We start from the raw sequence: 57,671 nt of genomic DNA, 5'->3' as shown, positions 1-57,671 counted from the left end.
TCTTTTATTATATTGGTTACCGGTGCTTTTAATACTTTCAATCCTTTATCCAATGCAAAGCTAGTCCATTCTTCTATCTCTTGCTTAGTCATCACATCTTTGATTAACACCGCATCAAACTGTTCTTTAAGATTACCGCTTTTAAGAAATTGCTTTTTATTATAAATTTTATGACCAAGCAACATTGCTTTTTTAGAATCCGATCTTGCACTAAGAAACCCTGCCAGCTGATATGGATGATCGGGATTATGAATAATAGCCTTTGCTAATGACACAGAAGTATCCTCTACCCCTACAATAGCAATTCTGTCTTTAGATAGAGTACCCTTACTTTCTAACACACCAAAAAGTTCTTTTGTTATCATTCTGAAAAAGAACATCAGAAAAATAGAGATAAAGAAAAATAAAAAAAGAACAGGGTATAAAAATACTGGTTTACCCAATATCAGTTCCGATATAAAATTCAGCCCCAGCAAGACAATAAGAGCACTGCCTGAAGACCATACAATTCTAAAGAAATCAAAAAAAGTAGAGTGTCTGATAATTCCTGCATACGTCTTGAAAAGAACTATACACAAAATATTAATGATAATCACTGAAAATATTTTTTCCTTTTGATACTTAATGAAGTTAAGTTTTACTCCTAGACTATTCAAAAGAAAATATGAAACTAAAACTGAAAAAAAAATGACTGAAATATCAATAAGAAAAACCGACCACCTGGGTATATATCTTACTTCCCTGATTTTAAAAACATTCCCCATACACAAATAAACCTAAAGTATCTTTTTCATTAATTCAACATTTGGTGGTTTTATTATCGAGCGAAGATAATAATTATTATTAATATTTTTAATAGCATATGTTAATTTTTATTCAAAATATAAATCTTCTGTTTTGAGATATTCTTATATTTAATTCACATGCATACACAAAAAAAAATACTGTAAAATATGTATTTTACAGTATTTTGACTACTTTGATATCGCAGTGGCGATCCGGACGGGACTCGAACCCGCGACCTCCGCCGTGACAGGGCGGCATTCTAACCAGCTGAACTACCGGATCAATTTTTTTAAAGTAAATTGAGAAAACTTCTGCGATCCGGACGGGACTCGAACCCGCGACCTCCGCCGTGACAGGGCGGCATTCTAACCAGCTGAACTACCGGATCAATTTTTTTAAAAGAAATTGAGAAAACTTCCGCGATCCGGACGGGACTCGAACCCGCGACCTCCGCCGTGACAGGGCGGCATTCTAACCAGCTGAACTACCGGATCAATTTTTTTAAAGTAAATTGAGAAAACTTCTGCGATCCGGACGGGACTCGAACCCGCGACCTCCGCCGTGACAGGGCGGCATTCTAACCAGCTGAACTACCGGATCATTATTTTAAAGAACGTCGTTTCTTTTTCGTGGTTGCAAAATTACAACTTTTTTTGTTATCTGCAAATTATTTAAAAAAAAATGCCTTCCAATACTGGAAGGCGTTCATTATCAAACTTATTTTTTTTATAAGTGAGCGCTTAATTTTTCAGCAATTACCTCTTTTGGAGCTACACCTACTAATTTGTCTACTACTTCTCCATTCTTAAAAATAAGAACTGTAGGAATATTTCTAATACCATACTGCATAGAAATTTCTTGGTTGTTGTCTACATCTACTTTCCCAACTATTGCTTTACCTTCAAAATCTGATGCTACTTCTTCGATGATTGGTCCTAAAGTTCTGCAAGGTCCGCACCATACTGCCCAGAAGTCTACTAATACCGGTTTGTCTGATTTTAAAACCGTATCCTGAAATGAGCTGTCTGTAATTTCTAAAGCCATTTTTGTTTCTTTTATTTTAATTAATATTATTTTCTTTTCCTTTATTGGATGTTCAAAATTACGCTTTTTAGAGCACAAGACTATCTATGCTCAACATTAGTTTTTTCTATAGTGTAATCGCTTGAAATTTCCTTTAATGCATTGACCAATATATCGATCTCTGCTTTTGTAGTCATATGGCTGAACGATATACGTAATGGAGTGCAGTGATCCATTTCATCCTCAGAAAGCACCATCATCATAACCATTGAAGGCTTTGACGCACCTGATGAGCATGCACTTCCCTGAGAAATTGCAATGCCTTTCATATCCAATTGAAGTCCTATCAATGGGTTTTTATAAGGCAATAAAGCACTTAAAACCGTATAAAGACTGTTTTCTTTCTCAGCACTTCTTCCGTTGAATTTAATTCCTTCAACTTCGGCAGAAAGCCTTTCAATTGCATACTCTTTGATATTCTGCATATGGTTGGTATATTCCTCCATATGATTCAGAGAAAGCTCTAATGCTTTACCCAACCCTACGATACCGCAAACATTTTCTGTTCCTGCTCTAAGACTTCTTTCCTGAGGCCCTCCGGTAATAATTCCTTTTAAGCCTGTTGATTTTCTGATAAATGCAAATCCAGCACCTTTGGGTCCATGAAATTTATGGGCGCTACAAGATGCAAAATCCACAGGGATATCAGAGAAATCAAGGTTCATATGGGCCATTGTCTGTACAGTATCTGAGTGGAAAAGCGCATGATGCTCTTTGCACAGCTGGGCAACTTGTTTAAGGTTAATGATATTTCCGATTTCGTTATTGGCATGCATTAAGCTAACCAATGTTTTTTTATCTGAAGCTTTTAAAAGCTCTTCTAATTTAACAAGGTCAATGTCTCCTTTTTCATTTGGACGGATGTAGTTTACTTCTACTCCTTTTCTGCTTTTCATATCCAGAATACTTTCAGAAACACATTTATGTTCCAGAGGAGAGCTGATGATTCTTTCTACTCCAAGGTGTTCTACCGAGGATTTGATGATCATATTGTTTGATTCGGTACCACAGGAAGTGAAAATGATTTCAGCAGGAGTTACATGAAGATAGTCTGCAACCTGTCTTCTTACATTTTCAATAAGGATTTTTGCTTCCTGCCCAAAACTGTGTGTTGAAGACGGGTTTCCGAAATTCATTTTCATAGTGCCAACCATTGCATCTATGACTTCTTCTGCAAGCGGAGTGGTTGCGGCATTATCTAAATATACTTTATTCATTATTATTTTGAATATTTTAATTCTACAGAGGTAAATTTGTAATCTGCGGGAACAGTAAATATAATCCAGGGGCTTGAGATCATCTGAATTTCCATTCCACCTGAGGGTTCTCCAGCCGGAACTTCCACATATAAAATCTGATTTTTAACAGATATATTTTTAATCTCTTCAATTTTGTGACTGCCTGATCTGAAGCTTCCCAAATTATATAAAACAACTTTTTTATTTTTCGGAAATTGTGGATATTTTATATAAGATTCCTTTCCCGGTTCTGAAATGCCAAAACTTCCGCTGATAATGTTCCGAAAATCCTTTTCGTCTTTAATGATCTTAAAGCCGGGAGCATCGGCTCCTCCCTGATTTTCAGAAACCAGGAGATCCGTGTTTTCCTGCATAGCAGAAAACTTCTGAGATGAAGTACCGGCACAACCCATGAAGAGTACTGCACATGCAATGATAAGGCTTTTCATTTTTTACAATTTTATCTCCCAAAATTAGTGAAAAAATTGGTAATGTCCCTCATTTGCCCATTTCAACATTGGACGATCTCCGGAAGTATCACCAAATGCAATAATTTTATCATATCTGGAATCATTAATTTCTTCTTTGATTCTTACGAGCTTTTCATTTCCATTGCAGTTTTTTCCTACAAAATTTCCGGTGAAAACCCCGTTCTTGAACTCTGCCCGCGTAGACACAAGCTCCATTTTAAGTTCTTCCGCGAAAGGTTTCACCCAGATATCTAGTGAAGCGGTTACCAATAAACTCTGTGTATTATTCCTATCGATATTTTTTATAAAGTCTAACGCATTTTCCCTCACTATCTTAGGATAATGCATCTCAAAAAACTGTTTAGACTTCTGTTCTATTTTCTCCTGGGTCTGTCCCCTTAAAATAGAACCGATAAAGCTTTTTTTCACTTTTTCCGTTTCGGCCAGTTTCAGCTTCAGCAGGATAAAAAGAGGCACATGTCTTAAAAATTGTATACGGTATTTTGTAGAATCGTAAAATTTAAGATACATAAACATGGTATCCTTATATGTCAGGGTTCCGTCAAAATCAAAACAATACAATTTTTTCATTTTTTTTAAAGCTTTAATTTTTTAAATATAAATTCAGGGATATTCCTGATAATCATCATGATAATACTCCAAACCGGCAAAACATATGCCACATCCTTCTGCTTTTTAAAGGCTTTATAAATACAGGAAGCTGCCTGTTTTGGAGTTGCTGTCAGTTTCGGATTTAAAGGCAGGCCTTCTGTCATCTTGGTTGCCATAAACCCAGGCTTTATTGTAAGAACATGTACTTTCTTATCAAAAAGGTAGTTCCTCAAACCGCTCAGGTAAGCCGTAAAAGCAGCTTTTGCACTTCCATAGATAAAATTACTCTGTCTTCCTCTGTCTCCTGCCACTGATGAAAGCCCGATAATCGTTCCGGATCTTCTGCTTTCAAACTTATGGGCAAAATAATTCATCACAGGAACCAGTTTTGAATAATTAATCTCAATGATACGTTCTGTATTTTTGTTATCATATAATCCTTCTTCGGTTCCTTCTCCCAAATATCCTACGGCACAAAATAATACATTTGAATTGATATTATCAAATCTATTATAATCAATTTCTTTTGTCAGATCCAGTTCTACAACTTCCGCCTGCTGCAGAAACTTAACATCAATATGCCTTGCAAAACGCTCTGTAGTTTCTTTATTTGAGGTAAAAAGATAGATTTTTTCAAACTTTTCTCCTTCCTGAAGTGCTTTTTCCACAAAAGCCTGTGCCACTTCAGATGTACTTCCCAGAACTATCATTATGAATTGTTATTTATGATTCTTTTGTGCTGTAAAGACACAAATTTAGGATTTTGAATATTTTTCAGGTAACTGGTCAATGATGATCTGCTCATACTGTCTTTGGTAAGATAAATTCTCCCTCCAAACTCCTGAACAATAGCATCAAGCTGATCTACCAGTTTTTTCAGTTTTGAATTAACTTTAAAATCCAGAGCCAATGTATACCCTTCAACAGGGAATGAATTGTAAGCCTGAGGATTGTTTTTTCCAAAAAGTTTTAAAACAGCCAGGAATGATCCGTTTCCGCTATTCGCTATCGTTTCAAGGATTTTTCTCATTCCTTCTTTTCCTGTTTCTTTAGGAATCACCATTTGGTACTGTATAAATCCTGATTTGCCATAGATTTTATTCCAGTCATTAACAGCATCCAAAGGATAGAAAAACGTCTCATAATCGATAAAATTCTTAACTTCCTTCTTAGACTGTTTCTTATAGTATAACCAATTAAATATTTTTACGGTAAGGGCATTCAGTACAAATCCCGGAAAATAAAACGGAACTGTAGGAGAAAATTTCTTCTTCAATCTCAAAGGTGTTTTGGAAAAACTCTGGGGAAGTTCATGCTGGAAAGCATGTTCTCCTCTCATCAGAATACTTCTTCCGATATTTTTTCCTTTCTGAAGACAATCAATCCAGGCAACCGTGTAGGTCCAGCTTTCGCTTTCATCAAACAGTTTAAAGATCTCATCCAGATTATCCGCTTTGATGCTTTCCTGGCGAATGTATGCAGATTCTATATTTTTAAGTTTAAATTTTGCGGTAAGAATAATTCCTGTAAGTCCCATTCCTCCAATGGTAGCCCAGAACTTTTCCACATTCTCTTCTCTGGAACAGGTAATAATTTCACCTTTCTCTGTCATTAGCTTAAACTCAATCACATATTCTGAAAAACATCCTTCTGCATGATGGTTTTTTCCATGAACATCAGAAGCGATAGCACCTCCTACTGATACAAATTTTGTCCCGGGAGTAACGTATAGAAAGTATCCCTGTGGAACTGCTATTTCCAGTACATCTGAAAGCAGCACTCCGGATTCACATTCTATGATGCCGTTCAAACGGTCAAAATTGATAAATTTATTTAATTTTTTAGTTGAAAATATAGATTCTCCCAACGAAGCATCTCCGTAGCATCTTCCATTTCCCCTTGCAATAACTTCGTTGTGATTGAGTACAAATTCTTTTATTTTTCTGAAACTGTCCTCAGATCTCATTTCCTTCTCTACTATTGGGAAATTCCCCCAGTTTGTAACTTTCTGTGTGAAATTCGGTTTCATTTCTTAAAATAAATTTGAATTAAAAATGCAACTACCCAAAGCAATAAGGTAACCTGTATATAACGGTCTCTGTAAACAATTTTTGTTGGAGATTCCGTTCTGTTGTAAACAAGGGTCTGCTGAAGATATCTTAACAACGCAAATACAACAAAAATTACGGTATAAAAAACTCTTTCGTGAAATCTTTCCTGAACTTCCGGAGAAAGGGTAAACATCAGATAGCAGACAATAGCCAGTGTAATAGAAATGGACAAAGCAATATCAGCAAACTGAACGTTATATCCATCCAGCGCTTTTCTTGTTTTTCCTGAAACCTGTGCATTGATAAGCTCGCCTCTTCTTTTTCCTATAGCCAGTACCAAAGCCAATACAAATGTAAGCAGGATCGCCCACTGTGAGATACTTATTCCTGTAATGTAACCTCCGGCCAATACACGCAGAACAAATCCTATGGCAATAATAAAGATATCAATGATAGGAACATGCTTCAGCCTGAAAGTATAGGCAAGATTCATCACCACATAAAAAACTATGATGATGGCAAATTTCCAAAGTAATTCATGGAAATAAATTTTTGTAAAGAATACAAGAGCAATATCTACCACAATAAGACCGATAAGAATTCCTACGGCTTTTGATTTTGAAATAGCACCACTGGCCAAAGGTCTTCTCCTTTTCTCTGGGTGTTTTCGGTCTGCTTCAATATCGTTATAATCATTCAGTATATAGACCACACTTGCTGCAAGTGAAAATATAACGAATGCAAAAATGCTCTTGAGAAGCAGATCTATATTGGTAATATTACCTGAAAAGAAAAGAGGGACAAATACAAAAAGGTTTTTCACCCATTGCTCCACACGGAGCAGCTTTAAATATTTCTTCATTTATGTTATTCCAAATACAAAAATAATAAATTCAAAATTTCTAGCATAAAAATACAAAAAAAACCGCCGGGGCGGTCTTTTACGAAAATATTTATATATTAAATTAACTATTGGCCTTGTTTGGCATCGTTAATCATCTTTTCATTGGCAGTAATAGCAAACTCTACTCTTCTGTTTTTAGCTCTTCCTTCATCTGTATCGTTGCTAGCTACAGGCATAGCTTCACCTTCACCTTTTGTAAACATTCTGGCTGATGCAATTCCTTTTCCTACCAGGTATGACTTCACAGCGTCTGCTCTTCTTTGAGAAAGCTTAAGGTTGTAAGCATCTGCACCCTTGCTGTCTGTGTAACCATAGATATTAATATTCGTATCTGGATTATTAACCAGTACTTCAGCTAATTTATCAAGGTTTGTTTGTGCAACAGAAGTAAGGTTTGAAGAGTCGAAAGCAAAGTTTACAATACTTTCATTCATGGTTACCTTAATACCGTCTCCTACTCTTTCTACCTGAGCTCCCGGCAAAGTTTCTTTAATATCTTTTGCCTGCTTATCCATTTTGTTACCAATAACGTTACCTGCAACACCACCTATAATACCTCCCAATATAGCTCCGATAGCTCCGTTTCCTCCTTTTCCTACATTGTTACCAAGGATACCCCCAATTACGGCTCCCGAAGCAACCCCTACTGCTGTACCTTTTTGTTGGTGATTTGAATTCTGAACCGCTTCACAGCTTGTCAATAATAATGCTGATGATAAGAAAAGGGCTCCTACGTATGTTTTTGTAAATTTCATTTTTTTTGATCTTTTATGTTGATAAATTATTTCATTCCTGTTCTCTGGAAGTTGTAAACTACTTTTACATTACCTCCTTCAAAAGGAACATCTTGCTCAAGTGAAAACTGATCTGTAGTCTGATTGATCATTGTAAGGCTGTAACCTGCTGTATTTTGTTTAGCTTTTGTACCTGAAGCAATTTTTTTAAACATAAATGTATTACCGCCTTTTACTTCAAATTTGATGGGCTGTGTAATTGCCGGGCAATCTCCACCCCCGTTTAAAGTATATGCTCCTGTCCAGTTATTGGGAATCAATCTCCAGTGGCTTCCTACGAAACACTGTGCATCTGCACCTTCGTCAAAAGGCTTAATTTTATAACCTTTATCATAATCTATGCTTACAATCTGCCAGTCTCCTTTCATTTTCAGGAAGTCGGCTCTTTGATTTTGAGATGTAGCTGCTTTGTTAACAGAGGAACACGAAACTGCAAAAAGTGATGTTCCCAACATCCCTGCAAGTAGTAACTTTTTCATTTTGTTGTTTATTATTTTGTTACTATAAAGTTACAAAAAACCGTGCCAAAATTTAAAATAAAAAATAAAAAGTCCGAAAAAATCCGGACTCTTTATGGTTTCTCCTTAAATACAGAGAGATAAATTATTTTTTAACAGCCTTTTTTACGGATTTCGAAGGCTTGGCCGTGCCTGAAGGTTTACCTTTATAGAAATTGGTATAGGCATATTCTGCGGCCTTTTTCAGGTCAATAACTCCACCAGCCTGAGATTGGTCTCCAAATCCATTTGCTGTACTTGGATTGCTGCTTTTCACAAGAGCTTCAATGATCTGATAAGGCTTCAGATCCGGCATATAGGCCAGTAAAACAGCTGCTCCTCCGGCTACAACAGGCGATGCCATAGAAGTACCCTGAAGGTATTTATATTCGTTTTTAGGAACGGTAGAATAAATTTCCTCTCCCGGAGCAAAAACGTTGACCATTTTTTTATTGTAATTAGAAAAATCTGCTCTCAAGGCATTATTTTTATTGGTACTTGCCCCTACTACAAGAACGTTACTTACAAATGGCTTTTCATCTGTAACATTTTTAAAGTTGGTAGGATATGCAAGATGTTCTGCTACATCTTCATTTTCGTTACCAGCAGCTTTTACCAAAAGAACACCTTTATCTTCAGCATATTTGAAAGCATCCCAAACCACATTTTTACCGGGAGAAACCGGTTTTCCAAAGCTCATGTTTAATACTTTGGCTCCGTTATCTACTGCATATCTGATGGCATTGGCAACATCTTTATCTCTTTCATCTCCATTCGGGACTGTTCTTACAGACATGATTTTAGCCACTTTGGAAGCGACTCCGTACTGAACTTCTTTTCCTTGCGGAAGTCCGGCAATAATACCTGCCACGTGAGTTCCATGTTCTGCGTCCGGTCCTTCATAATGATTATTTCCATAGATTTTTTCAGAATAGTCATCATAGTTATCCCCTACAATCTCTTTTCTTGGATCATATGAAAGGTCATATTGTTTTGCTGCAGGAGCAAAGTGATCGATTGCTTCTTTCATTTCCTCCTTCATCTTCTTTTCAAACTCTGCTGCTGATTTTCCTTTGAATTCTGGACTTTGTGAAATCTGGCCTAAAAATTCCATCGCAATGGCATCTCTCTGATCTGTAGGAGCTTTGATCCCAGCAATCGTTTCTGCAGTTACAGGCTTACCTCCCAGCAGTTTTACCATATTAGGAATCAATTCGTTAAGCATAGAATAGGTTCTGAAGTTCTGCTGAGCCTCGATACTCTTTTTATTGAACATATCTTTGGCTTTCATGTACATCTCAAACTCATCCTTCATCTTAGCCTGATTGGCTTTATTTTTTGTGGAATCATCTCCTTCGAAAACAGGTTTATATTTGGCAACTACTCTTGTCACCTCCATGTTATCGATATCAATATCACCGTTTTTTCCTCCTATAAAGTTCCATCCGTGTACATCATCAATATATCCGTTTCCATCGTCATCTTTTCCGTTTCCGGGAACTTCGTTCGGATTTGACCATAGATTCTTTACCAATCCCGGATGATCTACCTGTACTCCGCTGTCTAACACACCCACCACTACGGTTTTAGGCTTCAGCCCTTTAGATTCCAGGTATTTATAAGCATTTGCAGTATTTACCCCATATACTTTTGAAGTTGCAAAATCTTTATGATACCATGTCATAAGATCTTTATCTTCTTTGGGATCAATACTTTTAGCTTTAGATTCCTGTGCAAAAGAGAAGCTAAAACCTGCCAAAAAAACGGCAGCTAATAATACCTTTTTCATATGTTGATATTTAATTTTTTAAAGACTTATGCATATTCCCATCGCCACCTGCATCTGTTTTATAGTGAAAATGCCATCAAAGGCGATGGTATGCTAATCTAATTGTTTTATATTTTTTATATACACTAACGATTCCGGCCCTTTATTACAGATAAGGTCAAGAACCGAAAGATCTTCCAAAAATCCTAATTTATCAGAAAATGTCTGGTAATATTCTTCCATCTGAAATTCTGAAGGAAGTTTTGCTGAAAACTTTTCTCTGAAATTGATACTGTCAGGATTTTTGATATATTCTTCATTCAAAGAGTGTGCCTTTTCTGTTTTCAGTATCTGTTGGATTACTTCTATTCCTTTAAGGTTAAAATCAAGAAGAAACTTTTCTTTAAGGTCAAATATTTTTCTAAACTTATCTTCGTAATACTCAAAATAAGGAGAGCTTTGATATGCGGTCTTAATGGATTTCCAATGAAGCGTTCTCCAGTCTTCACGGTAAGAAATTTCAATATCTTTAAATTCTCTTTTCCCGTTATGGTTGATAGGAATTATTAATGACAATTTTCCGTTGGCACCATAAATATTGGCTCTGTTTCTATAGGTTTGCTTCGGGAAGTTTTCAAACTGTTCAAATACAATTTTATTATCAGGATTCAAAAACACTGAGAACCATGAGATTGGGGGCATATAAAATGCCGGCAATAATACATTCGTCATATTCATAATGCAAAAATGAAGTATTTTTTCAAATACTTCATTCTATTTTAAGTTTAATTTTTCTATTAGTCGTCTTCAGTTTTTTTCTTTCTGAATAATTTCATGAAATAATCCCATCCGAAGAATAAGATCAGAATCATCGCTGCAACCCACCAGTAAGAAGTTTTATTGGCTTCACCTGTGTTGGTGGCTTTGAACATTCTTTCCCAACGGATTTTGAATGGAGCCTGGTAAGTGGAACTGCTGTCAGAGAATGCACCCTGAAGACTCATCCATGTAAACATTGGTTTTCCAACAATATTTTCTTCCGGAACGAAGCCAAAGAATCTTGCATCCAATGAAGCATCTCTGTTGTCCCCTATCATCATATAATAATCCTGCTGAATGGTATACTGATTCGCTTCTTTACCATTAATGAAGATCTTTCCGTTCTTTTTCTCTAAGCTGTTGTGTTCATATTCAGAAATGATCCACTGGTACATTGGCAGTGTTTCCTGATTGATCGCTACTACATCTCCTTTTTTAGGAATTCTAACCGGTCCGTACCAATCCTGATTCCATGGTTTGTTGATTGGGAAAATAGATTGAGTAGTATCGATTTTAGTTTTAGCTTCGTCTCTGTAATATACTGCAGCTTCTCCTTTTGGTGAAACCTCTTCCTTCATATCAATAACGTGAGGAAGTTCTTTAATTTCTTTAGCCGTTTTATCCGTTAAGCCCTGGAATCCATAAAGGAAACCTCCGTTATTCTGCTGTACTTCCTGAACCGGTAAGAATCCATAAGCTTTATATAAAGTAGGGATATCCAATTGAGCATCCGTCGTTACAAGGTATCTGTGCTGTACTTCCTGATCTCCTAAAACAGTCTCCGGCTTTCCGTTGACGAAAAGTCTTCCGGCTCTCATTTCAAAAGTATCTCCTGCTGTAGCCACACATCTTTTTACGTAAGGATCTTTTCTGTCAATTGCTGTATGTACTGAATCCTGAGGATAGTTGAAAACCACCACATCATTTCTCTGCGGCTTATTGAATTGTAATATTCTTGTATAAGGAAGCTTTACTGCGTCTAAATAAGACTTCGGATCATCTTTCGGATTCCCTTTCTGTCCTGTATCCATAATGGTTCCCTGAAGGAAAGGTATGGCTACCGGACGCATTGGAAGTCTGTAACCGTAGCTCCATTTGTTTACGAAAAGGAAGTCACCTACCAATAATGTTCTTTCCATGGATCCTGTAGGAATCCCGAAAGGTTGTGTTACAAAAACGTGGATAATGGTTGCGAAAACTACCGCAAAGGTAATGGAACCGATGAATGTATCATTCTTCTTATCATTTTTTTCTTCGTCTGTAAGAAACAGATCGTTTGCATTTTCATCTTCTAACTCTACGTCTTTAGAATAGTTGATGACCGCCATATAAATAAATGGCAGGATCACGGTAAGAATCTGATCTTTGAAAAGTGTTTTTCCAAACTTTTTCACCAGGTAAAGGTGGAAAACAGACATCATGATTGGCCCTACTATCGGAAGATAAGACAGGATTGCCCACCATTTCGGGTGTTTTGTTTCTTTCAGAATAATGAAATAGTTGTAGAAAGGGATAAAAGCAAATAAAGGGCTATAACCCATTTTCTTGAACAGTTTCCAAGATGAAATGCCCATCAATACGGATAGTATGAGGACATATACTGTATAAGTTAAAAAATAATTCATAAATTTTTGTGCCTATTCTTATGATATCAATGATAAAATGATGAGTAATAAATGATAAAAGCAGTCCGCTGTTTACAATTCACTATTCATCATCTTCTTTATTTGTCGCAATTTACAGAATTTGTTACAAATTAAAGCCCCAAAACGTCTTTCATTGCGAAGTTTCCTTTTTTATCTTTAATCCACTCTGCAGCTACTACAGCTCCCAGTGCAAAACCATTTCTGTTGAATGCGGTATGTTTGATCTCGATTTCGTCTACCTCACTTCTGTAGTACACGCTGTGCGTTCCGGGAACTTCATCTTCACGTACTGCAAAAATTCCAAGCTGCTTCCCTTCTGTTTCTTCCAGCTTCCAGGCATCAAATTTCGGATTGTTTTGAATGATTCCTTCTGCAATGGAAATGGCGGTTCCACTTGGAGCATCTTTCTTATGAATGTGGTGAATCTCTTCCAGCTGGCAAGAGTATTCATCTACGTTTTTCATAAGAGCTGCCAATTTTTCATTTAAAGCAAAGAATAAATTTACTCCTAAACTAAAATTAGAGCCATATAGGAAAGCTGTTTCATTATCTACAGCCAGTTTTTCAATTTCAGCTTTTTGATCAAGCCATCCTGTTGTTCCGCAGATCACCGGAATTTTATTTTCAAGACAAGCTTTGATGTTTTCAAATGCAACTTCCGGCAGTGAAAATTCAATCACAACATCCGGATTATTAAGATTCTCAGCAGTTGGGGTTTCCTTCAGACGGGCAACTACTTCATGACCTCTCTTCTGTGCGATCTCATCAATGATCTTACCCATTTTACCGTAACCGACTAATGCTATTTTCATATAATCTTTTTATTTTTTTAAACTGCATTCAATCCTAAGAACTTTCTGCAGGTCTATTGTCTTTTAAAATCTGTAACTTAAACTGAATCCTGTTTTCGGTGCACTGTACCCATACTGATCCTGAATAACCGATGGCTTAAAAACCAGATCCGGGTCATGACGGCTTTCGTAAAGATGGGCATCTACTACAGCATCTACAATATTCAGAATATAGATCAGACCTGTAATAGCAATGGCATAATCCCTTTGCCTTTTGGCTCTGTCCTGTGCATTACCCAAAGCTCTTTTGTCCAGCCAAGGGTGGGTGTCTACAAATTCATTTGGTGTACCGTTCAGTTTTGCTACGTAATATTCCCGATATTTTTTGTATTGGTTATCATTCCATACAGCAATACCAACTCCCGCTCCTACCGCTCCCCAAACAATGGGAATCTTCCAGTATTTTTTATTATAAAACTGTCCTAATCCAGGTAAAACTGCGGAATACAATCCCGCTCTGGTAGGATTCAGCTTTATAGTTTTTACTGTGGGACCATTGGCTTTTTCAAGATCTTCAATAATCTTTGCTTCTGTTTTGCCTGGTTTCACCACACGAGGTTCTTCTTTCGGAAGAGTCTGCATCCGAACGGTATCGATAGGTTTTACTTGTGAGTAAGCCAGTGCAGCGATACACAAGAAAAATGTGAAAAATATTTTCTTCATTTATTTAATATGGGATAAAATATATTCCAGCTCTTCTTCATTTTTGAAGTCCAGAACAATCTTACCTTTTTTACCATTTCCAGAAGCTTTGATCTCTACTTTTACGTCCAAGATATCTGCAATGGTCTTCTGGGCTTTTTTATAGTTGTTGGAAAGCTCTACTTTTGCTTTTTTAGCGGCAGCAGATTTTGGGTTCTTTAATGCAGCGGCAGCCTGCTCAGCCTGACGAACGTTTAATTTTTCTTTGATAATAAGATCAAACAAAACCTGCTGATCCTCTTCACTTTCAAGGCTGATAATGGCTCTTCCGTGTCCTGCAGAAATCTCACCGCTTCTGATGGCATTCTGAATATCCGGATTTAATCTTAACAGTCTGATAGAATTGGTAATGGTACTTCTGTCCTTTCCTATTCTCTGGCTCAGGTTTTCCTGAGTAAGACCTATTTCTTCTAAAAGCCTGTGATAGGTTAATGCTATTTCGATAGCATCAAGATCTTCTCTCTGAATATTTTCAACAAGAGCCATCTCAAGAAGCTCCTGGTCATTCACTAAACGAATATAGGCGGGAATAGTCGTTAACCCTGCAATTTTAGTTGCCCTGTAACGTCTTTCCCCGGAAATGATTTCAAACTTTTCACCGTCTTTTCTCAGGGTAATCGGCTGGATTACACCCAAGTTTTTGATTGACTGTGCTAGCTCATTTAATGCTTTTTCATCAAAATAAGTTCTCGGCTGCGTTGGGTTCGGATAGATATCTTCAAGCGCAACTTCCACAATATTTCCCACAAACTTATCTGCTCCTTCATCAGTAGCGGAATTGATAGTTGCTTTGGATTCTGCACTTAAAATGGCGCCCAAGCCGCGTCCCATAGCTCTTTTTTTATCCTTCATAGATATAATTGATAAATGATGTTTGAAAAGTGATGCCTGGCATTCACTTATTGCCATTTATTATTAATTTAATTCTTTATTAAGTTTTCATTCTTCAAAAGAACTTCTTCAGCTAACTGAATATACTGAACAGCTCCTTTACTTTCTGCATCATAATTCAGGATACTTTCCCCGAAACTTGGTGCTTCACTCAATCTTACGTTTCTGCTGATAATGGTTTCAAAAACCATCTCAGGGAAATGCAGATTTACTTCTTCCACTACCTGATTGGATAATCTCAATCGGCTGTCATACATGGTTAAAAGAAGACCTTCAATTCCAAGATCTTTATTATGGATCTTCTGAACATTTTTAACGGTATTCAAAAGTTTCCCAAGCCCTTCTAATGCGAAATATTCACACTGGATCGGAATGATTACAGAATCTGCTGCCGTAAGAGCATTGACGGTAATAAGACCTAAACTCGGTGCACAGTCGATGATAATATAATCATAATCATCTCTTACGCTTGCCAATGCTTTTTTCAGCATATACTCACGGTCTTCCTTGTCTACCAATTCAATTTCCGCAGCTACCAGATCGATATGTGACGGAATAATATCCAGGTTCGGAGTTGCCGTTCTTTTGATACAGACTCTCGTATCCGCACTGTGCTCCAGCAGATTATATGTTGAATACTGAACATCTTCAACACCCAGGCCGGATGTAGCATTCGCCTGAGGATCAGCATCGATGATTAATATTCTTTTTTCCAATACTCCTAATGCTGCCGCCAAGTTTACAGCGGTGGTAGTTTTACCAACGCCTCCTTTTTGATTAGCAATACCTATGATTTTTGCCATTATTAGAACTTTAAGTTTCAAAAATACACTTTTTTCTTTGCTCTCGGTGAGTGAGGAAAATCAAAATTGAGTTAAAATATTGTTAATAAGCAATTTAACGATAAAAAAAATTATCCACAAAAAAAATTCTTTGTGGATAACTATTTGAAATTTACTTTTTCGTATTAATTCTCAAATTTCATGGAGATGGGAAATTTGAAATAACTTCTTACGAATTCTCCTTTTTTGTTTTTGGCGGGAATCCATTTTCCTTTGTTGGAAATCATTTTAATTGTTCTCATTGCCTCATTGTTAAAATCGGCGTTGGTTCCGTTAGCTTTTACCCCTGAGATGGTTCCGTCCATTTCTACAATAAAGGTAACTGTCGTTTTTACGACATCTTCGGATTCAAATCCTGAACTGTCGAAGCTGTTCATCACTTTATTTCTGAAGGAGTCTATTCCTCCTGCAAAATTGGCTTCTACACTTAATTCCGTTTCAATCTTTTTAGGATCTGCTTTTTCAACTACTGGATCAACTTTTACCGCAGGTGGACCATCACCTCCAATAACACGCGGAACAATCGGAATATAGGTTGTATTTGGTACTTCTTTACCTTCCGATGTTTGTGTACTTGCCACTGCATTTGTTTTATCCTCCACTTGTTTTTCATTGGTAACAATTGCTTTAGGCTCTGGCACTCTTTCATCATATGTTTTTACTGCGGGAGCTGGCGGCGTTGGTTTTACAATCTGCGCAGGAGGATCTTTTGGTTTATCTATCTCCTGAATCTCAACAACTCTTGGAAGTTCATATAACGGTCCTGCGGGTATATCAGCAGGTTTCATTGCAGAGATCACAAATGGTGTAATGGATACTGCGGCCATTAAACCTGCTCCGATAAAAAGCGCTTTGGTTAATATTCTATCTGATTCGTTTCTTAATACATAGGCACCATATTCTTTATTGCGGTGCTCAAACAGAACTTCGTTGAACCGAAATTCCTGGTTTTGGTTATGTTGTTTCATCACTACTACTATTTAAACTGTTAAAAATTGTGATTATTAGTTTTGTTAGCTCTTATCGATAAGCAATATTATAATATCAAAACATCTGCCAAAATTTCACTAAAACAACATAATATTAGAAAATTTTATGACAATGTTTAAATTTTAACATTTGCAAATAGAAAGCTTACAGAAGAAGAAGGAGTTATTTCTTCTGTAAATAAATAGCAATTCATTACCTTATCCCTGTCAAGGTTTTGAACCTTGACAAGGGTAAAAAAAAAGAGACTATCCAATGATAGTCTCTCTATTATTTTAATCTCTAAGAATATTAGAATAATTCTTTTCTGATGATATTCTGACTTCTTTCAGGACCTACAGAAACCAAGTATACGTTGATTCCTAAGTATTTTTCAATAAACTCGATATATTTCTGAGCAGTGTCAGGAAGTTCATCATAGCTTCTTGCTTTCGTAATATCTTCGCTCCACCCTGGTAAATCCTGGTAGATTGGCTCGTAATTGTATAGTTTTTCTGTTGAAGAAGTGAAATAATCGATAATTTTTCCGTCTTCAGTTTTGTAGTGTGTTACAACTTTCAGGTTTTCAATTCCTGTAAGAACGTCAAGTTTAGTGATGACAAGGTTATTGATACCGTTAATCATACAAGCATGCTTTAAAGAAACAAGGTCTAACCAACCTGTTCTTCTTGGTCTACCTGTAGTTGCTCCGAATTCACCACCGATCTGTCTGATTTTTTCACCCAGTTCGTTATCCAGTTCAGAAGGGAAAGGTCCGTTTCCAACTCTTGTACAGTAAGCTTTTGCAACACCAATTAAGTTCTGAAGTGAAGTTGGCGGCACACCTGCTCCTGAACAAACACCTCCTGTAGATGGAGAAGATGAAGTTACGTATGGATAGGTACCGAAGTCGATATCCAACATTAACGCCTGTGCACCTTCGAATAAAACGTTTTTACCGTCTCTGATCGCTTCGTTCAGCTCTAATTCTGTATCAACGATTCTGTCCTGAAGCTGTTTTCCGATTGCTAAATATTCATTGTAGATTTCTTCAACGTCTAACGTTGGCTTTCCGTAATATTTTTCAAAAAGAGAATTTTTAACTTTTAAGTTTTTCTCGATTTTATCTCTTAAAATTTCAGGATTTAAAAGGTCTACCATTCTGATCCCGACTCTTGCAATTTTATCTTCATAACAAGGTCCGATTCCTTTTTTGGTAGTTCCGATCTGAGTTCCTCCGTGTTCCTCTTCACGGTAAGTATCCAAAAGGATGTGGTAAGGCATGATGACATGCGCTCTTCTGCTGATAAAGATATGATCTGTTCTCAAGCCTTTGCTCTCAATCTGACCAACTTCTTTAATGAAAGACTTAGGGTTTACCACTACTCCGTTCGCAATGATACATTTCCCTTTGCATTGAAGAACTCCTGAAGGAAGAAGGTGCAGAACGAATTTCTCTTCACCCACATAAACCGTGTGACCAGCGTTGTCTCCACCCTGGAAACGTACTACATAGTCCGATTTTGCTGATAAAACATCCGTGATTTTTCCTTTGCCTTCATCTCCGTACTGAAGACCTACAACTACATAAGTTGACATATTTTACTTTTGTTTTTAGATTCGTGCAAAATTACTTTTAAAAAAAATGACGACCAAATTCTAGAGGATATTTATTTTTAGTTGGGGTGAAAATCATGAGATTGAATATTACTTTATATATTGTTTTGTTTCTTGTATTTGTATAAATACCTTACACATTTAATATAAAACATTCCAAAATTCTCATATTATTTTTACAATATAGCAAGAGGCTATTTCACGCTGTAGATAAAATCTTTGAAATAAATTTCTCTAAACTCTACTAAGATCTGTACTTTAAATAATTCTTATTTTCAATTAGCGAACTACAAAAAATTCAATCTTATTAAAATTATTAAACAGAGAAAAGTCTTTTCCACTTTGTAACCGTATTGCGGCTGAGTTTAAAATGGATTGCCAATTGGCTATTATTACACTTGTGTTTCTTTTGATACTCTAAAATTTTTAATATAGTAGATGTATTATAAGATCTATGGCTTTGGTTGAACACATCAGTCTTTCTATCAGATATTCCGAAAATTTTTTTTTCGAGTTCTATAATATCTAATACTGACAGTTTTTCTTTTTCAAGTATTGATCTATATTGCTGTATTCTTTCCGGACATTTCTGCATGATAATGTCTTCATAAATTCTTTTATAATTGGGACTGCAACTCATAAATTTAAATTACGGTGTATATTTTATTTTTGATTACTATTTTCATTTTTCGAGTGGTATTTGTTTATCCAATTGTATAAGGTTGCCTTAGGTATTTTATAGTCCTCCATGACCTGTAGTCTTGTCTTTTTACCCGTATCAATCTGCACCAGAATAAAATTTATTATTTCTTTGGTGTATATATTTTTTCTAAATACAGGTAATGCTGATTTTTCTTTTTTTGGATTATTACCTAAGTTTGCCGGAGGAGCATACAAAATCAGATGTTGGGAATATACTCTAAAGAAATCGTATTCCAGCAGTTTACTCCATTTCAGTAAAGTTTCAGCATCAAGACTTTTAGCGTTATACATTTTTATGATCTCTTCTTCTGTACAATTCATAAAATTAGAAATCCGATCACAGCTTATATCACATTCAAGTGTCCTCTGGTGTATTAAACTACCAATATGAATATTCTTAAAGTTCATCTTCGATGCTCATTGTGAAAGACAGGATTTTCTTAAGTCCTGAAAAAACTTGAACCCTATCCTCCGGAAATTAATAAACATAATAATAAACTCGCTGTGCATTTAAAAAAATTGTAATTTAATGAGAATATGATGAATAGTTTTACCTATAAAGCATTGTATCGCATATATAAGCAGAAACCAAATTTAAAGTAGACTAAATTCAAAATGCACAACGGTTTATTAGCTTAATCCTATTTTAATCTCTGTACAGAGATTGCTACTTTTCTGATGTCATCTGTTAAGGTATTTGTATTATTATTATCTACAACAGGAAAATAGGTTGCCCTGTACCAATGGTTATTTACCCATACATCAACCGTTTCAATTTCTGTCACATCCCCCCTTGTAGTAGCAAGGCTTGATGGAGTACTGCTTGTAGTTGCATTTAGCCCAGCCCCATTATATATACCATCATCTAAATTAATAAACTGCCCGTTCCCTAAATATACATTCGCTTCATTATAGTTCTGCAAAGAGGAAAAAGCAGACCAAGTTACCACCATATTGCTTCCAGATACATTTACCAGACGAGGAATACCCGAGATAGAAGCATAAGTTCCTGTAGATGTAATAGCATAATAGTCGAACCTTATCCCATCAATAACCGGAACCTGATTGGTTGGAGTCTGATAATTACTCAAATAATTAGCCGCCACACTAGTTGTGGCATTTGTTCCACCTGAACCTACATTACCTGGCATTTGTCCGTACCAGTATTTTGCTTGTCCTTGTGACAAACCACTACCAACTTGTGCGTTGCAGGTTTGTCCCCCAATATTTAAAGCGAAAGTGGCTGGTGTAGGGCTTGTTCCATTTGGTGTGCCTGATATGGTGTAGTTTAAGGCTCCTGAACCGATAGCAAAACTTCCCGCAGATAAGGTTGCGGTAAGACCAGTAACCCCCGTTGAAGTAATGGTCTGCGCAGGATAAATTCCGCCATTACCTCCGGTATATGCAACAGTCATAGTCCCGTTATAAGGGGTTCCATTAGCATAATTGTCCGGTGTAAGTGCTACCTGATCACAAAGTATTGCTCCGATTGTTCCCGGGGCAAGAGAACCTCCACTAAATGTTTTCCATTCTGTACCGTTCCAGAAAACATATCCTACATAAGTAAGTGCTGCAGTACCGGTATTAAAGACTAATAAGCCTGTCGCCGGTGAAGGAATTGTAGTGTTATCCGTATAAGATATGAGTGCTACTCTCGGGGCAAGTAATCCTTTATTGGCCGAGGTAATATCCAACATTGCAGAAGGGTCCGGAAGGGTTGTTCCAATCCCTACACTTCCGTCGGCCCTTACAGCAAAATCATCTGTTTGCTGGGCAACAGTTGGCACCCCAGTTGTTGCGTTGTTTTTTCCTCCATCTACATTAAATATTCCCTGTGGATTTTGGGTATTAATGCCTACCTGTGAGAAAGCTAACGAACAAAAAGAGAGCAATCCCATTAGTGATAATTTTTTTTTCATTTTTTTCATTTTTTTAATTTTAAATATTCTATTTTTTTCATTTTGTATTTTTATATAGCCAAACTCTTTTCAATATTTGAAAAAAGTAACAGTTTAATTATAGCTGTTCCCGAAGGTTTAGACCCCAATTTTTCCTTTCCATTGAATTTTATGACTTCAAAAAACTACTATCAAGCACTATTTTTGTTTTTACCAAAAATTTAAATTTTAATTAGTAAATCTGCATCCAGATTGTATAACTTTGCCTCATAATGCAATGATTGGATTGTTTTTTCGCAAAGGTAGATATTGACACAAAAGGTTATATATCTATTTAAATGAAATATCAACAAATCATTTATTTAATACAATTGTTTAATTTTCAATAATTTACACAAGTCATATTCAATAAATAACTAATAGCAGTAAAATCATGATCGATATTATCTATAAAAAAGGAATAGAAATAGAAAAAAGAAACTTAGTTGTCAACTATATGAGGTCAATGATGGCTGCACTGATATTTTATATAATACTATTTAAAATCTTCATTCCAGATCGTTTTATAGTAAAATATGCTCTTGTCGGATTCATTTTGACGTCAAGTATATTGCTAATCATAAAAAAGAACAATAATATTTCAGTACTAGTAAGGCTTTACATGTTTATAGCACCATTATATTCTCTTTTTTTACTGATTATTTTTTGGAAATATACAATAGTGAATATTACATGGTTTCTTCCGATACCTTTGGCTGCTCATATTTTTTTTACTAAAAAAGATGTTTATTTATACAGCATTTATATAATCATATTAATATCTATTGCAATTGGCATAAATGGTGTTGTTCAATTTAACATGAGAAATTATTCTCGCAATGAGATCGTTATATCAGATCTTCTGGTATATACTGTAAATTTATGGGTCATTATTTTATTACTGTATTATCGGGAAAAAATAAAAAAAATAGAAATGTTTAATATACTAGAACTATTAAACAGCAATCAGATTCCTACTGCAAAAAACTATAAAGAAATATCACTTGATGACCAGTTACTTGAAGGGTTATTTATCAAAATTGATGAAGAAATTAAAGTGAAAGAACTTTTTAAAGATTCTGATTTCAGCCTTTCCAAATTATCTGCCGTTGTAGGAGTAAATCCTACCTACATATCTAAAGCAATTCATTATAATAACTATAATAATTTTAATCATTATATCAATACAATAAGAATAGAATATATCAAAAATAAAATGAGTAACGTGGATCTGAAAAAAGTTACTTTACTCTATATTTATTCAGATGCCGGATTTTCTAATCAATCTACATTTAACCGCTGTTTTAAACAAATACAAGGAATCACACCTCGAGAGTATATTAATTCTATAAATAAGATTTCTGAAAGTAATTAAGGCTTATACAATCTTAGCATGATAATAGTCTTCCCCTACTATTAATTGTTTTAATAATTTATGAAAGTATACAAACTGAAATGTTATTCATCTGCTCCAATACAATATTTAATTTGACTGGACATTATCCAAAATTAAATAATTATCATTCCAAAGATACTTTCTGAATTTCTGCGGAATGACAAAAAGAACGAATCTTTTATTTTTACCCTAATAAAAAAACCTCATTATTCACCCCAATCTCCTGAAGGAAAACCTCATCATGGGAAATCACCAGCAGGGTACCATGATAATCTTTTATAGAATTGGTGAGAATTTCTACATTCTGAAGATCTAAGTTATTGGTTGGTTCATCGAGAATGATCACATCCGGAGCTTTATTGCTGATGGAAAGTCCGCAGAGAAGTAAGCGCAAACGTTCACCACCACTCAGCATACCACATTTCTTATACCATCTATCTTTTCCAAACAGAAATCTGGATAATAATGTTTTCACTTCGGATTCCTGCATGGCATTGTCATTGAAAGTCTGTACAAAATCGTAAAGCGTTGAATCATTATCAATAAGGGAATATTCCTGGTCAATATAGATACTGTTGAATTCTGTCTTATTCATTTTTCCTTCCGAAGGTTTAATATTTCCCAGCAGAAGTTTTATCAGGGTAGTTTTTCCGGAACCGTTTGAGCCTTTCACTGATATTCGGTCTCCGCTTCGCACCTCCATACTGATGTTTTCTTTCCAGAGTTTTTCTTTTCCGTAACTGAAATTAATATCTTCAACGGTAACAAGGATCTTTCCTGAATGCAGATTGGAATCATTAAAATTAACTTTCATCTGATCAGAATTCTTTAAGGAGGAACGCAGATCTCTTAAGTCACCGGAAATCCCACTAATTTTCTCTGCGTGTACACTTTTAAGTTTTGAACTGTTTTTTTCAGCATTATTCCGAAGCGTATTCATCATAATTCTGGCTACTCCGGACTTTTCCTGCTTCCCTTTACCTCTTGCATCCAGTTTTTGCTTTCGTTCCAGAGTTTCCCGCTCCTTTTCTTTTGCTTTTTTCAGAGCACGTTCTTTGGAATGGATATCATTTTGCAATGCTTCCTCCTCCACTTCTTTCTGTTTGGTATAAAAGTCATAGTTTCCACCATAAGTTGCAATTCCCTGATTGCTTAATTCGAATATGGTATCCACAAGATTGAGCAAAGTACGGTCGTGGCTTACGATAACCACTGTTGCATCTGTTTTGTTGATAAGATCATACAGTAATTTCCTGCCATTAAGATCCAAATGGTTGGTAGGTTCATCCAATACAATAATATCAGGTTGATTGATCTGAATTCCGGCGAGAAAAACTTTAGTCTTCTGTCCTCCACTCAGGTCTTCCAGTTTTTGAGTTAATTCAAAATTTTCGAGACCCCAATGCTCCAAAGCATGCTGGCATCTTTCTTCAATATCCCAGTCGTCATTGAGCGTTTCAAAATATATTTCGTCCACCTCTCCATTGGTAATTTTTTGAAGAGCATGGAGTTTCTGATCTATCCTCAGGCATTCTGCAATGATAAGATCATTTAAATTTCCAAACATCTGCGGTACATAAAAGATATTACCCGGAATATTGGTATTGCCGTTGAGAGGCTGTATTTCTCCCGCGATTATTTTCAGCAGGGTTGATTTTCCCACGCCATTACTCCCTACCAGAGCAGATTTGGTATGAGACTGTATTGTTAAATTGATATGATTAAATAGAAGATTTCCTCCCGGAAACCCAAAGGATATATTTTGTAGTAAAATCATGATTTCTTTCTTAATAATGGTTGAACACCAGCAACTTCTTCATTACTGTTTTTATGAATCTGAAAGAAATGATATCCTACATGTCTGTATTGTTGGGTTTGAAAGAACAAAGATAGTCATTTTCCTGAATATCATTCTTTTTCATTTCAATCAGAACATTTATCCCCCTCTTTTGCTTCTTTGTTTTAAACACTTGTTTATTTTTCATTGTTTGCGGAGTCGTTTTTTAAGGTTATACCTTAATGTCTCGTTAAAAAGCTTCTCTTTATTATTATTTAAACAGACTTTATCATATTATTCAATTCAGATGTCCTGAAACCATGAAAGTTTCAAACTGATAAAAACAGGAAAGTATTTTAATCAAAAATCCGTAACTTTGCCTCCTACTAAAAATTTTATGGAAAGCATTAAAGTTCACGACAAAACTTTCGTTCCTTATTTAAAGGATGCCGAAATTCAGGAAATTGTAAAAGAGACAGCGTTAAGAATTTATGAAGATTACAAGGATGAAGTTCCTGTTTTCATTGGGGTGTTAAATGGAGTGGTGATGTTCTTCTCTGATCTTTTAAAATATTACCCGGGGGAATGCGAAATTGCCTTCATTCAAATGAGCTCTTATGTAGGAACTGAGTCTACGGGGATCGTTTATCAGAAAATGGAGCTTACAAAAGACGTAAAAGACCGCCATATCATCATTGTTGAGGATATCGTAGATACAGGAAATACGGTTGAAAGTCTTTTTAAATATTTCAAAGAAACACAACGTCCTAAATCTGTAAAACTGGCTAGTTTTCTATTGAAACCTGAGATTTACAAGAAAGATTTCAAACTGGATTACATCGGAAAGGAAATCCCAAACAAATTTGTACTTGGATACGGACTGGATTATGATGAATTGGGAAGAAACCTGCCGAATTTATATCAGCTGGAAGACGGACAAATCAACCATTAAACGCTGTTGGCTATTAGCTGATAGCTTTTAGCTTAAAAATTATAATAAAGAAATAAATTTAATATTAACTTAAAAAAGCTGAAAGCAAAGAGCAAACCGCCAAAAGCCAGGAGCCGGAAGCAAAATGCCAATTGCTGGAAGCGTATCAACATTATGATAAACATTGTTCTGTTCGGCCCTCCAGGAAGTGGAAAAGGAACACAAGCCCAGAATCTGATCGAGAAATTCAATTTAAAACAGGTTTCAACAGGTGATCTTTTCAGATACAACATGAAAAATGACACTGAACTTGGAAAACTGGCGAAGTCATACATCGATAAGGGAGAATTGGTTCCGGATCAGGTAACAACAGATATGCTGATCGACGAGATCAAAAAACCTACTGATACCAATGGTTTTATTTTTGACGGATATCCAAGAACAACTGCTCAGACAGAGGCATTGGAGACTATCGTTAAAGAAGTACTGAATGACGAGATTGACATCTGTCTTTCATTGGTAGTAGAGGACAAAATTTTGGTTGAAAGACTTCTGAAAAGAGGTGAAACCAGCGGAAGATCAGACGACAGCAATGTAGAGATCATCGAAAACAGAATTAAAGAATATTATACCAAGACAGCAGAAGTTGCCGAGCTTTATAAGCAGCAGGGGAAATATGTAGAGGTAAACGGTGTTGGAGAAATTGATGAGATTTCCCAAAAACTTTTCGCTGAGGTAGAGAAAATTAAATAATCGGGATATGGCAAGGGATAAGAAGTATCATCCCTGCAACCCGCAACACAAACTATATGTCTAACTTTGTAGATTACGTAAAGATCCATTGTAAAAGCGGACACGGAGGTGCTGGTTCTGCCCACCTTCGCCGTGAAAAGTATATTCCTAAAGGGGGTCCTGACGGTGGCGACGGAGGTCGCGGCGGACACGTCATCATGAGAGGAAATGCTAATGAATGGACTTTGCTTCCACTCCGATATACCCGTCACATAAAAGCAGAACGAGGTGAAAACGGAGCGAAAAACCAGCTGACAGGAGCTGACGGTTCTGATATTTATATCGACGTTCCTATTGGGACTATCGCTAAAAATGAAGAAGGTGAAATTATCGGAGAAATCCTTGAAGATAAACAGGAAATCATTTTGATGCAAGGAGGAAAAGGAGGAAAAGGAAACGAACATTTTAAATCCTCTACCAATCAGACTCCAAGATATGCTCAACCCGGAATGGACGGCGAAGAAGGCTATGTAGTCTTCGAGCTTAAAATTTTGGCCGATGTAGGACTTGTTGGATTTCCAAATGCTGGAAAATCTACACTCTTGGCTTCTGTTTCTGCAGCAAAACCCAAAATTGCCAATTACGCTTTTACTACATTAACTCCTAACCTTGGGATTGTAGATTACAGAAATTACAAATCATTTGTGATGGCTGATATCCCGGGAATCATTGAGGGAGCAGCAGAAGGAAAAGGTTTAGGACACAGATTCCTGAGACATATTGAAAGAAACTCTATCCTTTTATTCTTAATTCCGGCCGATTCTGAAAACCATTTCCAGGAGTTTAAAATTCTTGAAAATGAACTGAAGGAGTACAACCCGGAACTTTTGGATAAAGATTTCATTGTTTCCGTTTCAAAATCTGATCTTCTGGATGATGAACTGAAAAAAGAAATTGCAGCAGAGTTCCCGGAAAACAAACAGCCTCTATTTTTCTCAGGGGTTACCGGAGAAGGCCTTATGGAGCTGAAAGATGCTATCTGGAAACAATTGCACGGATAGAAGTACATTGATTTATCAGTTTTATTTTGAAAATAGAGCTGCAGCATAAAAAAACAGCCTCAGATTTCCTCTGAGGCTGTTTTTCTTTATAAAATTTCCCATGAATTTTTAAACCATTAAGAAAAGATTTAAAAATAAAGCATCGTTAAGATGAATCATTCTGATCTCTTAAGCATAAAGCAGAGCTTATCTTCATATTCTTAACACTTGATACAATCTTAAAGGTTAAGCAGATTTACTATTTTATGTTTAACATCGAAACAAAGAAAATTTTATCTTTTGGAACAATTCTTGGGAGACTCTTTCAAATTTAAAAAGACTATGAAATATTTCCTCGCCATTTGCGCATTTGTGTTTTTGACATCCTGTACAACTTCTCAAAAAGTAAATTCAAAATATACTGCAATTGAATATGAGGCAACTCCGTGTTTTGGTTTCTGCCCTGTTTTTAAAATAACAATCAACCAGGACAGAAGTGCAGTTTTTGAAGCAGAACATTTTAATTTTAATGATAAGCCTTCCAAAGATGAGTTCTCAAAACCACGTGAAGGAACTTTTAAAGGAGTCATTAAAGAAGAAGATTATAATAAATTAATCAGTTTACTTGATGGCTTAAATGTAAAAAGTTTGAATAACAAATACGGTGAACACAATATTACCGATCTTCCAACCGCCTATTTAAGAGTACAATTCGCTGACGGGACTTCAAAAAATGTGGAAGATTACGGAAAGCGTGGAAGCGAAAAGCTTTCAGAACTGTATCAGTTTTTTGAAAATTTACGAAAAAACCAGCAATGGACTAAAGTGAAATAATTTCATTTACTATGATCTTTTGATCCAGATAAGATTTTATTTTTACAATAAAACAATTGGCTGCTTGTATATGGGTGGCCATTGATATTTTACAGCCATAAAATAAGCTTTATAAAGATGCAAATGAGCAGAATAAAAATCTTAATTTTTTTTAAACTACCTTTGCAGAATGTAATTCTTTCAGACTGAAGGAATTTTTATTTAAATTTTAAAATAATTCATTTGAATTTTACAGACTTAAACTTAATAGAACCTATTGCAAAAGCAATCCAGGAGCAGGGATACACCACACCTACGCCTATTCAGGAAAGATCTATTCCTGATATTCTGGAAGGCAGAGACTTTTTAGGTTGTGCGCAGACAGGAACAGGTAAGACAGCCGCTTTTTCCATCCCCATCCTACAGAATTTATCCAAAAATAAAATTCCCAACAAACATATTAAAGCATTAATCCTTACACCAACCAGAGAACTGGCTATTCAGATTGAGGAAAACATTAATGCGTACGGTAAATATCTTCCATTAAAACAACTTGTTATCTTCGGAGGAGTAAAGCAAGGAAACCAGGAGGCAGCTTTGAGAAAAGGTATTGATATTCTGGTAGCAACACCGGGAAGACTTCTGGACTTTATTGCACAGGGCATCATCAGCCTGAAAAATCTTGAGATTTTTGTTCTTGATGAAGCAGACAGAATGCTGGACATGGGTTTTGTACATGATGTAAAAAGAATCATTAAACTTTTACCTCAGAGAAGACAAACTTTATTCTTTTCCGCAACAATGCCGGCTGAAATTCAAAAACTGGCTAATTCTATCCTCAATAATCCGATAAAAGTAGAGGTAACTCCGGTTTCTTCTACGGCAGATACCATCAAACAATCTGTGTATTTCGTAGAAAAGGATAATAAACTGAATTTACTTTCTCATATTCTGCAAAATGATATTTCAGACTCTGTATTGGTTTTTGCAAGAACGAAGCACGGTGCAGATAAGATTTCCAGAAAACTTCAGAAGGATAATATCTCTGCAGAAGCAATTCACGGTAACAAATCTCAGAATGCGAGACAAAATGCATTGAATAATTTTAAATCCGGAAAAACAAGGGTTCTTGTCGCCACAGATATTGCTGCCAGAGGAATTGATATTGATGAATTGAAGTTTGTGATCAATTTTGAGCTTTCCGATGTTTCTGAAACATATGTACACAGAATCGGAAGAACCGGAAGAGCCGGAGCCGAAGGTAATTCTATATCTTTTGTAGACGGACTTGATCTTTTGAATTTAAAGAATACAGAGAAACTGATTGGAAAGAAAATCCCCGTAATCAAAGATCATCCGTTCCATACTGATGATCTTGTTGCACAGAAAAGGGATTCAAATAACAAACCTGTGCATGCAGGTGGTGAGAAACCTAAAACAACAGGCAACAGTAACAGCTCAAGACCTAATAACAACCGTAAAAAGCCTTCTGCGGGAGCTTCAGTAGGGTTTAAAAAACCTAAGAACAAGAATTTCACAAGAAAGAAATAAAATAAAAAAGGCCGTCTCACAACTTGTGAAAACGGCCTTTTTTATGATCGTTGATTATTATTATTCTGTTTTTTGTTTTGTATAGCAATAACCGATAATACAAAAAGGTAAACAAGCTGCCAGATAAGTGGTAGAAAAGAAATTATTCTGGTAAGAAAACCCTAAAGTGAAATACTGTTCACCTACAAAACTTAACATCACCAAAAAAAGAATATAAGCTGAGAAGTAAAATACTGTTTCTATTTTTTTAACATAGAAGGAAAGGATAACCGACAGTATCATAAAGAACAGCATAACAAATTTATTGCTTTGTCCCTGAAGATTAAGAGGATTATATTGCAGCACATGCTCAATATTTTTGGCAGGCAGCAGAACAGATGCCAATAAGATTGCTACCGTCAATAAAAAGCATACCCCAAATTTTATTTTATTTTTCCAGCTGGTTTTAATAAAAGGATTTAATAAAAAAATAATTAAAGGGATGATCACTGCGCTTCTTGTAAGACATAGAATTCCTATGCATATTCCCAACAGAAAAGGTCTTTTAAAGTAATCATCTTTAAACTTTCTGCTCCAAAAAAGAATAAAGGCTGCAACTGCAATAAAGGAAGAGATAAAATCACTCTTACAGACCACTTCATAAATATACGCCAGGGAAATACCCAACATTCCTATCGCAAAAAATCTATGAAAATTGCTCTTAAATTCTAAAAAAATAACATAGGAAAACAGTAAGAAGGCAGCAACCTGAAGGTATCCGACATTCCCTAAAAAATAAAAAACACTTGACAAAAGCAATTGCCCGGGGAGATAAGAGGATAAATTTCCCATGAAATTTGGAGTATCATAGATATATTCTCCTTTTGTCCAATGCTCCACAGAAAATTCTAAAGTTGCCCATCTGTCAATATTCATTTTGTAGGGATCTTTTATCACATGGCACAAAGCAATGTAAGCAATAGTTATAAAAACGATAAGAAAATATACAGATTTTTCGGTCCATAATTTTTTCAACCGAGACCATTTTCCTAAAGAGAATAATAATAAATTGCCCCCTGAAAAAAGAATAACTAAAATAGTAAGAGGAACAAAAGACTGCCTGATTCCATATTTTGTCAGAAATAAAAGATTAATGATGAAATAAACAGCAAACAGCAATATGCCATTCAACCTGTTGCTCCTAATAAAATTTAACAGGGCATTCATTAATTATGGTATTTGAAAAATGTTTTTAGCATTTTCTGTTGTAATACGCTCAATCTCAGAAAAGTCTTTCCCATAGATATCCACCAGTTTTCCGGCAACCAGATCAAGATAAGAGCTTTCATTTCTTTTCCCTCTGTGAGGAACCGGAGCCAGATATGGAGAATCTGTTTCCAGAACAATTTTATCCAATGGAACTTCGTTCAGAAACTGATCTATTTTTCCATTTTTAAAAGTCACTACTCCACCGATTCCCAAGATAAAATTAAGATCAATGGCATGTTTTGCCTGTTCCAGATTTCCAGAAAAGCAATGGAAGATTCCTCTAAGTTTCGGATGTTTTTTTCTTTCCAGAACCTCAAATGTTTCATCAAAACTTTCTCTGGTATGGATGACAATCGGAAGGTCTTTTTCTATCGCCCAGTCAATCTGCTTTTCGAAAGCTTTCACCTGAATATCCAAAGTTGTTTTATCCCAATAAAGATCAATTCCAATCTCTCCAATAGCCGGAAAATGTCTCTGACCAAGATAATTTTTTACAATTTCAAGTTCTTTTTCCCATGATTCTGGCTTTACATAGCAGGGATGCAGCCCCATCATAGAAAAAATCTGGCCCGGATAGTCTGTTTCCAGCTGCAGCATTTTCTCATGGGATTCAGAGTCGATAGCAGGAAGATAAAATTCTCTAATCCCTTTATCTAAAGCTCTCTGAATGGCTTCTTTTCTGTCTTCATCAAATTCTTCTGCGTATAGATGTGTATGTGTATCAATCATTTTATTTAAAATTTCAACAGATCTTCATAAGGGTTTTCAAGTCCCAGCAATAGTCCGAAAGCTGGCTCTGTTTTTATTCCCTGTTTTTTCAGCTCTATTATTTTTTGTTTAAATTTTTCTCCTTTTTTCAGTAATATTTTGTATTCTGCAACCATGTGAAGATAGGCGTTCTGCTGTGTTGTGGGCTTATTCTGTCCGAAAATTTCGATGGGGAATCCATCCAGCATAAAATTTAACGTAATACATTTTTCACCGTTTATAATAGGATACTCCACTTCTACATCATAAGGAATAAATCTGCTCCACATTAAATCATCCAGAAAGTCTTCTTCAAATTGTAAATCCACTTCAAAAATAAGATCCAGATCACTGCCTTCAATATCAATTTCAATAGGAATAGTTCCTGCTAAAATTGGAGAATAATCCTTTAATTTATCGAAAACACGATATTTTGTAAGAATTTCGTAAGCTTTTTTCTGTCTTTCATTTCCATCTTTCAGATAGTTAATTCTGGTGAAATCAGGCATTTAAAATATTTTATGTTTTACCTTCTTGCGCTGTACTTCAATTCTCTGATCCAGTTTTTCTCTGAACTCAATAAACTTCGGATCTTTCTTATCGCTTGTCTTGTGTTCAAGAGCCTTGATGATTTTAAAATTTTCTTTGATAAAGTTCTGTGTTTCTTCTGAAAAATAAGACTTCCCGAATTTCTCAAATATATAATTAACCGCCTGCGTACTGGGATGAATCATATCTTCTTTATAAAAACGGTAATCCCTGAGGTCATCCATTAAAATCTCATAAACCGGCAGATAATGACAGTCTTCGAACATGGAAATAGACTCATGGATAGCCGTAATCAGCTTGGATTTGCTCAATTGGTTTTCTACCATTCCGTCTTTTGTATGCCTTACGGGGGAAACGGTAAACAGAATTTGCACTCCTTCTTTACAAATATCTTTAAGATCCAGAATTGTATGGTAAATTGAGCTTGTCAGCTCCTGATGGGAAAGTAATCTTTTCTCAAAAAACTTCTGCGGAATTTTGTGACAGTTGGCTACCAGCTTTTTCTTGGGAAGAAATTCATAGATAAATGAAGATCCGTAAGTGATAATGATCCAGTCAGCTTCCTGAAGAAAGGCATTTCCCGCTTCAATAGCACCGTTAATCCTGTCCAGGGTCTGATGAATATATCGGGTATCAAAACTGGTGTTATGATCCAGAGAGATGTATTCTTCATTGTAAGTAATCAGCTCCTCTTCTTCGTAAAATGCAGAATCATGTAATCTGTTGATGGCATTATTGATGGAAAAAGGATTAAAAATAGTCCCAAAGGGGTTGTTAAGAGTCTGAAGTTGTCCGTCCTGAAGTAGATCTGTCATTTCAGAGGCAAAGCATGATCCTATTGAAAATATTTTATCTTCAATCTCAATCTTCTTTTCTGATACGGGAATATCAACTTCGGTTCTGAATTTCATTGTATAGGGATTAGGTTGCAGGGAACAGGTTGCAGGTAAATTGCTGTTACCTGCGAACTACCCTCTGTTACCTATATTAACTTTCTCTTCTCAACAAATAATTAGCCAGTTCAATGAAAGGTTTTTTCTTTTCTTCCGGAACATCTATTTTCTGAAGGTAACTTTGTCCTATTTCATTATGTTTTTCAATCAGACGTAAAGCTTTTTCATCTACTTTTGTTCTTCTGAAAATCTTTTCTACGCCATACACCTTATCAACATTTTCAGTCTTCTTAGAATACCAGTAATCCAGTTCTTTTCTTTCTTCATCGGTAGCATGTTCTCTTGCTAACAGATACAGAACCGTTTTTTTGTTCTCATAAATATCTCCGGCATGCTTTTTTCCAAACTGTGCCTGATCTCCGAATACATCAAGATAATCATCCATAATCTGGAACGCAATTCCGATATGCTTTCCGAAATTAAAAATAGCTTTCGCATCTTTAAAATCAGCTCTTGCGATCAAAGCCCCGATTTCAAATGAAGAAGCACTTAACACTCCGGTTTTATAGGTAATCATTCTGATATAATCATCAAAAGTAACATCTTTCTGAGTTTCAAAGTTGATATCATACTGCTGTCCTTCACACAACAGAAGTCCTGTATGAGTAAATATTCTGATACATGCTTTGAAAATTTCAGGTTCAAGATCTTCAAAAAACTTATAGGCTTTCAGCATCAGCCCATCTCCGGAAAGAATACCTACGTTAAGGCCATGTAAAGTATGAATGGTAGGTTTGTTTCTTCTTAAAGGAGCTTCATCCATAATATCATCATGGATCAGGGTGAAGTTATGGAAAAACTCGATAGCCAATGCAGGTTTGATGGCCTGTTTAAGATCTCCACCGAACATATCACATGCCATCAGCACCATAATAGGACGAAGACGTTTTCCACCATGGGAAATAATATAATTCATCGGCTCATAGAGCTCCGAAGGTTTATCTTTAAAAGTATATTTAGTGATGGCATCTGCAACAATCTGCTGGTATCTGTCTAAAAATTCCATAAAATCTTATAATTTGAACAAAAATACGATTTTTCAGGGCTTTATAAAACAAAAAACTTTGCCCAAACGGACAAAGTTTATATAATTATATGATTTGTTTTTTAGAAAACGAAAGTTACCACAAGATAGGTAATTCCCGCTACTATTGCAGAGATCGGAATGGTAAGAACCCAAGCCCAAAGTAAGCTTACAGTGATTCCCCATCTTACCGCTGAAATTCTTTTCGTTAATCCTACCCCGATGATAGAACCAGTAATCGTATGGGTAGTAGATACAGGAATACCGAAGTGGTCTGTAATGAACAAGGTAATAGCACCCGCAGTTTCTGCACTTACACCTTCTAATGAAGTTACCTTAGTAATCTTGGTACCCATTGTTTTGATAATCTTCCAACCACCGCTCATGGTTCCTAAACCGATAGCAAGGAATGATACCAAAGGAACCCAAAGGTAATGTTCTGCAAAATAATCAAAACGTCCTGCAGCAGGAATATTCAGATAAACCGGATCACGCAGCATTTCAACATGATAATAGATAAGTGCTGCACCAATGATCCCCATTACTTTCTGAGCATCATTCAAACCGTGCCCCAAGCTGAATAAAGCTGAAGAAGCCAGCTGTAATCTTTTGAAAGACTGGTCTGCTTTGTGTGGGTTTGATTTTTTATAAAGGTGTACAATAATCAGGGTAATGATGATTGAGATAATCATCCCTATAATTGGTGCCATAAAAATGAACAGGAAGATAGGAATTACTTTATCAAACTTCACTACACTCTGATGGGTAACCTGATTGAAAGCTTCTTTAACAGTACCCCACATTCCAAGATCTGGCTGTGTTGCCACCACATCATGATAATCCATCATGAAAGCATGCATAAGAGCTGCTCCCAGGAAACCTCCGATCAGCGTATGTGATGATGATGAAGGGATTCCGAACCACCACGTAAGGAGGTTCCAGGCAATAGCTGCCACAAGACCGGAAAATATAACTTCAAGGGTGATAAAATTCTCGTTAACTGTTTTGGCAATTGTGTTACCAATTTTGAATTCTCCAATAATATAAGCAGCAATAAAGAAAGCTGCAAAGTTCCAAAGCGCCGCCCAAAGTACAGCCTGGAATGGAGTTAAAACTTTTGTAGAAACTATAGTTGCAATTGAGTTGGCTGCATCATGGAAACCATTGATATAATCGAAGATCAATGCCAGCGCAATAATAACTATAAGTAAAATCGGAAATTCCATTTTTGCTATGTATTAGGCGTATTTAATCATGATGTTCTCAATGGTATTGGCAACATCTTCTGCTTTGTCTGTTACAATTTCAAGGTAGTTTAATACGGATGAAACTTTAATAATGTTGATGGCATCATTGGTTTCAAATAATTCTACCATTGAGTTGGAAAGCAAATCGTCAGCAATATTCTCAATAGAGTTCACCTTAATACAAGCTTCTTTCACCTGTTCCATATTTTTAAACCCTTTCAGGTTTTTCATAGCATTCTGAATTTCAAGACATGCTTTGTGGATCAATAAAGAGAAGTCTGAATAAGCCTTCATCTCAGGTGATTTGTAAAGGAAAATATATTTTGTGGATGCGTAGATATAATCAGCGATATCATCAAGCCCGGTTGCCAGTGTGTGGATATCCTCACGGTCAAAAGGTGTAATGAAGTTTTTCCCTAATTCCACGAAAATTTCGTGAGTGAGTTCATCATTCTTGTGTTCGAAGTCGCTCATTTTCTTCAACATTGAATCGTCATTAAGATCGAAATCCTTGATTCCTGTGTTGAATTCTTCTGACATTGCAACTAGATTTTCAGTTACTTTTTCGAAAAGTACAAAGAAGATTTTATCTTTTGGTTGAAAAGCGTGGAAAATATTACCAATTCCCATTTTTTAGTATTTATAATTCGTGTGCAAATTTCTTAAAAAAGGATTGTACGTGAAACTATATGACATTAAGTTTTGTTAACATTCGCTTAACTACTGATTATCAAATAAAAAAACCGGCATTAATGCCGGTTTTGTATGGTATAGGAAGAGATTAGTTTGCTACTTCAGCTCTCATATCTTTTCCTTTGAACTTCATAGATTGAATATTGCTCAATACATTGTCTTTGAAAGATTTTTCAACTTCGAAGAAAGAGAATTTCTCTAAGATTTCGATATCACCGATTTCAGCTCTCTTTTTGGTTTTTCCGCCAGCAGTTGCCTTATTGATAATATCTAAAACATCAAGCTTTTTCAAATGGTCTTTCTTACCAAGGTTGAAGAAGAATCTTACCATGTTTTCATCTCTTCTTCTTGGTTTTGCCCCACGATCTCTGTCTCTTCCACGATCTCCTCTATCTCTGTCACGACCTCTGTCTCTGTCTCTGTCACGTCCACGGTCTCTTCTTGAGAAATCGTCATCTCTGCTGCTGAATTTCTGCTCTACAAGATCATGCTTGTCTTTGTAGTATAAAGCAAGATCTCTCAACTGGAACTGTAGAAGCTGGTGTACCAGTTCTTCTTTTGTAAAGTTGCTCAGATCCGGGATTAAGCTGTCATCAAATTCGAAAAGATCTTCGTGCTCCGTCAATAATTTTTCGAATACACCACCTACCTGAGCTTTGATAATATCATCACCAGTAGGAATGAATTTCTCGTTGATTTCAATTTTTGTTGCAGATTTGATCTGTTTCAGTTTTCTGCTTTCTTCAGGCTTGATTAAAGCCATGGAAATACCATCTTTCCCAGCTCTACCTGTTCTTCCGCTTCTGTGAACGAATACTTCAGGATCATCCGGTAAAGAGAAGTGAATAACGTGAGTTAAAGAGTTCACATCCAATCCTCTTGCTGCTACGTCTGTTGCTACAAGAATATCGATGTTTTTCAATCTGAATTTCTTCATTACCGTATCTCTCTGCGCCTGAGAAAGATCACCGTGAAGAGCATCAGCTGCATATCCGTTCTGCATTAAGAAATCAGCAACCTCCTGAGTTTCCATTCTCGTTCTGCAGAAGATAATGGAGTACTGGTTAGGATTCGCATCAATAAGTCTCTTCAATGCTTCTTTTTTCTGACGGTATCCTACAACATAGTATTCGTGAGTAATGTTCTTCTTCACTTCGTTGATAGAACCTACTGAAATACGATGTGGTTTTGTAAGATAATTCTTGGAAATTCTTTCCACCTCTTTATTCATCGTTGCAGAGAATAAGAAAGTTTGTTTCGTTTCCGGAGTTTCGCTTAGAATGGTTTCCAATTCATCCTTGAATCCCATAGAAAGCATTTCATCAGCTTCGTCTAATACCAACCAATGAATCGCAGAAAAGTCTAGTGCTTTTCTGTTGATAAGATCAATTACTCTTCCCGGAGTTCCCACAATGATTTGTGGTTTATCCTTCAAAGATCTCATCTGCTCTACAATACTACTTCCACCATAAACCGCAGTTGTCTTGATGTCTTTCATATACTTAGAGTAATTCTTTATGTCCTTCGAAATCTGAAGACATAATTCCCGTGTCGGACAAAGCACCAATAATTGGATTTTGCGACTCGTATCGTCAATCATATCCAAAATCGGAAGCGAAAACGCTGCTGTTTTGCCTGTCCCCGTCTGCGCAAGTGCGATCAAGTCGCGAATATCTGAAAGAATAAAAGGGATAGTCTGTTTTTGGATTTCTGTTGGGCTTTCGTAGCCCAGTTCGCCAATTGCCTTAAGGATATCAGGACTTAAATTGGTTTCCGTAAATAAATTCATTAACTATTTTAAAATTTTTGCAAAGATACAATAAATATTTGATTTGTTTTTGAATAAAGTTTTAAATATACAATCTTAAATTCACAATCCTGTAATATTTTTTTAATTTTTGGAAAATTAAACCCAAAAAAAAAAGCCTCAGATTAGAAAATTGTTAAACATTATTTTTTTTTATTAAATTCGATTGATTTTTTCTGTACTATTTATGAATTTTCAAAAATAAAGCCATGAAAAGTAAATTTTTCTTTTGGCATCTTTCTGCATAATCATTTAATACCTGTCCATCCATACTATTATGCATCCGTATGAAATCTGGGAAATTTTATTGAATAGAAAAAACAGAATAATATTTCTATGAATACTTTTTGTACATTTGGTTTTGAGGTTTCAGGGCTTTGAAATTTTGGTCCGGGCTCGGGAAGCAGTTTCGAATCTCATGTAATAACAAAAAAACACTTAACACAATATGTCTGCAAGTATTTCTCCCAAAACTTTTGATTTTTTACAAAAGTTAAATAAAAATAATAACCGCGAATGGTTTAATGAAAATAAAGACCTGTACACAGAATCTCAGCAAAATGTAGTTTCATTTTTAGATGAACTCATCAAAGAAATGTCTGATTTTGATGATGAGCTTGCTAAAATTGACAGTAAAAAAGCCCTTTTCAGAATTTACAGAGACACCCGTTTTTCTAAGGACAAATCTCCTTATAAAACCAATTTCGGAGCTTCTCTTGGAATGGGAAAAGGAAATCAGAAAGGAGGTTATTATCTTCACCTGGAACCTGGAAAATCCTTTTTAGCCGGAGGAATTTACATGCCGGAATCTTCCGTACTGAAAGAAGTTCGTAAAGAAATTTCTTTGTACGGAGATGATTTTCTGAAAATTCTCAATAATAAAGATTTCAAAAAACATTTTCCGGAACTTGATCAGGAAGACAAACTGAAGAAAATACCTCAGGGTTTTGAGAAAGATGATCCTATGGGAGAATATCTCAAGCTTAAAAACTTTATTGTGGTATATTCTCTGAAAGATGAGGAAGTACTGGACAAAAATGCGGTGAAAAACATGACCAAAGTTTTCAAACTGATGAAGCCTTTCAATGATTTCCTGAATACACCTTTTCTTTAAACAGTTTTATTTTTTTTCAATCACAGATCACTCATTTTTAACAGAGAATCGGGTGCGTTCTTACTGGTTTGTATTATTTTAGAATATTATTATTGAGATATTCAGGGTATGCAGATATCTCTGGGACAAATCAAAAATATATTAAAATTCAACAGGTTACAAAAGTGATTTTAAAAACCTATTCTGAAAATCAAGCCATTATAATTAACATTTTTTAAGAAAAGTTTTACATTTTTACTTATCTTTGCTGTTCGCCAAAAAGCCAAAGATGTCTTTATACCAAAAAATTGCAGAGAAACTACAATACATAAGCCCGAATTTCTACAAAAAAAGATATTTTAAAGCTTTAAATAATCTTAATAAAAATAACTTTTCGGAACGTAATGTAGAACCGGAATTGGTATGGATCAAAGAATACCTTCCTAAAAATGCTGTGATACTGGATATTGGTGCCAATGTGGGAACTTTCCTTTATCAGCTGGAAAACACCTTGAAGCATGAGCATATTTATGGTTTTGAACCTAATAAAAAGCTTTACAGAAGACTAAAAAGACTTTTTTCTAACATGCACATTCTCCCTCTGGCTCTTTCTGACGAAAACAGGATTGCAGAGTTCAAAGTACCCATTATTAATGGAAAAACCATTGCTTCCCGCGGCACTTTAAATACTTCTTACAAAGAAAAAGGAGAAGAGAAAAGCTATACGGAGCAAGTAAAAGTTATCAAGCTTGATGAATGGGCTGCACTGGAAAATTTCAGCAGACTTGATTTTATCAAAATAGACGTTGAAGGAAATGAAATAAAAACATTGTCCGGGGCGAGAGAAACCATCAGACAATTTAAGCCGACTTTAATGGTCGAAATGGAACAAAGACACCACCAAACTCCTATATGGAATGAAATATCCGAAGTGATGAGCTGGGGATACGATGCCAAATATCTTAACAGAAACAGCTTTACGCTGGAAAATCTTACAGAAGATATCATAACGCAAAATACAAACGACGAAAAAAATAAAACTCAGTACATCAACAATATTATTTTTATACCTAAAAACATTTAAAACAACTTATGAGTGTAGTAGCGAGACAAGGCTTCAAATATTCCATTATCGGTTATATTGGTTTTTTGCTGGGCACGGTTTCCGCAATATTCATATTTCCGAATGATTTTGAATTTTACGGAAAGCTACGCTACAGTATGCAAACTGCTGAAATGCTTGTTCCTTTTGTTGTTTTTGGTATTTCTTATGCGAACGTAAAATTTTTTAACGCTTTGCAGAAAGAAGGAAAAAATCAGAATATGCTTTCACTCTCTCTTGTGACGGTTCTGATCAATTTTCTCATTTTTATTACTGTATTTTTTATCCTCCCCTATTTTTATCCCAAATTTGTACATTCGGAAGCGTGGAAAATTAAAAAAATTATTTTACCCTTAATTTTAATTTTATCACTCTGCGCTATTTTCAATAAATACACCTCAAATTATAAAAGAATTGTTGTTTCGAATATCTTTGACAATCTTTTTCCTAAAATAGCAAATCTGGGGGCTTTCTGTCTTTTCTTCTATTTTTCTTTGTCTCAAAATATCGCACTGGCTTTTTTCTTCGGAATATTTACGCTCATGCTTTTCGGGTATATATATTATACCAATAAACTGGAAAAAATAAAGTTCGACATCAGTACAGATTATTTCAAAAAAGATCATTTTTGGAAAGAATTCCTAAACTACAGTTTCTTTGGATTTCTGGGAACATTTGGAAACTATCTGGCGATCAACAGCTTTATGATAGGAGAATTCATGGGAATGGAAGAAAACGGGATATATTCCGTTCTCTATGCTTTGATCTCTCTGATCTCTATACCCCAATTGGGACTATTCAATATTTCAGCTCCTATTATCAGTAAAAATCTGGCAGACGGAGATATGGTAGAACTGGACAGGTTCCATAAAAAAACTTCTTTAACACTGTATTTCCTTGGTGCTGTTTTATTCTCATGTATTATGGTAGGATTTCCTTATCTGACGCAGTTCATGCCAAAGAACGGAACCATGCTCAGAGAATATGAACCCGTAGTCTGGATCTGGGGTTCTGCAGTATTAATAGATCTTGCTACCGGATTCAACGGGAATATTATTTCACTCTCAAAATATTACAGATTCAATATTCTGGTGATGCTTTTGCTGGCCGGGCTGACTATCGGACTGAATTATTATTTCATTAAAAACACGGATCTGAAGCTGATCGGAATTGCTCTGTCTACAGCAATTTCCCTTACCATTTACAATGTGGTGAAAATTGTTTTCAATTATATTGTGTTTAAGGTTTCGCCTTTGAGTATTGAAATGATTTTTGTCTCCATTATCTGTACTTTAGCTATTACCGTGGCTATTGTTCTCCCAAATTTCAACAGCAATCTGCTTAATCTTGTTTACAAACCTGCAGTTGTTTTGATACTGATCTATATCGGAAATTACTTCACCAAGATTTTCCCGGTTGAAGACTATCTGAATATGAGATTTATTAAGAGTGTATTTAAGATAAAATAAGAGAATGATCCTGGCTTTTCAGACCAAAGACGCTAGAAATTGTTCCAGTCTCTTCTGAACTTTTTTCCTGCTGTATGTTGTCAAAAAATCAAATGAAGTCTCTGAAACAGTTCTTAATTGTTCAAGAACATTTTCTTTTTCAGCAATAATGAAGTCCAGTTTTGAAGGATAATTTCCTGGAAAAACCGCCAATTTTCCGTAGGCGATGGCATCACCCAGATTTCCTGTCATTTTAGTCAGTCCATAAATTTCTTTCATGCCGAAAAACTCTGTTTCCTGCTGAATCGGGCACCATAAAACATCTGCTTTCTGCATCCATTTTTCAAAATCTTCGGAGGAAACCCTTTCTGAAAAACAGGTAATTTCAATATTTTCCGGTAATTTTCCAGGCAGGTTTTCAAGTTGTTTTAACTCGTGTCCGCCCGCTTTTCCAAGGAAAACAAATTTGCAGGGCTGATCCGTACTGAGTTTCTGAATAGTTTTAAAAATATGGGCGTAATCTCTTCTTTTCTGTGAGACCCCACCAGGAATCACCACCACAAGCTCTTCATTTTTTGCTTTATCAAAATCTCTTGTATAAAACAGCGGCAAATACTGATATCTCCCTGAAACCAATGCTTCATCCAACACGAAAAGAGTTCCTGAAGTCTTATAAACTTTGGTTTTGTAAAATAATCCTTCCTTCAGCCATAGTTTTAATCTGAAGATAATATCTCCTTTGAAAACACTTTTCATCAGATCCAGCTTTGAGGCTTTTATGAAATTAAGATTATGGGTAATGACTGCGGTATTATACTTTTTTGTTACTGCCAAAAATGTATTAAAATAACGATGAACAGTTCCTATGATCACCAGATCATACCCTTTTCCTTTTAGCTGATCCATAATCATAGAACTGTCTGATAAGAAAACTGCTTCATTGTGATGACTTACCTGATCTTTGATTCTCTTTGAAAAATAATAGTCTACCGCAAAATCCTGACAATCTTCCATAATATCCATGAAAGCGTGAGCTATTTCTGCGTGAGTGTCTATTTCTATGTAAGCTATTTTTTTCACGGGTTTGCGGGAGTTATATCTTAAGTTTTGGCTAAAGCCAGTGGATTTTTATCTTTTTAATTAAACGGGCTAAAGCCCATTACTGATCACAAATAATAAGTTACGATCTTTTTTACATCTTAAGCCATTTCTTTTTCAGCATTCTCCAACGCTTATCATTAACGGCTTTTTGTTCTTCTTTTGTAATTTTCAATTCTAATTTCTTTGATCTGCAGCTTTCATAAGACCTGATGATATCAAAGAAAAATGAAGAAGACTTACTTTTCATAGCTTCTTTTGAGGAGGCGATATATGCCAGAAACCTGTTCAGTCCTAAGAAATAAAAATATCTTCCGTAATAATCTGCAGGACGTATCGTATAATCAGCTCCTTTTACTTTAATCAGCTTTACATGAAGCTCAGGAAGAACAACTTCTTTCCATCCCAGATTTCCCAACAGTATAGAGTCAATATTATCCCAGCCCAAAGTTTCCCTTAAACCGCCAATCTGAATAAAACATTCTTTACGGTAAGCCTTCATAGGACCTCTTACGTGATGTTTATTAGAATTACCTTCATACACCCAATTTCCGTCTTTTTCTATATACAGAAGGCCTCCTACAAGGCCATATTCGGGATGATTGATAAAAGCTGTTTCTACTGCAGTGAGGTAGTTTTCCGGAAGAATGATATCAGCATCAAATTTACAGATAATGTCAAATTCATTTATCGTTTGAGTATTGAGTCCGTTGTTAAAAGCATGAACTACTTTAGAACCTGGCTGATGTTCAGATTTCTGAAGATTGACTGTTTCAAAACGGGAATCAGTTTCTGTGTATTTCCTGATCACTTCAGCTGTTCTGTCTGTAGAACCGTCATTCACTACCACTACTTTAAAATCTTTGCTGCTTTGCTGTTGCAGAGAATTAAGAGTAAATGGGAGGTTGTCTTCTTCGTTATGAGCGGGAATGATGATTAAAAACCTCACGAATTATAGTATAAATGATGAATAATAAATGATCAATGATGAGAAGCTTTTGAGGGCATCAATTATCATTGATCATTTATCGTTGATGATTTTATTTGTTATGCGGTTTCAGCATGTTCTTCGGATCAAGAATTTCATCCAGTTTTTCCTGAGAAAGAATTCCTTTCTCCAGAACAAGGTTGTAAACGCTTTTACCGGTTTCTAATGCTTCTTTTGCAATTTGTGTAGACTGTTTGTATCCGATATAAGGGTTTAATGCGGTTACAATACCGATGCTGTGTTTTACCATATTCAGGCAGACTTCCTTATTGGCGGTAATTCCAACCACACATTTGTCACGAAGTGTATCCAAAGCATTGCAAAGGAAGTTGATATTTTCCATAATGGCATGAGAAAGTACCGGTTCCATTACATTCAGCTGCAGCTGTCCTGCTTCTGCGGCAAAAGTTACGGTAAGGTCATTCCCGATTACTTTGAAACAAACCTGGTTGACCACTTCCGGAATTACAGGATTTACTTTCCCAGGCATGATAGAAGATCCTGGCTGCATTGGCGGAAGGTTGATTTCAAAAAGACCTGCTCTTGGACCTGATGAAAGTAATCTTAAATCATTACAGATTTTAGACAGCTTTACTGCAAGACGTTTTGTTGCTGAAGAGTAGATTACATAAGACCCTGTATCAGGAGTGGCTTCTACTAAATCAGGTGCTGAAACAATCGGAAATCCTGTAATCTGAGCTAAGTTTTTAGCACAAAGGGCAGCATATCCTACCGGAGCATTTAATCCTGTTCCGATTGCTGTAGCTCCCATATTTACTTCCACAAATAGGCTGGCATTGTTATTAAGCTTGGAGATATCTTCTTCCAAAGTGGCTGCGTAGGCTTCAAACTCCTGTCCTAAAGTCATCGGAACGGCATCCTGAAGCTGTGTACGTCCCATTTTGATCACATCCTGGAATTCCTGCCCTTTTGCACGGAAAGCCGTGATAATTCTTTCCAGTTTTTCCACCAATCCGATGTTCATCTGAAGCAGTCCCATTTTGATTGCCGTAGGATAAGCATCATTTGTAGATTGAGAGAGATTGATATGATCATTAGGTGAACAGAACTCGTATTCTCCTTTATTTTTTCCTAATTTTTCCAACACGATATTGGCGATCACTTCATTCGCATTCATGTTGATGGAAGTTCCAGCGCCTCCCTGAATCATATCTACCGGAAACTGCTCATGATATTTCCCTTCTACAATTTCATCACATGCTTCTGCTATTTTAAAATACAGATTTTCGTCTAAAAGCCCTAATTCATAATTGGTTTTTGCCGCTGCTTTTTTTACAAACGCCAATCCTTTTATGAAATCCGGATAGGAAGACAAAAGCTGTCCTGAAATTTTAAAATTGTCGATAGCTCTTTGTGTCTGAACCCCATAATAAGCGTCTAAAGGCACATTCAGCTCGCCTAATAGATCACTTTCTTTTCTGAAATTTTCCATTACAGATATTTTACTGTTTTTGATCGTTTAAAGATAGCAAAAACGCATCTAACCGATGCGTTTTAATTTGAATTATTTTACAGTATATTTTTGATTTAAAGCCTGGAGTATTGCCCATGTTTCAGCATCCATGATTCCGTCATAATTCTGTGGACGGAAGTGGTACTGGAAAGCTTCAATTGTTTTCTTGGTAGCATCGTCCCATTGTCCGCTAAGATCAAGTGCATATCCGAATTTCTGTAATGAAGTCTGAATAAGGAAAATAAAGCTGGCATCATTATATCTGGCTGCCAGGTCTGCCTGTGCAGTTGCAAGATACGTCTGTTTGGCAGCTTCATCATACCACATTCCAACCTGATATTCGTCATAGAGCTTTTTCCATGGGAACATCGGTCCAGGATCCTGCTTTCTTGTAGGGGCAATATCTGAATGGCCCAATACGTTTGTTGGCTGGATCTGATACCTTGTTACAATATCTTTAACCAATGCAGCCACTTTTTTTACCTGCTCATCACTAAAAGGGGCAAAAATTCTTTTACCGGTACTATCTGTAGTATAGCCTGTATTTACAATTTCAATACCGATAGAATTATCGTTAAGATTTTTATCATTTCTCCACGCACTTACGCCTGCATGATATGCCCGTTTGTTTTCATCCACCAATTGATAGATCTCATTATCTCCGGTATTATTTACAAGATAATGGGCACTTACCGCCTGTTGGGTAAGAACAGTAACTGATTTATCATCTGCAAGAGCGGTATAATGTAATATCAGATAACGCTGTCTGAAATTCTGGGCCACTGCAGGAAAAAAAGTTTTCACCACTTTATATCCGCCTGGTTTTGCAGATACGATAGAACCATAACTTGCCGTATTATCATTTTTGGTTGGATCTGCTATATTGGTCGTAAAAAAATCCACTCCATGATCAGATACAACTTTAGGTTTTTGAGCAACCGGAGGTTTTGTCTGAACAGCTGGTTTCGCCTGTGTTGTTGGGGTTTTCGGTTTGTAAGTATTTTTTTTCACATTTTGCCTGGAAGTACATGAAAAAACAAATGTGCTTAATCCGATGATATATAATGTTTTACGCATCAGTTTGGTTTTTGGATGATTTATTAGTTCAAAAATACACAAAATTTTCTTGAATTTTATTTGGTAAATAAAGAAATCTATTCTATATTTGCACTCGCAATAACGGAACAACGATCATTAAAAAATAAACAAAAAAGGAGGGTTGCCGGAGTGGTTAACGGAGCAGTTTGCTAAACTGTCGACGCGAAAGTGTCGCAAGGGTTCGAATCCCTTACCCTCCGCTCTTCTTATATATTCGGGGCGTAGCGTAGTCCGGTCATCGCGCCTGGTTTGGGACCAGGAGGTCGCAGGTTCGAATCCTGCCGCCCCGACTTTTTAATGTGCTTATTTACTAAGCGGGAATCAACTTTTAAGGGTGCGTAGCTCAGCTGGATAGAGCATCTGCCTTCTAAGCAGACGGTCAAAGGTTCGAATCCTTTCGCGCTCACTTAATGACACCATTAGGACAATTTAGGCCAAATGGTGTCATTTTATTTATAAATACTTGTTATTCAGTCTATTTAAAGTATTTTTCACCCTTTTACCTTATTTTCTAAAGAAAAAATTTTTTCTTAAAAAACCAATATTTTATCTTTTTTAGACGATTTTTCGATTAAAGCTCCATATTATTGCTACGAACCTGACAGGATTCGAACCTTTTCAAGAAAAATAAACAACTGAAAATCAATCAAATACTAAAAATGTTTTTTTTATGTAGAACAAAAAGTTCGAAAAGACAAGCCCATCAAGTTATCTATACAGGATCTCGAATACTTTAAAAGCTTCGCAAAAAACTGTTTTTCAGTGTTTTATATAAATACCATTTAAAATATCAGCTTTACTCTGAAAAATCAAAAACTAATCAATTAATTTTTAGATATTTTTCAAATTTTGTTCATACCCTAAAAAATATAATTCTTTAAAAAATTCAACTATTGCTTGCTCTGTCTGCTGACCATGGATTCCTTTTATTTTCGAAGCTGAAGCAGTTAATCCAAATATAGTCTTAACACTTTCTGATAGCATTTTTTCAATATTCCCTTCTATTACTTTTACTTTCTCCGGAAAAAACAACCTGATAATTCTCTGTTTGGTTATAGTATCTGAATTTTCATAAAACTCCCCTAAGTGGTTAATTATGTAATCAGTTCCCTTTTCTGTATGTTTTTCAGCCACTATTTTTAAAGCCTGTTGTCTCAATTTATCAGTATTATCTTTTAAAGATTCCTGGCAACGACTTCTTATTAGTATATAATCATCATAGTCAATATTCCCATTTGAAAATAGCTTTTGTGCATTGAATCCCCTATCAATCAATTTTTCCATTTCTTTCTTTATCTCCTCTTTTTTCTGAATATAATCATGATGTTCTTCACCGTAAATTTCCTTTGAGATACTATTGGCAAGTTCTAAAAATGGTTCTACCACTCTATTGTTCTTAAGAAATGAGAGAAAACTTAAATTGATAACGTCAGCTCTTACCCGGTATGAACAGAGTCCCACACAGTGATAATAATAATATTTTTTAGTATGTCCCTGCGATCCACTTCCTGTAAGCGTATTTCCACAATTAGGACATTGTAGGACACCTCTAAAAATTAAATTTTCATTGACTATCCTTTTTGAAGTTAATTTCTTAGGATGGTTTAAATCTGCGCCTTTTATTATTCTTTGAACCTGATCAAATAAAACTACAGGTATAAGACGCTCATGAGTACCCTCAACAATTCTTTCAGCTTTATCTTCGAATGCCGGAATTTTTATTTTACCACAATAAATAGGATTTCTTACCAGCCGGTAAAAAGCACTTCTACTGCAATTAAGCCCATTTGATACCGCTTCTTTGTATATATCATTTAAACAGTATTTATTTTGTCTCACTATAGCTGTAAAAGCCTCACGGATAACATACGCCTCCGGTTCATAGATTTCTATATATTTTTTCCCATCAGATGTGATTTTATTTCTATATCCTAGAGGAGCTTTGTTAATCCATCTTCCTTCCAGTCTTGCTTTTTGCATTCCCAAACGCACATTACGGCTTCTTTTATCGTTTTCTACCTCAGAAGTAGCCCAGTACATTGCCAACATAATTTTGCTTTCCGGGATTGAGAAGTCTATCTGCTGTTCAATTGCCTGAATAGAAACTTTCATATTCTGCAATCTTTCTAACATCTTGTAAGCGTCCATAATATTGCGGCTGAATCGATCCCAATAAGTAAAGAGAATAAGTGAAGATTGATTTTTAATGAGCTTAAGTTCAGCGAACAGTTTGTTCCACTCCGGTCGGTTAAATGTTTTCGCAGAATAGTCTTCGAAAATAGTTTTGGTAACAATGAGATTGTGATCTTTACAATAGTGCACAAGTCGATCCAGCTGGCTGCGTTGGGAATATCCTTTTACAGCCTGTTCATCAGTACTGACTCGTATGTACAGATAAACGGCTTGCATAGCGTGGTATTAATTAAAGTCCTTTAGTTAGAACTCCTATATATTTAAACGAAAAACAGAACAATTTATTTGACGAGTTTACATACATATTTTAACAAAAAATTTTTATGCTTCGGTCATATTCTGTTCTACTAGATAATAGCATGATTTATATTTATTGCAGAATCATGGCAGTAATTTGAAAATGAATAAAATAGTGGATTTTATGCTATTCTGAAAAGGATGGTTCGGATCTGTGTAGAGATTACCATCTAATGCAATTAAACATTATTAATCAATGACTTAGTAAAAAAAATTATCTGCCACGAATTTGTCACAACTCCTTATATTGGTTAAAACATACAAAATCTTAACAAACTAAAATTAATGAGTCATTAGTTTCTACACGCGAATATTAAATATTCTATTAAATCAATAGATTCTTCCTCAATCCATTCATCTTTTGAAATAAGCGAATCAATTACCTCAATCTGCCCAATCGTAAAATGAGACTGGTCAAGTCCTGAAAATTGCTTTTCCTGACTCCATTTGCTTTTGTGATGTTTTACCGCGACCGGTAATTTTTTAGCATTTTTAGGAGGTTCAATGAGTATTATATCTTTTCCTTTTTCTTTAAAAATATTTTTCACCTGACAATAGATATCTAGACCGTTATAATCCCAGTCACAAAAATAATAGATGGGCAGGCCCAGCTTATCTGCCGAAATGTCCTGCAGGGGCTTCGTATTATTACCGCCAACGTACCAGAGTTCAATGTTGCTCTTTTTGTATTCAACAGGTACCTTCAGGCAATCCAGATTTTCGCACAGTACGATGACCTGCGGCTCCAGGCAGTCAACGACCCATCTCCATTGATGATTTTTTGGATCATTTTCAGGAAATGCATCTACTTTTAAAAGTTGCAGTATCGCTTTCTCCAAAGAAGGCCTGTTCTCGATATACTTTGAGTTTTCTTTTCTAAAAAGCTCCGCTGAAAGCTTTTTTCTGGTGGTCATCCTCTTTTTGATCTCTTGTTTATTGTAAAATACAAATATTAAAGCCTTCAGATCTTGTTCAGTAAAATTTTTCTTACTGTTATTCTCCAGCCCTGATTCCTCAAAAAACTTATTGTAATAGAGAAAAGTTTCCAAAAATTCTTTTTCATAAAAAGGTTTAAACCTACTCGAGGACTCGAGAACTAAGTGATTTCCTTTTTGATATCTTACAAGCTTTTTTTGCGTAAAAATGATCCTTTCAATATAACTGTTGTTCAGTATTTTTAACCTTGTTTTACCACCTACATATAATTCATGGAGGCCTCTTAAATATTTCCACTCTAATGTTCTCATACTGTTCCGTTTTCAAGTAGACCAAATATTGGGACAGGATCATAATTTACCTCATCGTCCTCCACACTATTATGCAGGAGGTAGATATTCTGCTTGGCTGCATCTATCTTATGGGGAGATATTGACATAGAAATAATCTGATAATCATTAGCCTCTGCTATTTTATATAGCATATCAAAGTTTTTGCCCAAACCTGCTGCTTCATCAATGGCCATAAAACGAATTGCATCCTTGTCTTTACTGCCAGATTTTTTGTCAAGTAATGCTAACTTGGCAATACACAAAAGCGCAATTGCAGAATACGTCTGACTGTTACTTCCATCATTTTTCTTTCCGGAACTGTTTACCATTGAAAATTTAAGTCCATAATACGACTTGGGATTTAAGAGATCTTTTATTTTGGGTCTAAGGTTTCGGTCACCGCCCGAGCGGTAATAGGCCTGCTGAAGTTTATCGGTTAAAGAGTGATACTTTTCAAGCTCATTTGTAATCCCTTTCTCCTGTTCAAATAAAGTCTCGTCAGATCCAAACTCAGCATCTTTTTTAATCTTCTCAACAAAGATTTGCATCCAGTCGGCTGAAAGTGAATTGTCTTTTATCTCAGCCAAGGTAGCCTTGTGACCGCCGGAGATTATTTTCTCATCATCGTTCAGAAAATTCCGAATCTGCCGTGCGATGTTTAACTGGGTACTGACTTCAAGCCAGACATCTTCAATAATCGAAGCCAGTTTATTCAGCTTACGCGAATTCAATTTCTTGTTCTTTAAATTTATATCAGCCAGATACTTTCCTATTTTTTCAATAACATCTTTTTCCAAAATATTTTCATCACTTAGAATTTCGGGAGGTAAAATCTCTGCACACAAAGCCTGAAAATCTCCCGAATCCTCGAATCTTTTGAAATTATTGTTTAAATTTTCCCCTGCAATGACATTATATTTGACGATATATTTATTTTCTGCTGCAGAACAATCTTCACGTAATTGCTCAACCTCCTCATATTGCCTGATCTTGGGAACATAGGTTGAAACAAAGATTTTCGGACACTTACCATATGCATCATTCCTCTTCGACTTTAATTCATTTATCAGTCGATCCAATTCTTTAATCCTTTCTGAACCAGCATAATTCTTCTCCTGATTTTTGTAAATCCCGAAAAAATCATCATAAAACTCCGCATTATCTGAAGCATCAACCAGATCATTAAGGACAGTAGGCTGCTCTGCAGAATCAAAACGCCATTTACTTTTTATGCCTACAACTTGTTCATCGGATATGGCATCAATGAAAGATTTCTCCAGTTGGGATAGATTGCTTGATAAGGTTATCAACTCACTTTCTTCCTTTTTTAATGTTTTGTAGGAGTTTTCATACTGCATTGCTTTTGCTGGCACTTCACTATCATTCGCCAAATTGAAATGATCGACAAGCTCATCTTTCTTTAACGCAAACAGTTCATGAGACTGTAATTGCACATCCAGCTCCCACTTTGCCCCCCAGGCTTTAACATATTCATCGGCATCTCCAAGTTCTTCAAGAATCCTGTAAAGAACACTTAAATCTGCTAAACTCTTTTCTAAACCCTGTATATCCTTAGCAATGTTACTGGTCTGGACCTCGAAATATTTTTTAATGTCATCTTTGTTTCCGGTATTGAACACAGGTTCAAAATCTTTTGAAATAAATTCAAGAACACCATTGAGATTTAGCCAAAATCCAAGCTCATCTTCGCTATAAACTGGAATCTCCCCGTGAATCAATATCTCCGGCGATGGAAGATATCTGTACAGCTTATCCTGCGGTTGATCGACCCTGATGTCCTGATTCTGGAACATCCTGATGATTCCCTCCTGTCTCTGATTCAAAACACTGTCTGTTTCAAGAGCCCATCTGGCAATAGAAGTGGCTTCATCCAGGTTGTTTAGGGACCGAAGCTTATTTTTAAATTCGATTTCCTGTTGCAATAGGTCACAACTATGCTTGATCTGTACAAGTACTGCTTTTCCCGAATAATTGGCCAGCAGGTTTGTTGATATCTTATTCTTTTGAATCTGCGCTTCAAGTTCATTTATCTTTCGGATATTATCCTTGGATTCCTGATAGCTGTCGTATTTGGCCAGAACCTGTTCGGCAGAAATTTCCAGCTCATCCAGCCAGCGCAAGAAATCACCTCTTTTCTTACGTTTATCGGTCCATTCCTTTGTTAGAACAAGAGCATCCTCAACCCGTTTCTCAATTACAGGTTGCTCTTGTGCTATTTCCTCCATTTTTTTTAAAAGAACAGATTCAAGAAGTGGAAGGAGCCTGGTGCTTTCTTCATATTTTAGTATCAATTCTTCGAGCTCCTTAAATAAACCATCTTGTTGCTGGCCCAGGAAATCATACTCGGCTTCGATATAGTCTTTAAAAAGACGCTCCTTTAAAACCTTCAGATCGAGCAGATCACTGAGTTTCTGCTGCTTAATTTTAAGCTTATCTATTTCCGCGACATTATCCTGAAACTGCTTCTCATCACCCTGCAGCTCCTCAACCGTGGTTTCAAACCTGTTATAAAATTCTTTTTCTTTCTCATCACCGAACAGAAAAGACTGCAAGCTGACACTCTTATCCATATCTAGCGATTCCCGCGAAAAAGCCTGAACAATCCTTGCGTAATTATGCAATGCCTGGTTACTTACCGAAAGATCCAGCGGCAGAATATCATTGTTAAATAAAATCTTATGGTAGGTCTGGGTTCTCTCCCAGCTTTCACAGGTCAGGTTAAAATTATCAATGATATGGTCACGTAATTCATTGATGGGCAAAATGGAATTATCCCGCTGGAATTCAGCAACACCGAGCAGCTGGCCAAACGTTGCCAGCTTCGTATCGGCTTCAAAATTATTCCCCTGCTGAACAATGAACATCTCTGCAGCGCCCGAACTTTCCAGATATATCCCGACGATCACATATTGGTTCTTTTTGAGCTCAAGGCTCAAAAATGCATAGCCCATATCCGTACCCTTTCCCTCCGATCGTAACACCAGGGTCTTAGCCTCTCTGGGACCACTGCCTTTGGTGGGAGAATGGAAATAACGCACCCCAACAAAGATCAGCTGAAGTAGATCGGAAATCATACTTTTACCGGCGCCCCCTTCCCCGACAAAATCCGTTCTGAAAGGACCGAACTCATAGTCAAAGTGCTGATGCCTGATGATCCCTAATGTTGACAGTCTTCTTATTCGCGGATAATCTTTCATTTCAGTTCATTTAACGTGTTATCAATATCCAGAATGTATTCCTCATAAATCTTTATCAACCTATCAAATGCCGGTAGCACGGTGAATTCATCGCCTTCCAAGATCAGCCATCCGATCTTTTTGAACTCGATCAGAGCTGACTGTACCGTGGAATCCAGCATCGCGTCATTTACATTGCCGGGACCGATATTTTTTGATTTTGCGATCAGATAATAAATGCCCCTTTTATAATCATCATAGTCGATCCGGATCTTTTCCTTTAGTCGCTGGACAGAGTCGAGCAATAAATCATTGTCAATATATACGATTTTATAAAGTATAAAGCCGATGATCACATATTCACTTTTAAGGATATTCCGGTGCCTGGAGGAAATTTTCCCACGGTCATTTCCATAGAAATCCAAGTAAAAGTAATTATCCGGACTCTCGCCCCCCTCACTCAGGCGCACACCAAAAAAATTATGGTAATAATTCACGAGACTTTTCATATTCCGCTGTATATAGGCGAAATATCTGGTCTGGCTCCCGCTATCCTGAAAATGCACGCCATCCTTCAGTTGATAATCAATTGTGGCAAAAATTTCCCGTGCTTCCTCATCATAGAGGAAATCGAGCATTATGTCCTGATAATTGACATTTTCCATAATCCAATATTTTTATGTTCAGAATCTCTCTGCAGAGTTTTTTCTGTTAACAGTTTAAATTTCCCCTCACTAGCATATACCTGCTTTATAACGTTGAACAAAACAGTTACCGCGATCTGGCTGCTCTGGGAATCTCTCAGTATCTCAAAAAAATAGGCTGATAATCTGATCTCGCCTTTTAATTCAAGCTCCGCAAATATCAGTTTCTCCCACTTGTCAATAACTTCCATCTCCCGGATTTCCCTTTTGACCCTTTCTACATTCTCCTGTATGATTTCCTCATTTTGAACATATGTTTTTCTTTCCTTAGGCTTTGGTGGAAACAGCTCCTTATCTCTGCTTACAATAGTAAATTCAGGTGTATCGATGTGCAGTTGCGGTGGCTTAATGTTTCCGGGAAAAACAATATTCCTATTCTCCAAAACACTTTCATTCAGAAGATGGATTATAAATTTCTCTACTTTTGAACTAAATGAAGGCTTATTCAATGTGGAAAATAATTTACGGACCTTGGGTTGAATACGGTCTAATTTCCGGTCGAGTGAATTGAGCCTGTCATTGATGTATCTCAGGCACGCATGAACCTCCAAGATAAGATCATTGATTACCGGATCGGTAAAATCTATATTATCCAAGGTAGCACGGATATTATTGGTTTCTGAATACGCCGAACGGAGCTCCTGCACATGTGCTTGCGATTGTGACAACCGCTCCTGTGTGGCTACAAGTACATCAATAAAACTATGATCCGAAAAATTCGTCTCATTTTTTAAATCCTCAACGGACAGCACAATCTGACGGTCCAAAAAATCAAGCTGCTCCCTGAGGTCCGGTTCAAATTTTTTAAACGTTTCCTCGAGCCAGAATCTGGGATCATCCGAATTTTTGAGTGTTGAACTCAGATGGGAACATATCTGCTGGATTCTTGTGGGGTTAAATGCGCCCTTCAGCGTATCCTTTGCATGCAAACAGAATTTATTGGCATAATCCTTAAAATAATACTTTTGCTTTTCCTGATCATAATCCAAAAAATATTCCTGAAGATCCATAATATGACCACTGTACACTTCTTTGGGATACCGCATATTGGTCTGATAAATTTCCTCAAATGCCGTATGGATATCTTTTTCGGAGAACTTGTCGTCATCAAATTCCTTATTGACAATTCTCTCATAGAGTATGACAATCGCCATTCCCACCTCTTTTGAAGGAAAAAGAAGTTTATAGGTTTCGTTCTCACTGAGAACCCGCACAAAGTTGAAATCAGGTTTTAAATTTTCACTCAAATGGCTAAAAAAAGTATTAGTAATAGATTAAAAAAGATGTTCTTAAACAAATATATTAAAAACAAAAAATAAAGTATTACGGCTATCCATTTTTATTATCAACAAATTTTGAATATCAAAAATATTTAATTGATTGAAAATTCACCGATTAGCCTCAGCACACCATCTTTCATCTATAAAAGGTATTAACTTTAAGTAACGATAATCCGTTTATTTTTGAAGTGCATATGTACGTTGCGTATTATACCTGTCAATGTGCAATCCCATGTTAAAAAAATCAAAGGCATTCACCGGCTTGCCATCTTTACACCAAAATTCGATCCAGCTCTTATCAGGACCGCGAGTTATTCTGATTTTATGGCTAATGCGAATCCCGATTCCGGAAGAACTGTGTTTCAAGGCATCAATGATCATTAGGATTATAAAGTTCTGTAACTGGCATTTCATGCCACTAATTTCAAAAAAATAAGAATGTTCTTTTATGGTAATCCGTAAAGTAAAATTTTTAGTAATTATTTTTATCCAGACATCGAGGTAAGTTTTTCAATCATTAAGGCGTCCCCTTCGGGCGGGCTTTTCCTTTCAATCTTTTCAGTATTGGCAAGTTCTAAAAATGGTTCTAAAATAGTGGATTTTATGCTATTCTGAAGAGGATGGTTCGGATCTGTGTAGAGATTACCACCTAAAAAATTTCAGCCCCTGGTATATTAAAAGAATTCCTAGCATTAGGTTTTTCATATCATGACGGACCAGCATCACTTATATAATTAAAGATATGGAGCATACGCTCAATGTCACTGTAAGAAGTCGGCAAATAGGATATTGGCATATTCGTCATTATAATTCTTCACCAGACAATTAAAGATCATTCTTTCTTATTTTACCAGTACGGTTTCAAATTGTAGGACAGCAAATAATAGCTCATCATCAGTTACGTTTAGTTTTTTTCTGAATAGGGTAAATTCCATAGCTTTTCCGGGATTGATGTTGAATTAAATCATTTTTACAGTTTAAATTAATATTAATGCAAAAATAGATTAGGCTAGTGATAACTTTATCTAAGGAGATATCAATATACTCTTCAAAGAGTAATTGAAGATAATTGTTGGCTTTTACGGGAAACCATAGAATATCATAATATTATGTTTTGTATATTTGGAATTGACTAACCATGCATTTATAACCAAAATACTCAAATTTATATGACGATAGCATTCACTTTTACTACTAATGATTTCGAATATGTGGCTTTAGAGGGAACAATGGATCAGCCAATATTACATACAAAAGGGAAAATTGTTTTGCCTGCTAACTATACAGTTCCCCAAACCGTCGAATGGTTTGAAAATGAATTAGAATTATTATTGAATAATTTACAACCTAATACTGTTAACTACCGCTTGACTATAAACAATGTTACAAACAATTATGTAAGCAGTGTATATTATGGACAAGCCATATTGAACCTGTTGTGCCAGAAGAAAGGCATTGAAATTTTCCATGTAGCCCCAGCTTCGATCAAGCCTGGTAAATTCAATTTACCAAAAGAAACCAACGTTATTAATTATATTGAAGGTTTGTTAGGAAATCAATCTGCTCCTTGGGATAAGAGTATTAAAACTACCGCATTAATGGCGTTAATGACTCGATAATGGATATTGGGAAATTTACATCAATTGGATTAATTGGTGAAGGAAACTTTGGTAGTGTTCTTAGGGTACAAGATAATTTATTAAATGCGGAAAGGGCATTAAAAATTGTTCGCGTAGACAACGCAGATGGATTTGTAGATGCAATGAATGAAGCTCAGATTCTTGAAAGATGCCGGCATAATAATATTGTTGATATTAAAGAAATGGATATTCATGAAATAGAGGGAAATCATTATCCTTGCATTATTACCGAATATTTACGAAATGGGAGTGTTCAGAGTTATCTCGAGGGAAATTTTATAACCACACACAAAGCAATACAAATTATTATCGAATCCCTACAGGGACTAGAGCATGCTCATACTCAAGGAATCTTTCATAGAGATATTAAGCCCGGAAATATTTTGTTTTCGGACCAGTGGCAAGCAAAATTATCTGATTTCGGACTAGCATATGGACTCGCACATCAAACCTTTAGTTTTGCGGGTTATAATTCTCATTTACCTCCAGAGGTTTTAGAAGGAGATGCACAGGATGGGGTAAGTGATCTTTACTCTATGGGGATCACATTTTTTAGACTGTTAAATAATATGTCAACATTACCAAGGCCATATACTAATGATGCTTTATGGTTAAAAGACTTAAAGAAGGAAAAATTTCCTCAAAGAGTATTTGCACCACATATTCCTGATGAAATCATAAAAGTTGTAAAGAAATCAATTAGGGCCGATCGGGACAAGCGATTTCAAAATTGCTTACAATTTCGGCAGGCTCTACAAAAAATTCCTTTAGCCATTGAATGGCATGCAGTGGATGAAAACCACTGGAAAGGAATTTACAAAGGGATAGAGTATTCAATAGAGTTATACCTCAAAAACAAGACATTCTCTATAGATTTTAAACGTAAGGGAAGAAAAATAAAGGATAGGTGTTGTAAAGGTATAAGAGATTTGGATAAGGCGTCAAAGGAATTTTTTAATATTATTAGGGAGACAACAGTCAAAGTTTAATTTTATCAAAGAAAAATTGTATGGACACTATCCCACAAAGTGTGTAAGTTAAAAAGTCAGGGCTTGGATTTTATAATCTGAGCCTTTCTTCAAAAATAAGCATAAATTGGTTGAGAAC

At 35.9% G+C, this 57,671-nt stretch carries 51 protein-coding genes and 7 tRNA genes (1 of these 58 running past the window's edge); 14 read left to right on the top strand and 44 right to left on the bottom strand.

The features are described from left to right. The 25 genes from BW946_RS14010 to BW946_RS13885 all read right to left on the bottom strand — a co-directional run. Positions 1–764 carry the start of a polysaccharide biosynthesis protein gene (locus BW946_RS14010; RefSeq protein WP_076596769.1) on the bottom strand. The gene continues 1,132 nt to the left of window position 1, outside the view, so 764 of the gene's 1,896 nt are visible here — the first part of the coding sequence; it begins with the start codon at positions 762–764; its stop codon lies beyond the left edge, outside the window. Positions 765–991: 227 nt separating this feature from the next. Beyond that, positions 992–1,068: transfer RNA gene (locus BW946_RS14005), tRNA-Asp, on the bottom strand. 32 nt (positions 1,069–1,100) lie between these two features. Then, positions 1,101–1,174 (bottom strand) — tRNA-Asp (locus BW946_RS14000). Positions 1,175–1,206: 32 nt separating this feature from the next. Continuing rightward, positions 1,207–1,280: transfer RNA gene (locus BW946_RS13995), tRNA-Asp, on the bottom strand. Positions 1,281–1,312: 32 nt separating this feature from the next. Further along, positions 1,313–1,386: transfer RNA gene (locus BW946_RS13990), tRNA-Asp, on the bottom strand. A 126-nt stretch (positions 1,387–1,512) separates the two neighbouring features. Continuing rightward, entirely contained in the window at positions 1,513–1,830 is a 318-nt protein-coding gene (gene trxA, locus BW946_RS13985; protein ID WP_047380983.1) for a thioredoxin, read from the bottom strand. A gap of 80 nt (positions 1,831–1,910) precedes the next feature. Then, the gene (locus tag BW946_RS13980) at positions 1,911–3,086 is read right to left on the bottom strand and encodes a cysteine desulfurase family protein (RefSeq protein WP_076596768.1); all 1,176 of its coding nucleotides are present in this window, start codon (positions 3,084–3,086) and stop codon (positions 1,911–1,913) included. A 2-nt stretch (positions 3,087–3,088) separates the two neighbouring features. Continuing rightward, a complete protein-coding gene (locus tag BW946_RS13975) occupies positions 3,089–3,556 on the bottom strand; it encodes a hypothetical protein (protein ID WP_076596767.1) in 468 nt (155 codons plus the stop codon). 24 nt (positions 3,557–3,580) lie between these two features. Then, on the bottom strand, positions 3,581–4,168 hold the full coding sequence (locus tag BW946_RS13970; protein ID WP_076596766.1) for an HAD-IB family hydrolase: 588 nt from the start codon (positions 4,166–4,168) through the stop codon (positions 3,581–3,583). Positions 4,169–4,173: 5 nt separating this feature from the next. Further along, a complete protein-coding gene (locus tag BW946_RS13965) occupies positions 4,174–4,899 on the bottom strand; it encodes an SDR family NAD(P)-dependent oxidoreductase (protein ID WP_076596765.1) in 726 nt (241 codons plus the stop codon). After that, a complete protein-coding gene (locus BW946_RS13960) occupies positions 4,899–6,218 on the bottom strand; it encodes an FAD-binding oxidoreductase (RefSeq protein ID WP_076596764.1) in 1,320 nt (439 codons plus the stop codon). The genes BW946_RS13965 and BW946_RS13960 overlap by 1 nt, the downstream gene beginning before the upstream one ends. After that, positions 6,215–7,102, bottom strand: a complete 888-nt coding sequence (locus BW946_RS13955; protein ID WP_076596763.1) for a decaprenyl-phosphate phosphoribosyltransferase — start codon at positions 7,100–7,102, stop codon at positions 6,215–6,217. Before BW946_RS13955 ends, BW946_RS13960 begins: the two co-directional genes overlap by 4 nt. A gap of 107 nt (positions 7,103–7,209) precedes the next feature. After that, entirely contained in the window at positions 7,210–7,899 is a 690-nt protein-coding gene (locus BW946_RS13950; RefSeq protein WP_076596762.1) for a YiaD family glycine zipper/OmpA-like lipoprotein, read from the bottom strand. 26 nt (positions 7,900–7,925) lie between these two features. Continuing rightward, a complete protein-coding gene (locus BW946_RS13945; RefSeq protein WP_076596761.1) occupies positions 7,926–8,417 on the bottom strand; it encodes a lipocalin family protein in 492 nt (163 codons plus the stop codon). 124 nt (positions 8,418–8,541) lie between these two features. Then, positions 8,542–10,224 carry a S8 family serine peptidase gene (locus BW946_RS13940; protein ID WP_076596760.1) on the bottom strand — a complete coding sequence of 561 codons (1,683 nt, stop codon included), beginning with the start codon at positions 10,222–10,224 and terminating at the stop codon, positions 8,542–8,544. 93 nt (positions 10,225–10,317) lie between these two features. Beyond that, a complete protein-coding gene (locus tag BW946_RS13935) occupies positions 10,318–10,941 on the bottom strand; it encodes a WbqC family protein (protein ID WP_170872089.1) in 624 nt (207 codons plus the stop codon). Between the two features lie 59 nt (positions 10,942–11,000). Further along, positions 11,001–12,647, bottom strand: coding sequence for a signal peptidase I (gene lepB / locus BW946_RS13930; RefSeq protein WP_076596759.1), 1,647 nt, complete (start codon positions 12,645–12,647; stop codon positions 11,001–11,003). 131 nt (positions 12,648–12,778) lie between these two features. Beyond that, positions 12,779–13,480, bottom strand: a complete 702-nt coding sequence (gene dapB, locus BW946_RS13925) for a 4-hydroxy-tetrahydrodipicolinate reductase (RefSeq protein WP_076596758.1) — start codon at positions 13,478–13,480, stop codon at positions 12,779–12,781. Between the two features lie 63 nt (positions 13,481–13,543). Then, a complete protein-coding gene (locus BW946_RS13920) occupies positions 13,544–14,182 on the bottom strand; it encodes a DUF5683 domain-containing protein (protein WP_076596757.1) in 639 nt (212 codons plus the stop codon). Further along, entirely contained in the window at positions 14,183–15,073 is an 891-nt protein-coding gene (locus BW946_RS13915) for a ParB/RepB/Spo0J family partition protein (RefSeq protein ID WP_076596756.1), read from the bottom strand. 68 nt (positions 15,074–15,141) lie between these two features. Continuing rightward, a complete protein-coding gene (locus tag BW946_RS13910) occupies positions 15,142–15,915 on the bottom strand; it encodes a ParA family protein (RefSeq protein ID WP_002981269.1) in 774 nt (257 codons plus the stop codon). Positions 15,916–16,079: 164 nt separating this feature from the next. Then, positions 16,080–16,922: a hypothetical protein gene (locus BW946_RS13905; protein WP_076596755.1), complete on the bottom strand. Its 843-nt coding sequence runs from the start codon at positions 16,920–16,922 to the stop codon at positions 16,080–16,082. Between the two features lie 310 nt (positions 16,923–17,232). Continuing rightward, positions 17,233–18,519, bottom strand: coding sequence for an adenylosuccinate synthase (locus BW946_RS13900; protein WP_047433086.1), 1,287 nt, complete (start codon positions 18,517–18,519; stop codon positions 17,233–17,235). A gap of 681 nt (positions 18,520–19,200) precedes the next feature. After that, positions 19,201–19,560 carry a hypothetical protein gene (locus tag BW946_RS13890; protein ID WP_317043155.1) on the bottom strand — a complete coding sequence of 120 codons (360 nt, stop codon included), beginning with the start codon at positions 19,558–19,560 and terminating at the stop codon, positions 19,201–19,203. Between the two features lie 320 nt (positions 19,561–19,880). Then, positions 19,881–21,158, bottom strand: coding sequence for a hypothetical protein (locus BW946_RS13885; protein WP_139326010.1), 1,278 nt, complete (start codon positions 21,156–21,158; stop codon positions 19,881–19,883). A gap of 412 nt (positions 21,159–21,570) precedes the next feature. On the opposite strand from BW946_RS13885, the gene BW946_RS13880 reads away from it, so the two are divergent. Then, entirely contained in the window at positions 21,571–22,551 is a 981-nt protein-coding gene (locus BW946_RS13880) for a helix-turn-helix domain-containing protein (protein WP_083688881.1), read from the top strand. Between the two features lie 205 nt (positions 22,552–22,756). On the opposite strand, the gene BW946_RS13875 is transcribed toward BW946_RS13880, so the two are convergent. Together BW946_RS13875 and BW946_RS21810 are read right to left on the bottom strand one after the other, a co-directional pair. Then, the gene (locus tag BW946_RS13875) at positions 22,757–24,349 is read right to left on the bottom strand and encodes an ABC-F family ATP-binding cassette domain-containing protein (protein WP_076596750.1); all 1,593 of its coding nucleotides are present in this window, start codon (positions 24,347–24,349) and stop codon (positions 22,757–22,759) included. A gap of 76 nt (positions 24,350–24,425) precedes the next feature. Further along, positions 24,426–24,557: a hypothetical protein gene (locus BW946_RS21810; protein ID WP_262484570.1), complete on the bottom strand. Its 132-nt coding sequence runs from the start codon at positions 24,555–24,557 to the stop codon at positions 24,426–24,428. 189 nt (positions 24,558–24,746) lie between these two features. On the opposite strand from BW946_RS21810, the gene BW946_RS13870 reads away from it, so the two are divergent. The 5 genes from BW946_RS13870 (at position 24,747) to BW946_RS13850 (ending at position 29,416) form a co-directional block, all read left to right on the top strand. Further along, positions 24,747–25,301, top strand: coding sequence for a phosphoribosyltransferase (locus BW946_RS13870; RefSeq protein WP_076596749.1), 555 nt, complete (start codon positions 24,747–24,749; stop codon positions 25,299–25,301). Between the two features lie 153 nt (positions 25,302–25,454). Further along, complete coding sequence (locus BW946_RS13865; protein WP_034697446.1) at positions 25,455–26,033, top strand: adenylate kinase; 579 nt, start codon at positions 25,455–25,457, stop codon at positions 26,031–26,033. A 56-nt stretch (positions 26,034–26,089) separates the two neighbouring features. After that, entirely contained in the window at positions 26,090–27,073 is a 984-nt protein-coding gene (obgE, locus tag BW946_RS13860; RefSeq protein ID WP_076596748.1) for a GTPase ObgE, read from the top strand. A 321-nt stretch (positions 27,074–27,394) separates the two neighbouring features. Beyond that, on the top strand, positions 27,395–27,886 hold the full coding sequence (locus tag BW946_RS13855) for a DUF6438 domain-containing protein (RefSeq protein ID WP_076596826.1): 492 nt from the start codon (positions 27,395–27,397) through the stop codon (positions 27,884–27,886). Between the two features lie 222 nt (positions 27,887–28,108). Then, positions 28,109–29,416, top strand: coding sequence for a DEAD/DEAH box helicase (locus BW946_RS13850; RefSeq protein ID WP_076596747.1), 1,308 nt, complete (start codon positions 28,109–28,111; stop codon positions 29,414–29,416). Between the two features lie 60 nt (positions 29,417–29,476). On the opposite strand, the gene BW946_RS13845 is transcribed toward BW946_RS13850, so the two are convergent. The 8 genes from BW946_RS13845 to BW946_RS13810 all read right to left on the bottom strand — a co-directional run bounded on the left by BW946_RS13845 (position 29,477) and on the right by BW946_RS13810 (position 37,666). Beyond that, positions 29,477–30,430: a hypothetical protein gene (locus BW946_RS13845; protein WP_139326009.1), complete on the bottom strand. Its 954-nt coding sequence runs from the start codon at positions 30,428–30,430 to the stop codon at positions 29,477–29,479. 195 nt (positions 30,431–30,625) lie between these two features. After that, on the bottom strand, positions 30,626–31,393 hold the full coding sequence (locus BW946_RS13840; protein WP_076596745.1) for a TatD family hydrolase: 768 nt from the start codon (positions 31,391–31,393) through the stop codon (positions 30,626–30,628). Between the two features lie 5 nt (positions 31,394–31,398). Continuing rightward, positions 31,399–31,920 carry a DUF4269 domain-containing protein gene (locus BW946_RS13835; protein ID WP_076596744.1) on the bottom strand — a complete coding sequence of 174 codons (522 nt, stop codon included), beginning with the start codon at positions 31,918–31,920 and terminating at the stop codon, positions 31,399–31,401. Continuing rightward, complete coding sequence (locus BW946_RS13830) at positions 31,921–32,871, bottom strand: GSCFA domain-containing protein (RefSeq protein ID WP_076596743.1); 951 nt, start codon at positions 32,869–32,871, stop codon at positions 31,921–31,923. 76 nt (positions 32,872–32,947) lie between these two features. Next, positions 32,948–33,919 carry a polyprenyl synthetase family protein gene (locus BW946_RS13825; protein WP_076596742.1) on the bottom strand — a complete coding sequence of 324 codons (972 nt, stop codon included), beginning with the start codon at positions 33,917–33,919 and terminating at the stop codon, positions 32,948–32,950. 101 nt (positions 33,920–34,020) lie between these two features. Continuing rightward, positions 34,021–35,163: an inorganic phosphate transporter gene (locus BW946_RS13820; RefSeq protein ID WP_076596741.1), complete on the bottom strand. Its 1,143-nt coding sequence runs from the start codon at positions 35,161–35,163 to the stop codon at positions 34,021–34,023. 12 nt (positions 35,164–35,175) lie between these two features. Continuing rightward, positions 35,176–35,814 (bottom strand): DUF47 domain-containing protein, encoded by a 639-nt coding sequence (locus tag BW946_RS13815; RefSeq protein WP_027374906.1) that lies wholly within the window; start codon positions 35,812–35,814, stop codon positions 35,176–35,178. Between the two features lie 151 nt (positions 35,815–35,965). Next, a complete protein-coding gene (locus tag BW946_RS13810) occupies positions 35,966–37,666 on the bottom strand; it encodes a DEAD/DEAH box helicase (RefSeq protein WP_076596740.1) in 1,701 nt (566 codons plus the stop codon). A 466-nt stretch (positions 37,667–38,132) separates the two neighbouring features. On the opposite strand from BW946_RS13810, the gene BW946_RS13805 reads away from it, so the two are divergent. The 3 genes from BW946_RS13805 (at position 38,133) to BW946_RS13795 (ending at position 41,348) form a co-directional block, all read left to right on the top strand. Then, a complete protein-coding gene (locus BW946_RS13805; protein WP_076596739.1) occupies positions 38,133–38,798 on the top strand; it encodes a DUF2461 domain-containing protein in 666 nt (221 codons plus the stop codon). Between the two features lie 268 nt (positions 38,799–39,066). Next, positions 39,067–39,861: an FkbM family methyltransferase gene (locus tag BW946_RS13800; protein ID WP_076596738.1), complete on the top strand. Its 795-nt coding sequence runs from the start codon at positions 39,067–39,069 to the stop codon at positions 39,859–39,861. Positions 39,862–39,869: 8 nt separating this feature from the next. After that, on the top strand, positions 39,870–41,348 hold the full coding sequence (locus BW946_RS13795) for a lipopolysaccharide biosynthesis protein (protein WP_076596737.1): 1,479 nt from the start codon (positions 39,870–39,872) through the stop codon (positions 41,346–41,348). A gap of 18 nt (positions 41,349–41,366) precedes the next feature. On the opposite strand, the gene BW946_RS13790 is transcribed toward BW946_RS13795, so the two are convergent. From BW946_RS13790 to BW946_RS13775, 4 genes are all read right to left on the bottom strand, one after another. Continuing rightward, positions 41,367–42,407, bottom strand: a complete 1,041-nt coding sequence (locus BW946_RS13790) for a hypothetical protein (protein WP_076596736.1) — start codon at positions 42,405–42,407, stop codon at positions 41,367–41,369. A gap of 112 nt (positions 42,408–42,519) precedes the next feature. Continuing rightward, complete coding sequence (locus BW946_RS13785) at positions 42,520–43,374, bottom strand: glycosyltransferase family 2 protein (RefSeq protein WP_076596735.1); 855 nt, start codon at positions 43,372–43,374, stop codon at positions 42,520–42,522. A 91-nt stretch (positions 43,375–43,465) separates the two neighbouring features. Beyond that, complete coding sequence (gene aspA, locus BW946_RS13780; RefSeq protein WP_076596734.1) at positions 43,466–44,866, bottom strand: aspartate ammonia-lyase; 1,401 nt, start codon at positions 44,864–44,866, stop codon at positions 43,466–43,468. 72 nt (positions 44,867–44,938) lie between these two features. Further along, on the bottom strand, positions 44,939–45,964 hold the full coding sequence (locus tag BW946_RS13775) for an N-acetylmuramoyl-L-alanine amidase (protein ID WP_076596733.1): 1,026 nt from the start codon (positions 45,962–45,964) through the stop codon (positions 44,939–44,941). A gap of 136 nt (positions 45,965–46,100) precedes the next feature. On the opposite strand from BW946_RS13775, the gene BW946_RS13770 reads away from it, so the two are divergent. The 3 genes from BW946_RS13770 to BW946_RS13760 all read left to right on the top strand — a co-directional run bounded on the left by BW946_RS13770 (position 46,101) and on the right by BW946_RS13760 (position 46,391). Continuing rightward, positions 46,101–46,185, top strand: a tRNA-Ser gene (locus BW946_RS13770). A 15-nt stretch (positions 46,186–46,200) separates the two neighbouring features. Continuing rightward, positions 46,201–46,275, top strand: a tRNA-Pro gene (locus tag BW946_RS13765). A gap of 42 nt (positions 46,276–46,317) precedes the next feature. Beyond that, positions 46,318–46,391: transfer RNA gene (locus BW946_RS13760), tRNA-Arg, on the top strand. A gap of 425 nt (positions 46,392–46,816) precedes the next feature. Here the strand turns inward: BW946_RS13760 and BW946_RS13755 are convergent. From BW946_RS13755 to BW946_RS13735, 5 genes are all read right to left on the bottom strand, one after another. Continuing rightward, positions 46,817–48,394 carry a recombinase family protein gene (locus BW946_RS13755; protein ID WP_076596732.1) on the bottom strand — a complete coding sequence of 526 codons (1,578 nt, stop codon included), beginning with the start codon at positions 48,392–48,394 and terminating at the stop codon, positions 46,817–46,819. A 374-nt stretch (positions 48,395–48,768) separates the two neighbouring features. Then, positions 48,769–49,722, bottom strand: a complete 954-nt coding sequence (locus tag BW946_RS13750; RefSeq protein ID WP_076596731.1) for a hypothetical protein — start codon at positions 49,720–49,722, stop codon at positions 48,769–48,771. Further along, on the bottom strand, positions 49,719–52,961 hold the full coding sequence (locus tag BW946_RS13745) for a hypothetical protein (protein ID WP_083688880.1): 3,243 nt from the start codon (positions 52,959–52,961) through the stop codon (positions 49,719–49,721). Before BW946_RS13745 ends, BW946_RS13750 begins: the two co-directional genes overlap by 4 nt. Beyond that, positions 52,958–53,578 (bottom strand): condensin complex protein MksE, encoded by a 621-nt coding sequence (locus tag BW946_RS13740; protein ID WP_228402583.1) that lies wholly within the window; start codon positions 53,576–53,578, stop codon positions 52,958–52,960. Before BW946_RS13740 ends, BW946_RS13745 begins: the two co-directional genes overlap by 4 nt. Continuing rightward, on the bottom strand, positions 53,578–54,891 hold the full coding sequence (locus tag BW946_RS13735) for a hypothetical protein (protein WP_076596730.1): 1,314 nt from the start codon (positions 54,889–54,891) through the stop codon (positions 53,578–53,580). The genes BW946_RS13740 and BW946_RS13735 overlap by 1 nt, the downstream gene beginning before the upstream one ends. Positions 54,892–56,093: 1,202 nt before the next feature. On the opposite strand from BW946_RS13735, the gene BW946_RS13730 reads away from it, so the two are divergent. Beyond that, a complete protein-coding gene (locus tag BW946_RS13730) occupies positions 56,094–56,543 on the top strand; it encodes a hypothetical protein (protein ID WP_073290871.1) in 450 nt (149 codons plus the stop codon). Beyond that, positions 56,543–57,553, top strand: coding sequence for a serine/threonine-protein kinase (locus BW946_RS13725; protein WP_076596729.1), 1,011 nt, complete (start codon positions 56,543–56,545; stop codon positions 57,551–57,553). The genes BW946_RS13730 and BW946_RS13725 overlap by 1 nt, the downstream gene beginning before the upstream one ends. Positions 57,554–57,671 lie beyond the last annotated feature (118 nt).

The organism is Chryseobacterium sp. RU33C (assembly GCF_900156015.1).
GTDB lineage: Bacteria > Bacteroidota > Bacteroidia > Flavobacteriales > Weeksellaceae > Chryseobacterium > Chryseobacterium candidae.
This window is presented reverse-complemented; position numbering and strand designations above follow the sequence as displayed.

Excerpts from the sequence above, each read along its gene's own strand:
- BW946_RS13835 (WP_076596744.1), bottom strand. The coding sequence starts at position 31,920 with ATGCCTGATTTCACCAGAATTAACTATCTGAAAGATGGAAATGAAAGA.
- BW946_RS13875 (WP_076596750.1), bottom strand. The coding sequence starts at position 24,349 with ATGATTTTACTACAAAATATATCCTTTGGGTTTCCGGGAGGAAATCTT.
- BW946_RS13970 (WP_076596766.1), bottom strand. The coding sequence starts at position 4,168 with ATGAAAAAATTGTATTGTTTTGATTTTGACGGAACCCTGACATATAAG.
- BW946_RS13745 (WP_083688880.1), bottom strand. The coding sequence starts at position 52,961 with ATGAAAGATTATCCGCGAATAAGAAGACTGTCAACATTAGGGATCATC.
- BW946_RS13965 (WP_076596765.1), bottom strand. The coding sequence starts at position 4,899 with ATGATAGTTCTGGGAAGTACATCTGAAGTGGCACAGGCTTTTGTGGAA.
- BW946_RS13815 (WP_027374906.1), bottom strand. The coding sequence starts at position 35,814 with ATGGGAATTGGTAATATTTTCCACGCTTTTCAACCAAAAGATAAAATC.
- BW946_RS13865 (WP_034697446.1), top strand. The coding sequence starts at position 25,455 with ATGATAAACATTGTTCTGTTCGGCCCTCCAGGAAGTGGAAAAGGAACA.
- BW946_RS13980 (WP_076596768.1), bottom strand. The coding sequence starts at position 3,086 with ATGAATAAAGTATATTTAGATAATGCCGCAACCACTCCGCTTGCAGAA.
- BW946_RS13795 (WP_076596737.1), top strand. The coding sequence starts at position 39,870 with ATGAGTGTAGTAGCGAGACAAGGCTTCAAATATTCCATTATCGGTTAT.
- BW946_RS13910 (WP_002981269.1), bottom strand. The coding sequence starts at position 15,915 with ATGGCAAAAATCATAGGTATTGCTAATCAAAAAGGAGGCGTTGGTAAA.
- BW946_RS13960 (WP_076596764.1), bottom strand. The coding sequence starts at position 6,218 with ATGAAACCGAATTTCACACAGAAAGTTACAAACTGGGGGAATTTCCCA.
- BW946_RS13810 (WP_076596740.1), bottom strand. The coding sequence starts at position 37,666 with ATGAATTTATTTACGGAAACCAATTTAAGTCCTGATATCCTTAAGGCA.
- BW946_RS13900 (WP_047433086.1), bottom strand. The coding sequence starts at position 18,519 with ATGTCAACTTATGTAGTTGTAGGTCTTCAGTACGGAGATGAAGGCAAA.
- BW946_RS13775 (WP_076596733.1), bottom strand. The coding sequence starts at position 45,964 with ATGCGTAAAACATTATATATCATCGGATTAAGCACATTTGTTTTTTCA.
- BW946_RS13740 (WP_228402583.1), bottom strand. The coding sequence starts at position 53,578 with ATGCTCGATTTCCTCTATGATGAGGAAGCACGGGAAATTTTTGCCACA.
- BW946_RS13855 (WP_076596826.1), top strand. The coding sequence starts at position 27,395 with ATGAAATATTTCCTCGCCATTTGCGCATTTGTGTTTTTGACATCCTGT.
- BW946_RS13755 (WP_076596732.1), bottom strand. The coding sequence starts at position 48,394 with ATGCAAGCCGTTTATCTGTACATACGAGTCAGTACTGATGAACAGGCT.
- BW946_RS13950 (WP_076596762.1), bottom strand. The coding sequence starts at position 7,899 with ATGAAATTTACAAAAACATACGTAGGAGCCCTTTTCTTATCATCAGCA.
- BW946_RS13840 (WP_076596745.1), bottom strand. The coding sequence starts at position 31,393 with ATGATTGATACACATACACATCTATACGCAGAAGAATTTGATGAAGAC.
- BW946_RS21810 (WP_262484570.1), bottom strand. The coding sequence starts at position 24,557 with ATGAAAAATAAACAAGTGTTTAAAACAAAGAAGCAAAAGAGGGGGATA.
- BW946_RS13800 (WP_076596738.1), top strand. The coding sequence starts at position 39,067 with ATGTCTTTATACCAAAAAATTGCAGAGAAACTACAATACATAAGCCCG.
- BW946_RS13940 (WP_076596760.1), bottom strand. The coding sequence starts at position 10,224 with ATGAAAAAGGTATTATTAGCTGCCGTTTTTTTGGCAGGTTTTAGCTTC.
- BW946_RS13730 (WP_073290871.1), top strand. The coding sequence starts at position 56,094 with ATGACGATAGCATTCACTTTTACTACTAATGATTTCGAATATGTGGCT.
- BW946_RS13805 (WP_076596739.1), top strand. The coding sequence starts at position 38,133 with ATGTCTGCAAGTATTTCTCCCAAAACTTTTGATTTTTTACAAAAGTTA.
- BW946_RS13825 (WP_076596742.1), bottom strand. The coding sequence starts at position 33,919 with ATGGAATTTTTAGACAGATACCAGCAGATTGTTGCAGATGCCATCACT.
- BW946_RS13920 (WP_076596757.1), bottom strand. The coding sequence starts at position 14,182 with ATGAAGAAAATATTTTTCACATTTTTCTTGTGTATCGCTGCACTGGCT.
- BW946_RS13870 (WP_076596749.1), top strand. The coding sequence starts at position 24,747 with ATGGAAAGCATTAAAGTTCACGACAAAACTTTCGTTCCTTATTTAAAG.
- BW946_RS13885 (WP_139326010.1), bottom strand. The coding sequence starts at position 21,158 with ATGAAAAAAAAATTATCACTAATGGGATTGCTCTCTTTTTGTTCGTTA.
- BW946_RS13905 (WP_076596755.1), bottom strand. The coding sequence starts at position 16,922 with ATGAAACAACATAACCAAAACCAGGAATTTCGGTTCAACGAAGTTCTG.
- aspA (WP_076596734.1), bottom strand. The coding sequence starts at position 44,866 with ATGGAAAATTTCAGAAAAGAAAGTGATCTATTAGGCGAGCTGAATGTG.
- obgE (WP_076596748.1), top strand. The coding sequence starts at position 26,090 with ATGTCTAACTTTGTAGATTACGTAAAGATCCATTGTAAAAGCGGACAC.
- BW946_RS13725 (WP_076596729.1), top strand. The coding sequence starts at position 56,543 with ATGGATATTGGGAAATTTACATCAATTGGATTAATTGGTGAAGGAAAC.
- BW946_RS13915 (WP_076596756.1), bottom strand. The coding sequence starts at position 15,073 with ATGAAGGATAAAAAAAGAGCTATGGGACGCGGCTTGGGCGCCATTTTA.
- BW946_RS13890 (WP_317043155.1), bottom strand. The coding sequence starts at position 19,560 with ATGAATTGTACAGAAGAAGAGATCATAAAAATGTATAACGCTAAAAGT.
- BW946_RS13880 (WP_083688881.1), top strand. The coding sequence starts at position 21,571 with ATGATCGATATTATCTATAAAAAAGGAATAGAAATAGAAAAAAGAAAC.
- BW946_RS13935 (WP_170872089.1), bottom strand. The coding sequence starts at position 10,941 with ATGAATATGACGAATGTATTATTGCCGGCATTTTATATGCCCCCAATC.
- BW946_RS13955 (WP_076596763.1), bottom strand. The coding sequence starts at position 7,102 with ATGAAGAAATATTTAAAGCTGCTCCGTGTGGAGCAATGGGTGAAAAAC.
- BW946_RS13820 (WP_076596741.1), bottom strand. The coding sequence starts at position 35,163 with ATGGAATTTCCGATTTTACTTATAGTTATTATTGCGCTGGCATTGATC.
- BW946_RS13750 (WP_076596731.1), bottom strand. The coding sequence starts at position 49,722 with ATGAGAACATTAGAGTGGAAATATTTAAGAGGCCTCCATGAATTATAT.
- dapB (WP_076596758.1), bottom strand. The coding sequence starts at position 13,480 with ATGAAAATAGCATTAGTCGGTTACGGTAAAATGGGTAAGATCATTGAT.
- BW946_RS13945 (WP_076596761.1), bottom strand. The coding sequence starts at position 8,417 with ATGAAAAAGTTACTACTTGCAGGGATGTTGGGAACATCACTTTTTGCA.
- trxA (WP_047380983.1), bottom strand. The coding sequence starts at position 1,830 with ATGGCTTTAGAAATTACAGACAGCTCATTTCAGGATACGGTTTTAAAA.
- BW946_RS13830 (WP_076596743.1), bottom strand. The coding sequence starts at position 32,871 with ATGAAATTCAGAACCGAAGTTGATATTCCCGTATCAGAAAAGAAGATT.
- lepB (WP_076596759.1), bottom strand. The coding sequence starts at position 12,647 with ATGAATTATTTTTTAACTTATACAGTATATGTCCTCATACTATCCGTA.
- BW946_RS13975 (WP_076596767.1), bottom strand. The coding sequence starts at position 3,556 with ATGAAAAGCCTTATCATTGCATGTGCAGTACTCTTCATGGGTTGTGCC.